At 42.1% G+C, this 57671-nt stretch carries 58 protein-coding genes, 1 pseudogene and 1 other annotated feature (1 of these 60 running past the window's edge); of the genes and pseudogenes, 47 read left to right on the plus strand and 12 right to left on the minus strand.

All coding sequences use genetic code 11. The annotated features are described in order from the left end of the window. Both ACF1X7_RS05875 and ACF1X7_RS05880 read left to right on the plus strand, forming a co-directional pair. Positions 1 to 129, plus strand: a pseudogene (locus ACF1X7_RS05875) (IS30 family transposase); the annotation flags it as partial. A gap of 47 nt (positions 130 to 176) precedes the next feature. After that, positions 177 to 1019, plus strand: coding sequence for a helix-turn-helix domain-containing protein (locus ACF1X7_RS05880; protein WP_411162538.1), 843 nt, complete (start codon positions 177 to 179; stop codon positions 1017 to 1019). Positions 1020 to 1076: 57 nt separating this feature from the next. On the opposite strand, the gene ACF1X7_RS05885 is transcribed toward ACF1X7_RS05880, so the two are convergent. The 3 genes from ACF1X7_RS05885 to ACF1X7_RS05895 form a co-directional block, all read right to left on the minus strand. Then, positions 1077 to 1574 carry a universal stress protein gene (locus ACF1X7_RS05885; protein WP_039098570.1) on the minus strand — a complete coding sequence of 166 codons (498 nt, stop codon included), beginning with the start codon at positions 1572 to 1574 and terminating at the stop codon, positions 1077 to 1079. A gap of 62 nt (positions 1575 to 1636) precedes the next feature. After that, the gene (locus tag ACF1X7_RS05890) at positions 1637 to 1912 is read right to left on the minus strand and encodes a hypothetical protein (protein WP_004271026.1); all 276 of its coding nucleotides are present in this window, start codon (positions 1910 to 1912) and stop codon (positions 1637 to 1639) included. A gap of 313 nt (positions 1913 to 2225) precedes the next feature. Further along, positions 2226 to 3506, minus strand: coding sequence for a replication-associated recombination protein A (locus ACF1X7_RS05895; RefSeq protein ID WP_069468153.1), 1281 nt, complete (start codon positions 3504 to 3506; stop codon positions 2226 to 2228). 133 nt (positions 3507 to 3639) lie between these two features. On the opposite strand from ACF1X7_RS05895, the gene gshAB reads away from it, so the two are divergent. Beyond that, the gene (gene gshAB / locus ACF1X7_RS05900) at positions 3640 to 5937 is read left to right on the plus strand and encodes a bifunctional glutamate--cysteine ligase GshA/glutathione synthetase GshB (RefSeq protein WP_146955361.1); all 2298 of its coding nucleotides are present in this window, start codon (positions 3640 to 3642) and stop codon (positions 5935 to 5937) included. A gap of 50 nt (positions 5938 to 5987) precedes the next feature. On the opposite strand, the gene ACF1X7_RS05905 is transcribed toward gshAB, so the two are convergent. After that, complete coding sequence (locus tag ACF1X7_RS05905; RefSeq protein ID WP_064777206.1) at positions 5988 to 6431, minus strand: YueI family protein; 444 nt, start codon at positions 6429 to 6431, stop codon at positions 5988 to 5990. A gap of 70 nt (positions 6432 to 6501) precedes the next feature. Between ACF1X7_RS05905 and ACF1X7_RS05910 the strand changes: the two genes are divergently transcribed. Then, entirely contained in the window at positions 6502 to 7107 is a 606-nt protein-coding gene (locus ACF1X7_RS05910) for a DUF1054 domain-containing protein (RefSeq protein ID WP_039098566.1), read from the plus strand. Between the two features lie 98 nt (positions 7108 to 7205). On the opposite strand, the gene rpsD is transcribed toward ACF1X7_RS05910, so the two are convergent. Further along, positions 7206 to 7811 (minus strand): 30S ribosomal protein S4, encoded by a 606-nt coding sequence (gene rpsD, locus ACF1X7_RS05915; RefSeq protein ID WP_004270691.1) that lies wholly within the window; start codon positions 7809 to 7811, stop codon positions 7206 to 7208. A gap of 88 nt (positions 7812 to 7899) precedes the next feature. Between rpsD and ACF1X7_RS05920 the strand changes: the two genes are divergently transcribed. The 17 genes from ACF1X7_RS05920 to cls all read left to right on the plus strand — a co-directional run bounded on the left by ACF1X7_RS05920 (position 7900) and on the right by cls (position 26823). Further along, the gene (locus tag ACF1X7_RS05920; RefSeq protein WP_004270687.1) at positions 7900 to 8040 is read left to right on the plus strand and encodes a hypothetical protein; all 141 of its coding nucleotides are present in this window, start codon (positions 7900 to 7902) and stop codon (positions 8038 to 8040) included. Between the two features lie 142 nt (positions 8041 to 8182). Continuing rightward, positions 8183 to 9895 (plus strand): septation ring formation regulator EzrA, encoded by a 1713-nt coding sequence (gene ezrA / locus ACF1X7_RS05925; RefSeq protein WP_039098565.1) that lies wholly within the window; start codon positions 8183 to 8185, stop codon positions 9893 to 9895. 139 nt (positions 9896 to 10034) lie between these two features. Next, on the plus strand, positions 10035 to 11183 hold the full coding sequence (locus ACF1X7_RS05930) for a cysteine desulfurase family protein (protein ID WP_064777204.1): 1149 nt from the start codon (positions 10035 to 10037) through the stop codon (positions 11181 to 11183). A gap of 24 nt (positions 11184 to 11207) precedes the next feature. Next, complete coding sequence (gene thiI / locus ACF1X7_RS05935) at positions 11208 to 12425, plus strand: tRNA uracil 4-sulfurtransferase ThiI (protein ID WP_004270694.1); 1218 nt, start codon at positions 11208 to 11210, stop codon at positions 12423 to 12425. A 126-nt stretch (positions 12426 to 12551) separates the two neighbouring features. Further along, positions 12552 to 12769, plus strand: a binding site (T-box leader). Positions 12770 to 12824: 55 nt separating this feature from the next. Then, positions 12825 to 15470 carry a valine--tRNA ligase gene (locus ACF1X7_RS05940; RefSeq protein WP_411162539.1) on the plus strand — a complete coding sequence of 882 codons (2646 nt, stop codon included), beginning with the start codon at positions 12825 to 12827 and terminating at the stop codon, positions 15468 to 15470. Positions 15471 to 15941: 471 nt separating this feature from the next. Beyond that, entirely contained in the window at positions 15942 to 17243 is a 1302-nt protein-coding gene (locus ACF1X7_RS05945) for a bifunctional folylpolyglutamate synthase/dihydrofolate synthase (protein ID WP_039098563.1), read from the plus strand. 3 nt (positions 17244 to 17246) lie between these two features. Next, positions 17247 to 17897 (plus strand): HAD family hydrolase, encoded by a 651-nt coding sequence (locus ACF1X7_RS05950; protein WP_411162540.1) that lies wholly within the window; start codon positions 17247 to 17249, stop codon positions 17895 to 17897. Positions 17898 to 17969: 72 nt separating this feature from the next. After that, positions 17970 to 18644: a RadC family protein gene (gene radC / locus ACF1X7_RS05955; RefSeq protein ID WP_411162541.1), complete on the plus strand. Its 675-nt coding sequence runs from the start codon at positions 17970 to 17972 to the stop codon at positions 18642 to 18644. Positions 18645 to 18809: 165 nt separating this feature from the next. Then, positions 18810 to 19814 (plus strand): rod shape-determining protein, encoded by a 1005-nt coding sequence (locus tag ACF1X7_RS05960; protein ID WP_004270676.1) that lies wholly within the window; start codon positions 18810 to 18812, stop codon positions 19812 to 19814. A 159-nt stretch (positions 19815 to 19973) separates the two neighbouring features. Then, positions 19974 to 20834, plus strand: a complete 861-nt coding sequence (mreC, locus tag ACF1X7_RS05965) for a rod shape-determining protein MreC (protein WP_035186589.1) — start codon at positions 19974 to 19976, stop codon at positions 20832 to 20834. Between the two features lies 1 nt (position 20835). Continuing rightward, entirely contained in the window at positions 20836 to 21366 is a 531-nt protein-coding gene (gene mreD, locus ACF1X7_RS05970) for a rod shape-determining protein MreD (RefSeq protein ID WP_064777200.1), read from the plus strand. 16 nt (positions 21367 to 21382) lie between these two features. Then, positions 21383 to 22054, plus strand: a complete 672-nt coding sequence (locus ACF1X7_RS05975; protein ID WP_411162542.1) for a septum site-determining protein MinC — start codon at positions 21383 to 21385, stop codon at positions 22052 to 22054. A 2-nt stretch (positions 22055 to 22056) separates the two neighbouring features. Further along, complete coding sequence (gene minD / locus ACF1X7_RS05980) at positions 22057 to 22851, plus strand: septum site-determining protein MinD (RefSeq protein WP_004270675.1); 795 nt, start codon at positions 22057 to 22059, stop codon at positions 22849 to 22851. A gap of 425 nt (positions 22852 to 23276) precedes the next feature. After that, positions 23277 to 23921 carry an amino acid ABC transporter permease gene (locus ACF1X7_RS05985; protein WP_039098561.1) on the plus strand — a complete coding sequence of 215 codons (645 nt, stop codon included), beginning with the start codon at positions 23277 to 23279 and terminating at the stop codon, positions 23919 to 23921. A gap of 12 nt (positions 23922 to 23933) precedes the next feature. Then, positions 23934 to 24572 (plus strand): amino acid ABC transporter ATP-binding protein, encoded by a 639-nt coding sequence (locus ACF1X7_RS05990; protein ID WP_411162543.1) that lies wholly within the window; start codon positions 23934 to 23936, stop codon positions 24570 to 24572. A 4-nt stretch (positions 24573 to 24576) separates the two neighbouring features. After that, positions 24577 to 25380 (plus strand): amino acid ABC transporter substrate-binding protein, encoded by an 804-nt coding sequence (locus ACF1X7_RS05995; protein WP_411162554.1) that lies wholly within the window; start codon positions 24577 to 24579, stop codon positions 25378 to 25380. Positions 25381 to 25392: 12 nt separating this feature from the next. Next, entirely contained in the window at positions 25393 to 26823 is a 1431-nt protein-coding gene (cls, locus tag ACF1X7_RS06000) for a cardiolipin synthase (RefSeq protein WP_411162544.1), read from the plus strand. Positions 26824 to 26863: 40 nt separating this feature from the next. Here cls and ACF1X7_RS06005 read toward each other — a convergent pair whose 3' ends face one another. Further along, positions 26864 to 28195 (minus strand): N-acetylmuramoyl-L-alanine amidase, encoded by a 1332-nt coding sequence (locus tag ACF1X7_RS06005; RefSeq protein ID WP_035186956.1) that lies wholly within the window; start codon positions 28193 to 28195, stop codon positions 26864 to 26866. 383 nt (positions 28196 to 28578) lie between these two features. Between ACF1X7_RS06005 and hisS the strand changes: the two genes are divergently transcribed. The 7 genes from hisS to ACF1X7_RS06040 all read left to right on the plus strand — a co-directional run bounded on the left by hisS (position 28579) and on the right by ACF1X7_RS06040 (position 35693). Continuing rightward, positions 28579 to 29871 (plus strand): histidine--tRNA ligase, encoded by a 1293-nt coding sequence (hisS, locus tag ACF1X7_RS06010; protein ID WP_411162545.1) that lies wholly within the window; start codon positions 28579 to 28581, stop codon positions 29869 to 29871. Between the two features lie 281 nt (positions 29872 to 30152). After that, on the plus strand, positions 30153 to 30584 hold the full coding sequence (gene msrB, locus ACF1X7_RS06015) for a peptide-methionine (R)-S-oxide reductase MsrB (RefSeq protein ID WP_004271139.1): 432 nt from the start codon (positions 30153 to 30155) through the stop codon (positions 30582 to 30584). Next, positions 30584 to 31102, plus strand: a complete 519-nt coding sequence (gene msrA / locus ACF1X7_RS06020; RefSeq protein ID WP_411162546.1) for a peptide-methionine (S)-S-oxide reductase MsrA — start codon at positions 30584 to 30586, stop codon at positions 31100 to 31102. The genes msrB and msrA overlap by 1 nt, the downstream gene beginning before the upstream one ends. A gap of 107 nt (positions 31103 to 31209) precedes the next feature. After that, positions 31210 to 32058 carry a YitT family protein gene (locus ACF1X7_RS06025; RefSeq protein WP_186738808.1) on the plus strand — a complete coding sequence of 283 codons (849 nt, stop codon included), beginning with the start codon at positions 31210 to 31212 and terminating at the stop codon, positions 32056 to 32058. 114 nt (positions 32059 to 32172) lie between these two features. After that, positions 32173 to 33075, plus strand: coding sequence for a deoxyribonuclease IV (locus tag ACF1X7_RS06030; protein ID WP_146955354.1), 903 nt, complete (start codon positions 32173 to 32175; stop codon positions 33073 to 33075). After that, entirely contained in the window at positions 33072 to 34937 is a 1866-nt protein-coding gene (locus tag ACF1X7_RS06035; RefSeq protein WP_411162547.1) for a DUF2207 domain-containing protein, read from the plus strand. The genes ACF1X7_RS06030 and ACF1X7_RS06035 overlap by 4 nt, the downstream gene beginning before the upstream one ends. A gap of 102 nt (positions 34938 to 35039) precedes the next feature. Further along, positions 35040 to 35693, plus strand: coding sequence for a nitroreductase (locus ACF1X7_RS06040; protein ID WP_411162548.1), 654 nt, complete (start codon positions 35040 to 35042; stop codon positions 35691 to 35693). Between the two features lie 46 nt (positions 35694 to 35739). Here the strand turns inward: ACF1X7_RS06040 and ACF1X7_RS06045 are convergent, their stop codons facing one another. Then, positions 35740 to 36582 (minus strand): pyruvate, water dikinase regulatory protein, encoded by an 843-nt coding sequence (locus ACF1X7_RS06045; protein ID WP_064777192.1) that lies wholly within the window; start codon positions 36580 to 36582, stop codon positions 35740 to 35742. Between the two features lie 209 nt (positions 36583 to 36791). Here ACF1X7_RS06045 and rpsU point away from each other — a divergent pair, with 209 nt between their 5' ends. Continuing rightward, positions 36792 to 36968 carry a 30S ribosomal protein S21 gene (gene rpsU, locus ACF1X7_RS06050; protein ID WP_004270806.1) on the plus strand — a complete coding sequence of 59 codons (177 nt, stop codon included), beginning with the start codon at positions 36792 to 36794 and terminating at the stop codon, positions 36966 to 36968. 25 nt (positions 36969 to 36993) lie between these two features. Continuing rightward, positions 36994 to 37437 (plus strand): GatB/YqeY domain-containing protein, encoded by a 444-nt coding sequence (locus tag ACF1X7_RS06055; RefSeq protein WP_039099633.1) that lies wholly within the window; start codon positions 36994 to 36996, stop codon positions 37435 to 37437. Positions 37438 to 37439: 2 nt separating this feature from the next. On the opposite strand, the gene ACF1X7_RS06060 is transcribed toward ACF1X7_RS06055, so the two are convergent. Beyond that, entirely contained in the window at positions 37440 to 37709 is a 270-nt protein-coding gene (locus ACF1X7_RS06060; RefSeq protein ID WP_367370077.1) for a hypothetical protein, read from the minus strand. Positions 37710 to 37728: 19 nt separating this feature from the next. On the opposite strand from ACF1X7_RS06060, the gene ACF1X7_RS06065 reads away from it, so the two are divergent. From ACF1X7_RS06065 to rpoD, 10 genes are all read left to right on the plus strand, one after another. Further along, a complete protein-coding gene (locus tag ACF1X7_RS06065) occupies positions 37729 to 38700 on the plus strand; it encodes a PhoH family protein (RefSeq protein WP_174795740.1) in 972 nt (323 codons plus the stop codon). 10 nt (positions 38701 to 38710) lie between these two features. Beyond that, complete coding sequence (gene ybeY, locus ACF1X7_RS06070; RefSeq protein WP_004270819.1) at positions 38711 to 39187, plus strand: rRNA maturation RNase YbeY; 477 nt, start codon at positions 38711 to 38713, stop codon at positions 39185 to 39187. Further along, positions 39165 to 39560: a diacylglycerol kinase family protein gene (locus ACF1X7_RS06075; protein ID WP_146955351.1), complete on the plus strand. Its 396-nt coding sequence runs from the start codon at positions 39165 to 39167 to the stop codon at positions 39558 to 39560. The genes ybeY and ACF1X7_RS06075 overlap by 23 nt, the downstream gene beginning before the upstream one ends. A gap of 12 nt (positions 39561 to 39572) precedes the next feature. After that, complete coding sequence (gene era / locus ACF1X7_RS06080) at positions 39573 to 40475, plus strand: GTPase Era (RefSeq protein WP_039099630.1); 903 nt, start codon at positions 39573 to 39575, stop codon at positions 40473 to 40475. A gap of 9 nt (positions 40476 to 40484) precedes the next feature. Further along, complete coding sequence (gene recO / locus ACF1X7_RS06085) at positions 40485 to 41303, plus strand: DNA repair protein RecO (RefSeq protein WP_146955350.1); 819 nt, start codon at positions 40485 to 40487, stop codon at positions 41301 to 41303. Between the two features lie 238 nt (positions 41304 to 41541). Further along, entirely contained in the window at positions 41542 to 42459 is a 918-nt protein-coding gene (gene glyQ / locus ACF1X7_RS06090) for a glycine--tRNA ligase subunit alpha (RefSeq protein WP_004270813.1), read from the plus strand. Further along, positions 42452 to 44533, plus strand: coding sequence for a glycine--tRNA ligase subunit beta (gene glyS / locus ACF1X7_RS06095; protein ID WP_054644536.1), 2082 nt, complete (start codon positions 42452 to 42454; stop codon positions 44531 to 44533). Before glyQ ends, glyS begins: the two co-directional genes overlap by 8 nt. 23 nt (positions 44534 to 44556) lie before the next feature. Continuing rightward, on the plus strand, positions 44557 to 44922 hold the full coding sequence (locus ACF1X7_RS06100) for a DUF488 domain-containing protein (protein WP_004270800.1): 366 nt from the start codon (positions 44557 to 44559) through the stop codon (positions 44920 to 44922). Between the two features lie 153 nt (positions 44923 to 45075). Next, positions 45076 to 46956: a DNA primase gene (gene dnaG / locus ACF1X7_RS06105; protein WP_260160863.1), complete on the plus strand. Its 1881-nt coding sequence runs from the start codon at positions 45076 to 45078 to the stop codon at positions 46954 to 46956. Positions 46957 to 46973: 17 nt separating this feature from the next. After that, the gene (gene rpoD, locus ACF1X7_RS06110) at positions 46974 to 48083 is read left to right on the plus strand and encodes an RNA polymerase sigma factor RpoD (protein WP_039099449.1); all 1110 of its coding nucleotides are present in this window, start codon (positions 46974 to 46976) and stop codon (positions 48081 to 48083) included. 299 nt (positions 48084 to 48382) lie between these two features. On the opposite strand, the gene ACF1X7_RS06115 is transcribed toward rpoD, so the two are convergent. Together ACF1X7_RS06115 and ACF1X7_RS06120 are read right to left on the minus strand one after the other, a co-directional pair. After that, positions 48383 to 48580 (minus strand): hypothetical protein, encoded by a 198-nt coding sequence (locus ACF1X7_RS06115; protein WP_004270811.1) that lies wholly within the window; start codon positions 48578 to 48580, stop codon positions 48383 to 48385. Positions 48581 to 48672: 92 nt separating this feature from the next. Further along, entirely contained in the window at positions 48673 to 48876 is a 204-nt protein-coding gene (locus tag ACF1X7_RS06120; RefSeq protein WP_004270816.1) for a hypothetical protein, read from the minus strand. Positions 48877 to 49051: 175 nt separating this feature from the next. Between ACF1X7_RS06120 and ACF1X7_RS06125 the strand changes: the two genes are divergently transcribed. The 3 genes from ACF1X7_RS06125 to pepT are packed head-to-tail and all read left to right on the plus strand — an operon-like array spanning position 49052 to position 52166. After that, a complete protein-coding gene (locus tag ACF1X7_RS06125; RefSeq protein ID WP_039099448.1) occupies positions 49052 to 49759 on the plus strand; it encodes a tRNA (adenine(22)-N(1))-methyltransferase in 708 nt (235 codons plus the stop codon). Continuing rightward, positions 49747 to 50880: a Nif3-like dinuclear metal center hexameric protein gene (locus ACF1X7_RS06130; RefSeq protein ID WP_004270812.1), complete on the plus strand. Its 1134-nt coding sequence runs from the start codon at positions 49747 to 49749 to the stop codon at positions 50878 to 50880. Before ACF1X7_RS06125 ends, ACF1X7_RS06130 begins: the two co-directional genes overlap by 13 nt. A 44-nt stretch (positions 50881 to 50924) precedes the next feature. After that, positions 50925 to 52166, plus strand: a complete 1242-nt coding sequence (pepT, locus tag ACF1X7_RS06135) for a peptidase T (RefSeq protein WP_411162549.1) — start codon at positions 50925 to 50927, stop codon at positions 52164 to 52166. Positions 52167 to 52223: 57 nt separating this feature from the next. On the opposite strand, the gene aroD is transcribed toward pepT, so the two are convergent. Both aroD and ACF1X7_RS06145 read right to left on the minus strand, forming a co-directional pair. Further along, a complete protein-coding gene (gene aroD / locus ACF1X7_RS06140) occupies positions 52224 to 52943 on the minus strand; it encodes a type I 3-dehydroquinate dehydratase (RefSeq protein ID WP_054644533.1) in 720 nt (239 codons plus the stop codon). 193 nt (positions 52944 to 53136) lie between these two features. Next, positions 53137 to 53817, minus strand: a complete 681-nt coding sequence (locus tag ACF1X7_RS06145; protein ID WP_411162550.1) for a hypothetical protein — start codon at positions 53815 to 53817, stop codon at positions 53137 to 53139. A gap of 217 nt (positions 53818 to 54034) precedes the next feature. Between ACF1X7_RS06145 and ACF1X7_RS06150 the strand changes: the two genes are divergently transcribed. From ACF1X7_RS06150 to ACF1X7_RS06165, 4 genes are all read left to right on the plus strand, one after another. Then, positions 54035 to 56218: a sigma 54-interacting transcriptional regulator gene (locus ACF1X7_RS06150; protein ID WP_271260166.1), complete on the plus strand. Its 2184-nt coding sequence runs from the start codon at positions 54035 to 54037 to the stop codon at positions 56216 to 56218. Next, complete coding sequence (locus ACF1X7_RS06155; protein ID WP_146955342.1) at positions 56163 to 56762, plus strand: PRD domain-containing protein; 600 nt, start codon at positions 56163 to 56165, stop codon at positions 56760 to 56762. Before ACF1X7_RS06150 ends, ACF1X7_RS06155 begins: the two co-directional genes overlap by 56 nt. A 94-nt stretch (positions 56763 to 56856) precedes the next feature. Next, the gene (locus tag ACF1X7_RS06160; RefSeq protein ID WP_076789749.1) at positions 56857 to 57270 is read left to right on the plus strand and encodes a PTS sugar transporter subunit IIA; all 414 of its coding nucleotides are present in this window, start codon (positions 56857 to 56859) and stop codon (positions 57268 to 57270) included. Then, positions 57271 to 57671: the 5' portion of a PTS sugar transporter subunit IIB gene (locus ACF1X7_RS06165; protein ID WP_039099441.1), read on the plus strand. It continues 70 nt past the right edge of the window; the window shows 401 of its 471 coding nt (coding positions 1-401); it begins with the start codon at positions 57271 to 57273; the stop codon falls past the right edge of the window.

Consider the following 57671-nt stretch of genomic DNA (forward strand, 5'->3'; position numbering starts at 1 on the left):
AAAAAGACCAATTTTAGCCAAGTAACGACTGATGAGATCCTAGCAGCACTTGAACTAATTAATCAACGACCATTAAAAATACATCATCAACAGACTGCCATTGAAAGATTCCGGGCTTGTTCGGATTAAACTTGTAATTTGCCAAATTAAATAATGATGTAATTGGAGTATTTAAAATGAGAATATTAGGGGATAAACTAAAACAAATCCGTAAAGCACGGGGGATGTCTCAAGCGGAGTTAGCTAAGGGGATTTGTACGCAAGCAACAATTAGCTTAATTGAGAAAAAAAAACAGGTGCCAAGCACAAAGATTCTCTTGGAAATTTGTAAGCGGCTTGAAATTACGTTGGACTCAGTGATTGTGCAAGAAGATGATCAATTACACGTCTTGTTGAGTCGTGTGCAAGCATTGTTATTTACCAATGAATTCAAAAAAGCACGTGATTTGATTCAGCAGATCTACACAGATCAACTGGTCAAAACAGATGATTACAAACGGTATTATTATTTCCAAGGTCAAATTAAGTTATTGCTGGAGAATAAACCGGACGATGCACTTTTCTTTTTCAATCGTGCCTTCAATCAATACGTTGTTTCTCAGACGGATGTTTACGGTATTCTATGTATTATCGGCATTAGCAAGTCCTATTTGATGAAGGGCGCTTTAGAGCGTGTACGGATTTATGCAGAACAAGCCGTTGAAATGTTGGAGAATTCTGATCCACTTGCTATGGCCGATTTCCAAGTTGAGTTGCAGATTTATAATCACTTAGCGGGAATTCTTTTTGAATTGAAGGATTATGAAGGTGCGATTAAGTACGCTCAGCTTGCGATTGACGAAGCAATCGATAAGCAAAGTCTTTACTTACTTGATGCATTGTATTTCATTCTTGGTCGTGCAGAACATGCGCTTCATCGAGAGAACGCCTTACAGGATTTAACGGTTGCTAAAACATTGGCGTTAATCCGGCATCATCCAGAGATTATTGTGCAAGTTGATCAACAATTGGCTGAATAAGTGGTTAACCACTAAAAAAAGCCGGGACATAAGCGTCCCGGCTTTTTGATTGCTAATTTATGCTTCTTCGTGACCAATGCTACTGCGTTTCTTGTTGAGTGCGTGTTTATTATCTAAATCTGTCCGCACAACGAGCACGTCGCAAACGGCGGTCCGAGTAACGTATTCCGTTACAGAACCAATCAAGAGACGTTCAACAGCGTTTAAACCAGTTGCGCCAATCATGATGAGATCGATATTTTTCTTTTCGGGTACTTCGCGGGCAATTAAACTCTTTGGTGCGCCATATTCAATGCTATAGTCAACATCTTTTAAGCCAAGTTCATTGGCAGTCACGATGTATTCGTCCATTGTTTTCTTAGCTGTTTCTGTGACTTGTTCAACCATTGCGGAATCAAAACTAGAGATATTTTGGAAGGCGCGGGTATCGATAACGTGAATCAAGTGGAGTTGTCCGTTATTCCGAAGGGCAACTTCAACTGCTTTACGGAAAGCGAGTTCAGCTTCATAAGAACCATCGATTGCGACCAAAATGTGCTTGTATTGTTGTAACATTGTCATCACCTCATTTAATTTTACATCTTTATTGTACGCTAATTCAGTGCCAAAAGTAAATCTTAAAGGTTAGTTGCAAAGCTAAGGCCGACTAAGCCGGCGATTAAACTGGCAGCAACGAGCGTCACCAATGTCCAGACTAGTGGCAATAGCCAGTAAATCAAAGCCCCGCAGATCGCTACACCGATGAGTGCAATCCCTGAAAAGTACATCAATCGACCTAAATGCCGGTTTTCAGTTAAATCAAAGAGTAGGAACTTCTTGTCTTGGTAGTAACATAAAATCGCACCAAGTAGGGCGATAATGATTAAAAAAACGATTATGGCGATTTGAATCAATGTGCAACCTCCTAAAATAATCAACAAAAAAGGGCCAACGTAAACGTTAGCCCGGTCAAAGTCGTTGGACTTTGGGAAATCTAGTGGTGCCGTAGATGCTTCCCGATAGTTGAGCCCGCTAGAAAATGCAGGTGGGTCAGATTATTATTAGACTTGGTTCCTTCGCGAAAAAGTCTACACTCGCTAATAACTCATCCGTCCCATTAACGAATTACTTGATCGGTCAACATAAGGTGGGAAGACGCGCACACCTTAGAAATCCTACTATTATAGTAGCACGCTCGTGATGTTAACACAACACTTTTGTAACCGTTCACTTATGCGGACTGGCTTGGCGCAAGCGTTCTAGCTGTTGTTTGAGGACTTGCTCGTATTTACCAGTTGCTTTTGCTTCGTAATAATGACTACCTAAGAGCTTATCTGGTAGGTAATCTTGCGCGACCCAGTCGTTGGGATAATTATGAGGATATTTGTAGTCGACACCGTGGCCAAGTTTTTCAGCCCCTGCATAATGGGCATCACGGAGATGATCGGGGACTTCACCGGCTTTGCCAGCGCGAATATCAGCTAACGCGTTATCAATTGCGGTGATGGCCGAATTTGATTTTGGAGATAAGCAGAGATCAATCACTGCTACGGCCAGTGGAATCCGGGCTTCGGGAAAACCAAGTTGTTTAGCCGCAGCAATTGCCTCGACTGTACGGGCACAGGCTTGAGGGTTGGCGAGGCCGATATCTTCGTAGGCCATTGTCATCAAGCGCCGACTAATCGACATTAAATCACCGGCTTCAATCAAACGGCCCATATAATGGAGCGCAGCATCAACGTCACTGCCACGGACTGATTTTTGAAAGGCGGAGATGACATCGTAATGGGCATCGCCATCTTTATCATGAGTAATGGCTTTTTTCTGCACGCATTCTTCAATAACGTCAATATCGATGTCGATGACGTTGGTGTCTGGATTCGCTGGTGTTGAACGAGCAGCGAGTTCGAGGGCGTTTAAAGCACTCCGTAAATCACCGTTTGTGACGCGGGCAAGGTATTGTTCAGCCGTTTCATCGAGATTGATGGCTAGTGCACCTAAGCCTTTTTCTTTATCTGTCAGTGCCCGTTGAATGGCGACATGAATGTCGGCTTCAGTGAGGGGCTTGACTTCAAAAATTTGGGCCCGACTCCGAATGGCAGGGTTGATACTGATATATGGATTTTCGGTAGTTGCACCAATTAAGATAATGCGGCCACTTTCTAGATGTGGTAAGAGAAAATCCTGTTTGGTTTTATCCAAGCGGTGAATTTCATCGAGGAGTAAAATCACGGTGCCACTCATTTTGGCTTCTTCAGCGATAATCTGTAAATCTTTTTTACTATCAGTGGCAGCATTCAGCATGCGAAAAGCGTACTGGGTACTACCGGCGATGGCACTAGCGATACTCGTTTTACCAGTACCAGGTGGTCCGTAGAGAATCATTGATGAGAGGAGTTTGGCATCAACCATTCGGCGAATGATTTTTTGCGGCCCCACTAAGTGCGTCTGACCGACAACTTCATCGATGTTAGTCGGACGCATGCGAAATGCGAGAGGTTGTTGCATAGCGTTCATCCTTTAATGTTTAGGTTGTTCCTAGTATAACATGTCGCGCAAATTCGTAGTGATTATCGTTTTAAAAGGTTTTAGGGATGTGTATAATGAGTTGTATAAGACTGAATTAAGAAGGGGTTTCAAAATGCCTAATCAATTATTTGAGAACATTAAACAATTACGCTTAACACCTTTATTGAACCAAGGTGCTTTTGGGGTCGAAAAAGAGGGGCAGCGAGTGACCGGATTGGGCGCATTGAGTCAACAACCGCACCCCAGTGAGTTAGGATCGCGAACGTTTCATCCATACATTGCGACTGATTTTGCAGAGATGCAAACGGAACTGGTTACGGATACCTTCGAACAGACCGTAGATGTCCAACAACAATTATTAGCGCTCGAACAAGTATTGCAATCAAGTATGGCCGATTCGGAATATATTTGGCCCCTCAGCATGCCACCGTTGTTACCAGACGATGAATTAACCATTCCAATTTCAGAATACACACCGGCGGTAAAAGCCTATCGTGACTATTTGACGAAGCGCTACGGTCGACGTTTACAGATGGTCTCTGGCATCCATTATAATTTTAGCCTGTCATCGACGTTAATTGTGCGTTTATTTGATGAATACTATCATGATCACTATGTGAGTCTAAAAGATTTTAGCGATGCGTTGTACATCCAGATTGCGCAAAATTACGTGCGTTATCACTATGTTTTAACGTATTTATTTGGTGCGAGTCCGATAGCGGAACCAGGCTTTTTAGAAGATATGACGAAATTACCAGAACACCCTGTACGGAGTTTACGCTCGAGTGAATTATTCGGCTACAGCAATAAGCAATTATTAATTCATTTTGATTCAGTTGCCGCATATGTTGATTCAATGCGCCAAGCGATTGCTAATGGCGACTTAATTTCGGAACGCGAATTTTACGGAACTGTGCGGTTACGGAGTCACTCATTGGATCAGATGTTAGAGACTGGTGTGGATTATTTAGAATTTCGGGGGTTTGATATTAACCCGTATACTGCGACGGGGATTGATCAACAACAGCTAGACTTCTTACACTTATTCTTTATGTACTTATTATCCTTGCCGAAATTATCCGGTGATTTAGCCACTCAGATTCAGACGGGTCGTCAGTTAAATGACACAGTAGCATTAGAGAATCCGCTGCAGCCATCGCAGCTCCAAACACAATTGAAAACTGTGATGGCCGATTTGGCCCAATTCATTACGGATTATCATCTGGATGAGCGTTTTAAACAAGCTTGGACAGTGATGAATGAGCGTGTTCAGGACCATCGACAAACCTTGAGTTATCGCTTAACACAAGCGATTGAAGAGGACTCGCTAAAGGCATTTGCCCTCAAACAGGCAAAACGTTTTAAATGTGAGCTGACAGAGACTCTCTATCAGTTACAGGGGTACACGGATATGGAATTATCAACACAAATGCTGATGTTTGACGCTTTCCAAAAAGGGCTGCATGTGGCTGTTTTGGATCGCGATGAACAATTTATTGAGCTGACCTATCAACATCATCATGAATTAGTCAAAAATGGGAATATAACGAGTTTAGATCGGCTAATTAGTGGGCCGTTAGTGGATAATAAGGTAGTGACTAAAATTTTATTGGCAAGTCATGGTATGCGGGTGCCAGCGGGTGCCGAATATACCGCTTTAGAGACGGCAGTAGCAGATTATCAAGCGGCGTTTGGTCAGCGCGCGATTGTCATTAAACCAAAACACAGTAACATGGGGGCGGGCATTACCACATTTTTAACGCGTCCAAGTGAAGCGGACTTCATTGCTGCTTTTAAACTGGCACAAACGTACGATCAGCAAATTTTAGTTGAAGAATTCATTGCGGGTTCGGAATACCGTTTCTTAGTGATGAATCATAAGGTCCAGGCTGTTTTAGAACGGATTCCAGCCAATGTCGTGGGGGATGGTCGTTCAACAATCGCCCAACTTGTTGCTAAGAAAAACGACAACCCATTACGCGGCGAAGCGCACCTGACACCGTTGCAAAACATTCACCTCGGTGAACGGGAATTGCTCATGTTGAAACAACAAGGTTACCGCCCTGAAGATGTGCCATTGCGTGGTTCACAGGTCTTCTTACTACAAAATTCCAACGTCTCAAATGGTGGTGATTCGGTTGACGTGACCGATGAGATGGATCAAAGTTACTTTGCGATTGCTGAACAGGCTGCTGAAATTTTGAACCTCAATATCACGGGAATCGATATCATTGTGCCAAACTTATACCAACCATATGATCCGGAACACCCTGAGATGGCGGTTGTGCTAGAAGCAAACTACAATCCAGCGATGTTGATGCACTTGTTCCCAATGATGGGTCAAGCGCGGCGCGTTTCAATGACTGTCTTACAATTACTTTTCCCAGAATTAGCGATTGAAACCGACTAAAGTAATGCAAAAAGGCCCGCACAAGTTAAACTGTGCGGGCCTTTTTAGTGTTAATCGAAAAGATGTTTTAAGAAACCACCTTTTTTGGTGGGTGCATCTTGCGTTGTGGTTTTTGGATCAGGGTATAGTGTATCGAGCGTAATTGCCTCATGGTTAATCGCGTCTTTGGCAACCACTAACAAACCGAAGGCCGTTGGTTCGGTTTTGGCTGTTTCGTTGTTAACGAGCGTGAACGGAATCCCGTGTGCTGAAAGGGCCGCTAAATAATCGGTAGCAGCGGGGTTCTTGCCGTTTAATAAGACGGAATAGGGCTTATAATCCGTAAGATGCGCTTCGAATTTAGCTTGCGCAGTGGCGAGTTCCTGGTTAGTAACGCCTAAGAAGACGCGTTCACGTAATGAGCCGAGGTAGCGGCGGCGTTCATCGGGATTGGTTTGTGGTGCGCCGTGCATGGCACTATCCAAGTGTTGTTGTAATTGATCATTATCTGACAAAATAGTCGCCTCATTTCTGAATTGTGCTATATTAGAATTAAACCTAAGTATACCATGTTGGAGGAAAAAGATGTTTACACGTGCTGATTTTGATATTTTTGATGACCAAACCTTAAAGGGCCGGTTAGACAAGATTTATACGCAACTTGATCCAAAGTTTGAAGTATTTGGTGCGCAATTGCAAGCAGAACTCGTAGTAGAAACAAAACGCGAATTCTCGTTGCATATTGCCAAGCATTTACGCCGTTTCAAAAATCCACCAATGAATACTTGGATGGCACTTAGTGAGAGCTCACGCGGGTATAAGATGATGCCGCACTTTGAAGTCGGTTTTTGGGATGATCGGATCTTCGTTTGGTTTGCTTTAATGGCTGAGATGCCAGATAAGACGGATTACGCACCGTTATTGGCAAGCCAAACAGAAAGCCTCTTAAGGGACTTTGCCGACTATGATTTAAGCTACGATCACATGACCAAGCAAAAATTCCCAATGTCATCGGAGAACTTGAAACTGATTCAAGATAAGTTTGCTAAGACCAAAAAAGGGGAGTGGCTCCTCGGAAAAGTTTATCTGAAAGACAACCCATTATTCGACCAACCCGAAGCTCTCATGGCCGATATTCAAACGACCTTGATGAAGATGGTGCCTTTATATGAGTTGGTACAGACTAAATAGATTAAATCAGACGCGTGTGCTAAGTAGGCACGCGTCTTTAAATGCGCAAAAAAAGAGCCAGACCTAAGTCTGACTCTTTTAATTGAACAGATAACTGCTTATCTGTTGTAGAATTCAACGATTAAGGCTTCGTCGATTTCTGGTTCTAATTCTGAACGTTCTGGTAAACGAACAAGTGAACCTTTCATTGTGTCAGCATCAAAGCTAACGAATGAAGGGCGACCAACTGTACCTTCGATTGCATCCTTAACGATTACAAGGTTCTTAGATTTTTCACGGATTGAAATTTCTTGACCAGGTTTTACTTCGTATGAAGGAATATCAACACGTTTGCCATCGACAGTTACGTGACCATGGTTTACTAATTGACGAGCTTGTGCACGAGTGCTTGCTAAACCTAAACGATAAACAATGTTGTCTAAACGTTGTTCTAGCAAGATCATCAAGTTAACACCATGCTTGCCTTCGCGGATTTTACCAGCGCGAGCAAATAAGTTCCGGAATTGGCGTTCTGTTAAACCATACATTAAACGAAGTTTTTGTTTTTCGCTCAATTGCATACCATATTCTGAAATCTTACCGCGACGGTCGTTACCGTGTTGGCCTGGAGCGTAAGGGCGACGAGCAAGTTCTTTACCTGTGCCTGATAGTGAAATTCCTAAACGACGTGAAAGTTTCCACTTTGGACCTGTATAACGTGACATAAAAAAATCCTCCAATAAATGTTTTGGAGTAAAATAATCCGATGTAAACTTAGTAATCGTTCAGTTCACTTATTAACAATCTTCACCTTTGCAGCCGCAAGGTTACACAATTGAACCAAAACTCTGGGCAAATGAACTGTTGACGGCTTTACCGTTTACTGCTGCATTATTTTACACAATGGCTAGTATAGCGTACGGTGTGCGGCAACGTCAAGCAAATTCAGATTAAAATTGCAGCTTTTCTAAAGTTTATCGCTAATTATTGCTGAACCGTTATCTTATTCATGCTATAATCAAACATAGTTTAATGAATTGAAGTGGATGAACGGACTAACAAATCTGATTTAAATTGTAAAAGGGTGTGTCTTTGAATGTTTTACATTCTCATTGGAATCGTAGTCGTCGCACTGATTGGCTACCTAAGTGTTGTTTTTTATCAACGTTATTTTATCAAACAAATTAAACAACTAGAAGCACATAAAGGCGACTTAATGGCGTTGCCGATTCCGGAACGCTTAACGAAGTTACGGTCGTTACATTTGACGGGCGAAAGTTTGCAAAACTTTGATCGTTGGGAAAAACAATATGAGCAGATTACCAACCATAACTTCAGCACGATTGAAGGCTATCTTTTTGATGCGGAAACGGCCAATGCCAAATACCAATTCATTCAGGTTGCACGGATTCTCAAACAATTGCGGGCGTACTTGACTGAAACAGATCAAGATTTACTGGATGTTCAAGATGCTTTAGAAAATCTACTTGCCAATGAAGCCGATACACGTCAAAAAATTCAGCGTCTACGAGAACAATATCAACAACTACGTAAACGTTTGTTGACTAAGAGTTTTTCGTTTGGACCTGCATTAGATGCGCTTGAAGCAACGCTAGGTCGCTTAGAGGTGGATTTTGACGAAGCCAACGAACTAACAACAGCCGGCGACCATCTAGGGGCTAAGGCCATTTTGCAGAAATTAATTACTGAAACAACGCAATTAGAAGACCAGATGGAACGGATTCCAAAGCGCTATAACGAATTAGCTAACGAGTTTCCCGAACAACTGGTTGAAATTAATGATACCTACCATCAAATGCTAAAAGAACATTATCAATTTGATGATCGGCAGATTGAAGTCAAACAACAACAACTAATGGATCAACTTGATAAGAGCACTACCTTGTTAAGTGATTTGGCCATTGAGTCGGTTGAAGCCAATAACGATGAAATTGCACGTGGCATTGATCAATTATATGATCAATTAGAAGCTGAGATGACTGCCAAGAAGGCAGTCGCGACGCAATTGCCAACCACCGCGACATTCGTGCAACATGCTGAACGTCAGAACCATGAGCTATTATTGGAACTCGATCATCTCAATCAGAGTTATGCACTCACACATGATGAGTTGGCAAGCGCCAAACAATTACAAAAGCAAATTGGTGAAGAACAGGCGTTAGTTGAAGGGCACCAAGCGAAGATTGCCAACCACGAAGCGGTTTACACGGCGATTGCTGAAGATTTGACCGAGATTGACGAACGGCTAACTGTCATCGAAGAAAAACAACAAGCAATTCATGATCAGGTTGCTAGTTTGCATCAAGGCGAAGTCGTCGCTAATGAAAACTTACGCCAGTTTGAACTTGAACTACGTAACTTGAAGCGCGCTGTTGAAAAGGTTAATTTACCTGGTTTACAACAGAAATATTTGGATTTCTTCTTCGTTGTTTCTGATGAGATTCAAAAACTTGATCATGATTTGAATCAAATTAAGATTAATTTAGACGATATCGCGAAGCAATTAATTCTCGTTCAAGAGGATTTAGATGAATTGAAGGCCAAGACGGATACCTTAATTGACAGTGCATTGATTACGGAGCAATTGTTACAATATGCCAACCGATATCGTGCAGATTTTCCCGCCATCCAGGAAGCCTGTGTGACGGTCCAAACCATTTTTAATGAAGAATACGACTATGCTAAAGCTGTCGACTTATTGGCAACGGCCCTTGAAAAGGTTGATCCAGGTGCTTACACACAAGTTGAAAAGGCCTATTACGACCAAAAGTCAGACGCAACTAATTAGTCACTTAGATGCTCATCAGTCCGAGACAAGACGCATTTTGTCTCGGATTTGTTTTGTTAAAGATTAATTGGTTGTCTTTAATAACCAATTTGCTATAATGTACAACGTTAAACACTAATTTTTAGTAAGAAGGATCGATATGATTTATTTTGACAATAGTGCCACCACTAAAATCGCGCCAGGCGCACTTCAGACCTATCAAGCGGTTAGTGAACAGTTCTTCGGCAACCCCTCTAGTTTACATGTGATTGGGGAAAAAGCCTTTCATATTTTAGAACAATCACGCCAACAAATCGCTGATTTATTAGGCGTAGACCACGATGAAATCTTCTTTACCAGCGGTGGAACAGAAGGCGATAACTGGGTCTTAAAAGGCACGGCAATTGAAAAACGGGCGTTTGGGAAACATTTAATTACGACATCGGTTGAACATCCAGCCATCATTAAATCCATGCAGCAACTGGAAAAATTAGGCTTTGATGTGACTTATCTACCCGTTGATCAGTTTGGTCGAATTGATCCAGCTGACTTAAAAGCAGCATTGCGGCCTGATACCATTTTAGTTTCGATCATGGCCATTAATAACGAAATCGGAACGTGTCAGCCACTTGAAGCCATTGCTGATATTTTGAAGGATTATCCTAATATTCATTTCCACGTTGATGCCGTTCAAGGGATTGGCAAAGGCATTCAAGAGGCGATTTTCAACGAACGCGTTGATTTTGTGACCTTATCAGGGCATAAATTCCACGGCCCACGGGGGACTGGGATTTTGTATAAGAAACGCGGGCGTCATTTAGCGCCGCTTTTAACCGGTGGGGGCCAAGAGCATGATTTACGTTCTGGAACCGAAAATGTGCCAGCCATCGCGGCAATGGCCAAAGCCTTACGTTTGTTATTGACCGATGAGACTGAAAAAGTACACCGCCAAGCAGCTATTCGAGAACGACTCTTTAACCATATCAGTCAATCGGATAAAACGGTTATGTTTTCACAACTGACGCCTGATTTTGCGCCGCATATTTTGTGCTTCGCAATTAAAGGTGTTCGCGGTGAAACAACGGTTCATGCGTTTGAAGAACACGAAATCTATATTTCAACGACGAGTGCTTGCTCTTCGAAGAAAGGGACTGAATCTAGTACCTTAAAGGCAATGCACGTCAATGAAAAAATTGCGACAAGCGCCATTCGGGTATCCCTCGATGAATACAATACGCTAGAAGAAGCGGATGCATTCATCAAAGCGTTCGATCAAATTAACGAACGCTTCAAAAAAATTAATTCGTAAACTACCATCTAAAAGGAGATAGGCATGCAATACACTGAAATTATGGTTCGCTACGGCGAACTTTCGACAAAGGGTAAAAACCGGAACGATTTTATCGGTCGGTTAAACGGGAACGTCACAAAGGCGCTTCACGAGTATAAACAACTCCGGATTCACCCTAAACGTGACCGGATGCATATCGTTTTAAACGGCGACGATGCAGAAGGCGTTATCGAACGTCTCCGTCACGTCTTCGGCATCCAAAACTTCTCACCAAGTATCCAAGTTGATCGTGATTTAGATTCTGTTAAAGAAATGGCGCTTGCCATGATGAAAGAAATCGGCAAACCTGGGATGTCTTTCAAAGTTAACACACGTCGTTCTGATCACAATTTCTTCTTGGATACGAATGATATGAACCGCGAATTAGGTGGTTACTTATCAGATGAATTACCTGAATTAGAAGTGCAAATGAAAAAACCTGACATTACTTTGCGGGTTGAAATTCGCCAAGATGCGATTTACTTAACCAACCAAGTGATTCAAGGGGCTGGTGGCTTACCAGTCGGTTCTGCCGGTAAAGGAATGTTGATGTTATCTGGTGGGATTGATTCACCAGTAGCAGGTTACTTAACGCTCAAACGGGGTGTCGACATTGAAATGGTGCATTTCTTTAGCCCACCATACACAAGCGACAATGCCTTGAATAAGGCCAAAGAATTAACGGCGAAATTGGTGCCATACGTTGGTGGGATTAAGTTTATCGAAGTCCCATTCACGGAAATTCAAGAAGAAGTGAAGCATTCTGTGCCAGAAGGTTACTTAATGACCATTCAACGGCGGATGATGTTGCGTTTAACGGATCAAATCCGTGCTAAGCGCCAAGGTTTAGCCATTTTTAATGGGGAATCTGTCGGTCAAGTGGCCTCACAAACACTTGAAAGTATGATGGCTATCAATGATGTCACAACAACGCCAATCGTGCGGCCAGTTGCGACAATGGATAAGAATGAAATCATTGAAATTGCGAAGGATATTGATACGTACGAATTATCAATCATGCCATTCGAAGATTGCTGTACCATTTTTGCACCACCAGCACCGAAGACCCGGCCTAACTTAGATAAGACCCGGTTCTACGAACAACGCATCGATGTGGATGCCTTGATTGAACGCTCACTTGCTGGAATTAAAGTGACAGAAATCAAAGCTGGCGATCAATTCTTAAATCAAGACGAAGAAATCATTGCTGAACTATTGTAAACTATAAAAATCCTGAGAATAACAGTATGTTGTTCTCAGGATTTTTTTGGGGAGAAGATTCGGGATTTATTTTCAGAATGAACGCCGGTGACGCTTGACCTTTGGCGTTCACTCAGCTAAACTATTAACAACGCGTTGAACAAGAGCGATTAAGATTGGGCTAGTTTAGAGAGAAGATGCATGGCTGAGACGTCTTCCAATGACCAATTAATCGGTAGCTTGTGAGCTGTTAACCTGAAATTAAGTAGGGCTAACCGGACAATTTCGTTCGTTAACAAATCATGAGTTGGGGACTAGTCTAGTCCTAATTTAGGTGGTACCGCGAAAAAGCATTCGTCCTATTGTGAGGAATGCTTTTTTGTTTGCCATTAAACGCAATATTTTAAAGGAGTGAACAAGATGACTGATCACAAAGAAATGTCAACCAAATATGATCCAAATCAAGTTGAAGCCGGTCGTTATCAAGATTGGTTAGACGCTGATTTATTCAAGCCAAATGCCAATCCAGATGCCAAACCTTATTCAATCGTTATTCCACCGCCAAATGTTACGGGTAAACTCCATTTAGGCCATGCCTGGGATACGACCTTACAAGATATGTTAATCCGGCAAAAACGGATGCAAGGGTATGATGTACTCTGGTTGCCAGGGATGGATCATGCCGGGATTGCAACTCAAGCTAAAGTGGAAGCAAAATTAGCTGAACAAGGGATTTCACGTTATGACTTAGGTCGTGAAAAATTCATCGAACAAGTCTGGGACTGGAAAGATGAATATGCCGCAACCATCCACGCACAATGGGCTAAGATGGGCTTATCACTTGATTATTCACGTGAACGGTTCACATTAGACGATGGCTTATCAGACGCTGTTCGTAAAGTCTTTGTTACCTTATACAACAAGGGCTTAATCTATCGTGGCGAATACATCATCAATTGGGATCCAAAAGCACGGACGGCTTTATCAGATATCGAAGTGTTGCATCAAGATGATGAAGGGGCCTTCTATCATGTTAACTATCCATTGACGGATGGTTCTGGGAGCATCGAAATTGCCACAACACGTCCTGAAACATTACCTGGTGATACTGCTATCGCTGTACATCCAGATGATGAACGGTATGCGGACCTTGTTGGCAAGACGGTCACATTACCATTAATGAATCGTGAAATTCCGATTATCGCTGATCACTATGTCGATAAGGATTTCGGTACTGGTGCTTTGAAGATTACACCAGCACACGACCCTAACGATTTTGAAGTCGGTAATCGGCATGACTTACCACGGATCAATGTCATGAACGAAGATGCCAGCATGAATGAAAGTGCCGGCAAGTATAACGGCATGGATCGTTTTGAAGCACGTAAAGCGATTGTTGCTGACTTGAAGGAACAAGGTTATTTGATTAAAGTCGACCCAATGACACATAGTGTTGGTCATTCTGAACGGACCGGTGTACAAGTTGAAGCCCGGCTTTCAACGCAATGGTTTGTTAAGATGAAGCCACTTGCTGAAATGGCTTTGAAGAACCAAGCAACCGATCAAAAGGTTAGCTTTGTGCCAGAACGATTCGAAAATACCTTCACACAATGGATGGAAAACGTTCATGATTGGGTTATTTCGCGTCAATTATGGTGGGGGCACCAAATCCCAGCTTGGTACCATAAACAAACTGGTGAAATGTATGTCGGCGAAGAAGCACCAAAAGATATCGAAAACTGGACTCAAGATTCTGATGTCCTAGACACATGGTTCAGTAGTGCCTTATGGCCATTTTCAACAATGGGTTGGCCAAACACTGAAGCGTCTGACTTCAAACGCTACTTCCCAACCAATACGTTGGTAACTGGCTACGATATCATCTTCTTCTGGGTCTCACGGATGATTTTCCAAAGTCTCGAATTTACAGAACAACGCCCATTCGAACACGTCCTCATTCACGGTTTAATCCGCGATGAACAAGGCCGTAAGATGAGTAAATCACTTGGTAATGGGATTGACCCAATGGAAGTCATTGAAAAATACGGTGCCGATGCATTGCGTTGGTTCTTAACGAGTGGTTCAACACCAGGCCAAGATATTCGTTTCAGTTACACGAAGATGGATGCTGCCTGGAACTTCATCAATAAGATTTGGAACGCAAGTCGTTTCGTCATCATGAACCTTGAAGACACACCAGCGCCAACGAAGATGCCAGATGCCGCTAACCTTGATTTAACGGACAAATGGATCTTAAGCCAATTGAACCAAACGGTGGCAGATGTTACACGGCTTTATGAAAGCTTCGAATTTGGTGAAGCGGGCCGGACATTGTATAACTTTATCTGGAACGATTTCTGTGACTGGTATATTGAAATGGCGAAGGAAGTCCTTTACGGAGACGACCAAGCAGCCATTGCCAATAAACGTTATAACTTGGCTTATGTTTTAGACCAAACATTGCGTCTATTACACCCAGTGATGCCATTTGTCACGGAAGAAATCTGGCAAAGTATGCCACATACTGGCGATTCAATCGTCAATGCGGCTTATCCAGAAGTGCACGCTGAATTAGACGATCCAGAAGCAACAACGCAAATGAATGCGTTAATCGATCTAATTAGAAGTGTCCGGAATATCCGTTCCGAAGCCAATGCACCACTAAGCAAGCCAATTGATGTTTTGGTCAACATTCAAGATGCGCCATTAATGACGATCTTCAAACAAAACCAAGACTTCATTGAACGCTTCGTACATCCTAAGTCACTTGAAATTGCTGAAGGTTTAACAGCACCAGCATTGGCGAAGACAGCCATTATCAGTGGTGCAGAAGTTTATGTGCCATTGGCTGAATTGCTCGACTTAGACGAAGAAATCGCCCGTTTAGAAGGCGAATTGAAACGTTTAGACGGTGAAATCAAACGTGCTAAAGGCAAGTTGTCAAACAAGGGCTTCACAGACCGCGCACCAGAAAAAGTGGTCCAAGAAGAACGCGACAAACAAGCAGACTACGAACAACAATACCAATCAGTCGAAAAACGAGTAGCAGAATTAAAAAATGCATAAGTGCATCATCAACGGTTAGCTTCTGAGCATTTGCCTAACTTAGCGAATTGGCGCTGTAAGCGCCGATTTGATAAGTGTAGCAAAGCACAGGAAGCTGTTGATGAAAACACGTTAAAAAAGAAGTGCGACTCGAGCTGGTTAGGCTTTGAGGATTAACAGTAAAATGGGCATTGTGGCGTTTTTTGCCATGGGGCCCATTTTGCAGTTAACCGGAAAAGGTTGCTCGAGGAGCACGGTAGTGAAAGAAGTGTGATTGGTTGCGGGTAGCAACTGAGCATCAATACAAAAATTCCGTTAATTCAGGTTTTAGGATTAACGGAATTTTTAGATTAAGCGGAAGTTGTTGCAACCAAAAGCACGTTAAGGCCACCTTAAAAACTGAGGTGGTCTTTTTGTGTGCGCCAGTTTTTAAGCATCGATTCGCGTGCAATCTATGCTAAAATAGAGATAGTTTGTTAAAGGAGATTGGCGATGTTAGTGACAGATTACGAAACAGCTTTGGCGTATATTCATTCGCGCCCCAGATTACATAAAGAAGCGAACCTGAACCGAATGACGCAATTGTTGGCAGGTCTCGGTAATCCGCAAGAAAACCAACAATTCATTCATGTGACTGGCACTAATGGCAAGGGATCCGTTGTCAAAATGGTCAGTTGTTTGATTGAAGAGTTAGGTTTAAAAGTCGGTCGTTACACATCGCCGTTTATTATGCGGTTCAACGAGCGAATTGCTATCAATCAGGAACCAATCAGTGATGCCGATTTAGTAACTGTTACGCAACAAATTCAGACAACGGTTGCCCAGATTCAAACAACTGACCCCGAATTTGAAGTGACCGAGTTTGAATGGATTACAGCAATGATGTTTCTATATTTCAAACAACAGCAGGTTGATGTCGCCGTTGTGGAAGTCGGAATTGGCGGTTTGTATGACTCGACTAATGTGTTGACGCCGCTGATATCAGTTATTACGTCGATTGGTCTTGATCATCAGGCTCTATTAGGCAAGACATTTGCAGAAATTGCAACTCAAAAAGCCGGGATCATTAAGGCTGGTCATCCAGTCGTGATTGGTCAATTACCAAAAGAAGCACTGACGGTGGTTGAGGAAACGGCAACTCGTTTGAATAGTTCGTTAGCCATTAGTGGCTGTGATTTTTCGAGTGCTGCGGTCAAAACGTTACCTACTTGGGGGCAACAGTTAACTTTCCAAAATGACGCGGTAACGTATCGACAATTACAGATTCCGCTGATGGGGGATTATCAAATTGAAAACGCCGCGGTTGCATTACAAGTATTTTGGTGTTACTTACAGTTGACGCAACAAAAACTAGAGGTTCGAGACATCAAACGTGCTTTAAAACGGGTTAACTGGCCTGGGCGCTTCGAAAAAATCAACGATGAGCCGTTAATTATCTTGGATGGTGCACATAATCCGGAAGGGGTGGCGCAATTGGTTCAGACAACGCGGCATCAATTTAAAAATCGTGACATTTACCTGTTATTCGGAGCGCTTGGTGATAAAAATCTGGATGAGATGTTACCACAGCTCAAAAAAATAGCGACGCGGATGGTGCTGACTACGGTTCCTGATAATCCACGCGCAGCAACAGCGGCCCAATATGCAGCAGTTGATGAGACGATTACATTTGAACCGGACTGGCCGGTTGCATTAACCGAATTATTAGCGGATGTGTCGGCTGATGATGTATTACTCGTAACGGGTTCGCTATATTTAATTAGTACGATTCGCCAATATTTTAAAGGAGAATAGTCAATGACAACTAGAGGAATTATTTTTGATATGGACGGTCTATTGGTTGATTCGGAGAAGATTTATTACCAAGCCAATATTCGGGCCGCTAAAGAAATGGGCTTTGATTTTACACCTGAAGATCACCATGCCATCTTAGGGACCACTGATACGTATTTACGTAATTATTTTAAAGCAAAGCTGGGTTCGGCAACGACCGCAACAGAATTTATTGATCGTTCATACCGTAACGTAGCAACGGTTGTTGAAGCAGATGGTGTTGCAATTAAGCCAGGGTTAGTCGATTTACTAGATTACTGTGATAATCAGGGGATTAGTCGGGTGATTGCATCGAGCAATTTCCGCAGCATGGTCGATGACTTTATGCAAAGTACTGGCCTACAATCACGGTTTAGTCAAATTGTTGCGGGAGACGAAGTGACTCACGGCAAACCGAACCCCGAAATCTTTTTAAAAGCGTTGGATAGATTAGCCTTACCAGCGCCTAGTGCCCTAGTATTAGAAGACTCACCTAATGGTGTGATGGCCGCTAGTAAAGCTGCCATTCCGGTGATTATGGTCCCTGATTTAATTGCACCAACTGCAATAACCAATCAGCAAACACTTGCGACCGTTGGGGATTTGGCTCAAGTGATTCCGTATTTAGAAAAATAGGCCCGTTAATTAACGTATTGTTAGTTAAACCAAGAAGACGCGTCATGCGTCTTTTTTTGTGGGAGGCAAACAATGGCGGGGAATACAGGACAATTACAACCAAGAGAACAATTAATGCAGTACGGCGCAGCAAGTTTATCGAACGAGCAATTGGCAATCGTCATTTTGCGTTCTGGTAATAGTCACCTATCTGTTGGTGAGGTGGCGCGCAAATTGCTAGCGCATTATCCTGACTTTCGGGATTTAGAACAAGCAAGTTTAACGCAGTTGGAAACACTGGCAGGAATTGGACCAGTCAAAGCGATTGAAATTCAAGCCATCTGTGAATTGAGTCACCGATTGCAAACGCAACGAACTCTCCGATTTGGTGTGGTCACATCGAGCCAAATGGTTGGCCGTCGCATGATTGAAACACTAGCGGGCGAAACGCAAGAACAACTGCTAGCTGTTTTTTTAGACGTTAAAAATCAAATTATTCAGATGAAACAGATTTATATTGGCACACTCAATAGTTCAGTTGCGCATCCGCGGGAAGTCTTTAAATTAGCGGTCCGTTATTCTGCAGCAAAATTTATTTTGGTGCATAATCATCCAAGCGGCCAGTTGACGCCGTCAACGCAAGATATTGCCTTCACTAAACGAATTGTCGCCTGTGGTGAACTGATGGGCATTGTATGCCTAGACCACTTGATTATTGGAAGCCAGCAGTATCTCAGTTTGCGAGAAGAGGGTTACTTAGTGGAGTAAAAGAGAACGCTTTTTTCTTTAAGAATCTGTTAATTTTAGGCGAGACCTGTCAAATTTTCTGAAAATCCGTTAACATAGTAGTTACATTGCGTTTTTTATTACGTAAAATTATGATATAATGCCAATGACTATAAAAACGTTTGGTAACTGAAGGAGAGAAAAATAGTGTTCGGATTAGGGACTAGAAATATCGGTATTGACTTAGGTACCGCAAACACACTCGTATACATGGACGGTAAAGACATTGTCTTGAGAGAACCCTCTGTTGTCGCTAAAAATACACAAACTGGTGACGTGATTGCTGTTGGCTCAGAAGCCCGCGACATGATTGGCCGGACGCCTGGTAGTATTGTGGCAATTCGCCCAATGAAAGATGGCGTGATCGCAGATTACGATACAACTGCTGCCATGCTTAAATATTTTATCGAAAAATCATTAGGTCGCTCATCTAGCAAGCCATTTGTAATGGTCTGCGTACCAAGTGGTGTGACTGAAGTTGAAAAACGTGCTGTAATCGATGCAACTAAGGTGGCAGGCGCTCGTGATGCATACGTCATTGAAGAACCATTTGCAGCTGCAATTGGTGCCGGTCTTCCTGTGATGGATCCAACTGGTAGCATGGTCGTTGATATCGGTGGCGGGACAACAGACGTTGCCACAATCTCATTAGGTGGGATTGTTTCAAGCCGTTCAATTCGAATGGCTGGCGACAAGTTAGATGACGCGATCATTTCTTACATCCGTCAAAACAATAACTTGTTGATTGGTGAAAGAACAGCCGAACAAATCAAATTCCAAATCGCTTCAGCATCACCAGAACGCGCTAAGGAAATTGAAGCGATGAGCATTCGTGGTCGCGATTTAGTAACTGGGCTACCTAAGACAGTGGACATTCAAGCTGTTGATATTGCTGAAGCCATCAAAGAAGTTGTCACAGCCATTATCGAAGCCATCAAAGAAACACTTGAAGAAACATCACCAGAAATTGCAGCCGACGTGATTGATCACGGGATTGTCTTAACTGGTGGCGGCGCATTGTTGAAACACTTACCAGAAGTGATTTCAGATGCTACTAAAGTGCCAGTCTTTATCGCTCAAGATCCTTTAGACTGTGTTGCAGTCGGAACTGGCGAATCATTAAAGAATATCGATGTTATGAAGAAAAATTAATCGTTCAGTAGAAGTGGGACAAGAAGCGGTCAGCGTTGACGTAGCGCCTAAATTAGTGACAGATTCGGGTTGTGAATCGATTGCTATTAGGAAGGACTACTGATCACCGGTTTTTGTCCCACCTTTACGATATTAAGGATGGATGGTGGCGAAGAAACCATGCAAAAGTTTTTTTCAAATAAGAAGTTAATTGTGTTATTAATCATGCTAATCGTCTGCATGGGCTTCATCGCAATGTCAGTTGGTTTACGCAATAACAAAAAGAGTCCGAGTTTCGTACGCCAATTTGGCAACGACGTAACGGGCATCACTAACCAAGTCATTAGCGTGCCGGCCAATGGGATTGGTCGAGGGGTAGATGCCTTAACAGACTTGATTAATACGTACCAGGAAAACAAAGAACTTAAAGCACAACTTGATGATTTAGCTCAAACCAAGGTTCAAACCCAAACCCTCAAAGAAGAAAATGCAAGTTTGAAAAAGGAACTCGGCTTAAAAGGTACCTTGACGGATTATACAACCGTTAATGCGTCTGTTTTATCCCGGAATCCTGATAATTGGCAAAATGCATTGGTTATCAATAAAGGGGCCTTAGCTGGACTTAAAAAAGATATGCCCGTCATGTCTGAGTCTGGGATTATTGGACGGATTGTTGAAGTCAACAAGACTAATTCGAAGGTTGAACTCGTTTCAAGTACGGATCAAAGTAGTAACGGATTTGCTGCTGTGGTGAATACCAAAGATGGTAAGCAAGTTAATGGGATCATGTCCGGTTACAATGCTGACCGGAAACAATTGAAGCTCGGGCAGATTAAGACCGATGCGGCAATCGAAAAAGGTGACAAAGTAATCACGTCTGGTTTAGGTGGATTAACCCCTAAAGGCTTGTACCTTGGTAAGGTAGCAGCAGTTAAGAAAGACGATTTTGGGTTAGCATTAACTGTTTATGTGACCCCAGCTGCTGATTTAAACAACTTAACCGTTGTGACTGTCATCAAACGAACGATTGAAGGTGAGTAGCATGGGTGTGACGCGATTACAACGGCGCTATTTATTACCAATCTACTTACTCGTTGCGTTTTATTTGGATGGCGCCATCAGTCATTTATGTGAACAATGGTTATATACACCAGATCATACGTTGATTAGCCGGCTATTTATGCTCGTGTTAGTGGTAACGGCCTTTGTTTTACCAGAGGAACGCCAACTTACGTGGTATGCAGTAGGGATTGGTCTTTTATACGATTTGTATTATACGGGGATGATCGGGATGTACACTTTTGCAGTGCCGCTCATTATCTATACAGTGCGTTATTTAAAACAATATTTACCTGACTCAGCCTTTTTCATTGGGCTAATCGATGTCTTGTGTTTAACATTACTCGAGAGTACGATTTACATCATGAATCGCTTGATTGGTTATGCAACAGTAACACCGGTCGAATTTATTAGTAATGTTTTAGCACCGACAATTGCATTAAATTTGGTTTATTTTGTCTTTTTGTATTTGCCTTTAAAATATTTATTGCTAAAATTAAAATCAGAACGGTAAGGGGTTTGATTTTTCTATGGATGCAGTCACGTTACGAGGACGCAAAGAAGGTTTTGAATTAAACATTGATGCGGGTGCGGATTTCGATCAAGCATTAGTTGCACTAGCGGAATTATTGAATAAGATTCGCTTAGAGCAACCGCAGTTGGGGAGCAATCAGATTGAACTGGAGCTGACCACTGGTAGACGCTTGTTGAATGATGCGCAAAAGCAAGCACTGGCGATCGTCTTTGAGCAGTTTCCAGAATTTAATGTGACAAGCATTCAATCGGAAGTCATGACGATTGAACAGGCTGAGATTGATCGGCGGGAAAATAGTATTCACGTTGAACCCAATGTTTTACGAAGCGGCCAAGAGGTCAATTATGTTGGCGATGTCTTATTCGTCGGTAATTTACACCAAGGCGCAATGTTAAAAGCAACGGGCAGTATCTTCGTACTTGGTGAAGTTGCCGGGATTGTGCACGCTGGTTTTCCAGATAATGCAGAAGCAGTTGTTGCAGGTGATTTATCACACGCGTTACAATTGCGGATAGCAGACGCAGTTGAGATTCTCGATCACCAGAAGACGCCATTTACGGCACAGAGTGTAAGTTTCATCAATGATTTACATGTTATCGACTACGGTGAGTTAACGGATTTGAAACAGATTAATCCAAAATTATATCGTAAAATGAAGGAGCAATAAAAATGGGAACAGCTTTGGTTATTACATCCGGTAAAGGCGGCGTTGGTAAAACAACATCAAGCGCCAATATTGGGACGGCGCTTGCGCTTTTAGATAAGAAGGTTTGCTTGTTAGATTTAGACATTGGTCTGCGTAATTTAGATGTTGTCTTAGGATTGAGCAACCGCATTATTTATGATATCGTGGATGTCGCCCAAGGCCGTGCTAAGTTGCACCAAGCACTGATTAAAGATAAACGTTTTGATGAAAAAATTTACTTATTGCCAGCCGCTCAAAATGCGGATAAAGAAGCGTTAACGCCTGATGAAGTCACCGCCATCGTGAATGAATTAAAAGAAGAATTCGATTTTGTGATTCTTGATTGTCCTGCTGGGATTGAATCTGGCTTTAAAAATGCGATTGCCGGTGCAGACGGTGCAATTGTGGTTGCAACTCCCGAAATTTCTTCTGTTAGTGATGCTGACCGCGTTGTCGGCTTGCTAGAAGAAGAAGAAATGCGGATTGCGCCACGCTTAGTAATTAACCGGATTCGGCGTCATATGATGAATGAAGGCGAAACGATGGATGTTGATGAAATTACCAAACATCTTTCAATTTCATTGTTAGGCATTATTTTTGATGATGATGCGGTTATCAAGACGTCCAATGCCGGCGAACCAATTGTGATGGATCCGAAAAACCCAGCAAGCCAAGGCTATCGGAATATTGCCCGTCGTTTACTAGGCGAAACAGTTCCATTGATGACTTTGAAACAACACAAGGTTGGTTTCTGGGCCCGTCTTTTCGGTAAGCAATAAACATTAACCATTGACTTTTGATGCGATATTGAATAGAATGAATAACAATACATTAAACGTTGAACGGTCCAAATTAATTCTTGAGGTTCAGAGAGCTGATGCGTGGTGGAAGTCGGCCCTTGAGATTAATGGCACAACCGTGAGTTTGATCATCGAATAAAGATGATCCGTTAGCCCGTTATCGCTGTAGTTTTAGAAACTACATAAGTTTAAGCTGCGTGAGCAGTTTATTAAACTGAGGTGGCACCGCGATAAATTCGTCCTCTTGGAGAAATCCAGGGGACTTTTTTTTATTGGTCTAAAACTAACTGAGTTGTTTGTTGTGAGGCAAACAAAAATTTGAGGTGGCACCGCGAAATTTAGCCCTCTTTGTGTTTTAAACGCAAAGAGGGCTTTTTATTTTGGACAAATGAGAGGAGTCTGTCATGATTGACTATAGTTTATCGATTTTACCAGCATTATTAAGTGGGGCGCAGATGACGTTGGCTGTTTTTGGCCTAACGATTATTGGTGCGATTCCACTTGGTTTATTATTAAGTTTAGGGTTATTAGCTAAGTTTAAACCACTGCATTATCTTTTAGATTTATATGTGTGGCTGATGCGTGGAACACCGTTATTATTACAACTAATTTTTGTATTTTATGGTTTACCCGTGGTCGGAATTGTTTTTAACCGGTTCGATGCTGCTTTAATCGCTTTTATTTTGAATTATGCTGCGTATTTTGCCGAAATTTTCCGGGGCGGCTTTCAAGCCGTTGATAATGGTCAGATCGAAGCAGCTGAGGTCTTAGGCTTAACTTACCCACAAACAATCGCTAAAATTATCGTGCCCCAAACGGTTAAAATTGTCTTACCGTCTGTCGGTAACGAAGTGATCAACTTGATTAAAGATTCATCGTTAGTGTATGTTATCGGTATTGGGGATTTACTGCGGGCTGGCAATGTCGCAAGTGCGCGTGATGTCAATCTCTTACCACTTTTGCTAGTCGGGATTATTTATTTATTGTTAACAGCCATTTGTACATGGGCATTACGGCGTTTGGAACGCTATTATCGTTATTATCGCTAAGGAGGCGGCAACATGTTTCAATTAGAAAATATCAATCAATCCTTCAAAGGTCGGCAAATTTTGAACGACTTAAATTTATCAGTTGAATCAGGGAGTATTTTAGCGATTGTCGGTCCAAGTGGTGCTGGCAAATCAACTTTATTACGGTTAATGAGTGGGCTTGATCAACCCGATAGCGGACGGTTTATTATTGATGGTAAACCTTACGAACCTAGTAATCGGGAACAAGGGGCGCACATTGGCGTTGTCTTCCAAGATTTTCGGTTATTCCCACATCTTTCTGTCCTTGAGAATGTGACGCTGGCACCCATCATGGTCAAAAAACAACCTGCTAAAAAGGCTAAAGCAGATGGCGCAAAATTATTACAGCAACTAGGGTTAAGTGCTCAGGCGACGGCTTATCCGTTCCAACTATCAGGCGGTCAACGTCAACGAGTCGCAATTGCCCGCGCATTGGCGATGCAACCGGAGATTCTCTGTTATGACGAACCAACCAGCGCACTTGATCCATCGTTAGTGGCAAGTGTCGCACAACTCATTTTAGATTTGAAACAGCAGGGAATGACACAAATTGTTGTCACCCATGATATTCAATTTGCCAACCAGATTGCTGATCAAATCTTTGAATTACAACCAAACGGGGTTCAATAAAATGATGAAGCTTAAAAAAATAGCATTAATAGCGGCTTTATTGATGAGCATGATTGGTTTAGCAGGGTGCGCACAACGCAATCAGCAGGTTGATCAATGGGCAACGATTCAAAAACGTCAAGAAATAGTCGTCGGGATTGATGATAGTTTTGTGCCAATGACTTACCGTGAGAAGAATGGTCAATTAACCGGTTTTGATGTTGATTTGGCACGGGCGATTTTTAAGGGGAGTGGCATTCGGGTTGACTTTCAGTCGATTGATTGGGATATGAAAGAAACGGAATTGAATAATCAAACGATTGATTTAATTTGGAGTGGTTATTCTAAAACGGCGCAACGGGCAAAACGGGTTGCGTTTAGTGACCCGTATCTGACTAATCGGCAAATGATTGTGTCGCTCAAGAAACACCCTGTTAATCAAATGGCTGATTTAACCAACCAACCATTAGGCGTTCAAACGGGCTCATCTGGGATGGAACAACTAGAGCGTTATCCTAAACGATTACAGCAAAGAATTGCCAACCATGCACCAATCCTATATGATACTTATAACAATGCGTTTATCGACTTACAGGCCGATCGGATTAAGGGGCTCTTAATTGATGAAGTCTACGCGCAATTTGAAATTAAGTCACGCCACAATGGCAGCGATTTTCAAGCCATCGACAGTCCTTTTGCAGCAGAACAGTTTGCTGTTGGGATGCGTCCGCAAGATCAACAATTACGTCAATTTATCAACCGACGTTATCGGGTCTTACAAGCAAATGGTACGCTAGCCAAATTAAAAGCAAAGTGGTTTAAAGAATAGGATGAATGAAGAATGACAGCAATCATTATCTGGGGGATAGCACTGATTTGGATTGCAAATACAATCGGGGCTGTTATCACCGTATTTCGCCAACAACGTGATATTGCAGCAACCTGGGCCTGGCTCTTGGTATTGATTTTCTTACCAATTATCGGCTTTGTTTTGTATCTATTTTTCGGAAAAAAATTACCGGAAGATCATATGGTCGATTTGAAAACACAAGAACGGCTCGGCATTGATGCCTTGGTGACCTCCCAAAAAGCAGCGTTACGCCAAGCGCAGAAGCAACACACGTTACCGCCAGAAACGCAGAGCTTAATCAACCTCTTCTTAGTATCAAATACCGCGGTTGTGACCCAGGAAAACAATGTAACAATTTTAACGGATTTGAAGGCGGCGTATCAACAGTTGTTAACGGATGTCAATCGGGCGCAAGATCATATCCATCTTGAATACTATGCTTTTTATGACAACGAACACGGGCGTCAACTGGTCAATCTATTGGCTTACAAGGCACTGTGGGGGGTAAAAGTGCGTGTGATGTATGATGCATTTGGGTCGCAACATTTATCCCGGCAGTTCTTTAAGCCATTGGAAGCAGCCGGCGGCCAAGTTGTCCCGTTTTTTAGTTCTCGGTTCCAGTTCGTTAATCTACGCTTTAACTTTCGTAACCACCGGCAATTGGCAGTAATTGATGGCAATACCGCCTACCTTGGCGATTTTAACCAGAATAATCATCACGTTAATATTCCTGCACGAGATACGCGGATTCGGATTACCGGCGATGGTGTGTTATCGTTTCAAGCTCGCTTTTTCATGGACTGGAATGCGGCTACGCGTCAGGAAAAGGTGTATTACAGTCCGCAATATTTTCCTAACTCAGATGAACACGGGCAGACTAGCATGCAACTGGTATCAAGTGGACCTGATCGAGAACTCGATGAGATTAAGTTAGGCTTTTTGAAGATGATTGCTGCCGCTAAAAAACGGCTGTGGATTCAGACCCCATATTTTATTCCGGATGATTCTGTATTGGCGGCGTTAGTGTTAGCCATTAATTCTGGGGTGACTGTGAAGATCATGATGGCCAAACGTGCAAAACATAAAATGATTCATCATGCGAGTTTGTATTACGCTAGACAAATCGTGAAGGCGGGCGGTCAGATTTACTTCTCTGAATCAACCGGATTTAAATCACGCGTAATGTTAGTTGATGGGCAACTAGCAGCGGTTGGGACGGCTAATTTAGATATTCGCAGTTTTAGATTGAATTTTGAAACGACCGCTTTTTTATATGATGCACAACTCGCAACTGAACTTGAACAATCTTTTACGGCTGATTTAAAAGAATGCTTACCATTTACGAAACAACGGATACAAGAGCAAAGCAATCAAGAACGTTGGTCACAGGACTTAGCGCGTTTGTTTGCCCCAATTATGTAAAAAAAGAACCGTCAGATTTAATCTGACGGTTCTTTTTTAGTTATTTGAAATAGTCGGTTAAGCCGGTATAAACGGCATCAGCGACTTTAGCTTGGTAATTAGCACTGCTAATATAACTAAAGTCTTTATCAGAATTGATGTAGCCGAGTTCTAAGAGAACAGCAGGCCGTTGATTATCGCGAAGGACTTGATAATTGCCGTATTCAATGCCGCGATTGTTAAGCGGTAATGTCTTAGTCTGATTGTTGATGGCCTTCGCGAGGCTCATATCCTTACTGCTTGAATAGTAGTAGGTTGTTGTCCCGGATGCTTCATTGGCTTCATTGCTTGAATCAAAATGAACGCTGATAAAGGCATCAGCCTTTAATTTATTGGCAAGAGCAGGTCGCGGTTCGAGATCGACAAAACTATCATTTGAACGCGTTAGCACGACGTTAGCACCAGCCGCTTTTAATTTTTTAGCAATCGCATCGACGGTCGCTAATGTGTAGTCTTTTTCATACTTAGACTTAGTTGAAAGTGCACCGACGTCGGTGCCACCATGACCAGCATCTAAAACAATGGTGGCTTCAGAAAGGGAAGTAGCGCTAGTCTTAACAACTTCATTCTTCTCAGAAGGAGTGACAACCCAACTTGCGACGTAACCGGTATTACCATCGGCATCTTTAACTTGATACCAAGTACCACTCTTATTGATATAAGTTAGCTTGGTATTGGCCGGGTAGCTTTGGGTATATTGATACGAAACATCAGGACCAGTGCGTAGCTTGGTATTATCCAGTTGGGTGGTCACTGATTTAATCGCGGAGCTACTTGTATCAGTATCCGTAGACTCAGATTCAGCGGTTGTCGTTTTTTGAACAGTCGCCGGAGCTTGGTCGGAAACTTCGATTAAATCACTTTGTACCCAGCCAACTGCTGAGTTGTATTTAATCTGGCTCCAACCGTTTTGTTGGTATAAGACTGTAATTTCGTCACCTTGATTTAACTTACCGAGTAGTTGACTATCGGCACTACTGCTTTGGCGGACATTGGCAAAACTGTTGGTGACCTTAGCGACTCGGTTTGAAGTGGCACTGACTTCGGTGTTATCGACTAACCAGCTAGCAACCCAGCCAATCTTATCACCACTTAAGCGCACTTGGTACCAATTATTCTTTTGTGAGATAACATTCATTGTTTCGCCTTTATTGGCTTGACTCATGACATCATAAGATAATCCAGGGCCTTGGCGAACGTTTACGACGTTCGCTTTAATCGTAATTTGTTGGTAAGCAGCCAGCGCGTGGGTCACAAAGAGACCGACAAAAACGAGTAATGCTAATATAATAACGGCCGGATAGTGTTTAAACCAGCTCAAAGGTTTCTGCATTTTTTTCAACACCTTTGTTATGTTTTATTAATTTATAAGGTTAATTATAGCAAAAAACTCAACTTTCTAAAGGGTTTCAGCGAAAAAGTTACAAAAAATTCAAGATTGATTGACTTTTTTTTGAAATAACGTTAATCTTATAACAATAAGAATAAGTGATGACCAGTGATAAAGTAAAGGCTAAGCCCCCCTACGACAGAGATGATTTCACAGCTGCAAGAAATCAATGGCACGCCGAGACTGCTTTTGAGGTCTGTGTGGTCGCACACCGTTGGCAACAACGTTATATAATTAAGCTAAAATTAAGGTGGTACCGTGCATTTAAGCACCCTTGTTCAACGACAGGGGTGTTTTTTATTTGGTATCCATTTGGAGGAATGATCATGGGCTATCAAAAGCCAAAAGGAACTGCGGATATTTTACCTGGAGATTCAAACCAGTGGCAATTAGTGGAGAAAACGGCACGCGACGTTTTTGCCCGCTATCAATTCAACGAAATTAGAACACCATTATTTGAAAGCTATGATGTCTTTTCACGGAGTTCAGGCGATACATCTGATATTGTCAGCAAAGAAATGTATGATTTCATGGATAAAGGGGATCGGCATATCGCGCTGCGTCCAGAGGGCACAGCTGGAGTTGTACGGGCGTTCGTAGAAAATAAACTTTATGGGCCAGAACATCAAAAACCTTATAAGGTGTATTACATGGGACCAATGTTCCGTTATGAACGGCCACAATCAGGCCGGCAACGCCAGTTCCATCAAATTGGGGTCGAAGCATTTGGTTCTGAGAGTCCAGCGGTTGATGTTGAAGTCATTAGCATGGCGATGCGTTTATTACGTGAATGCCATATTACGGATTTAAAACTGGCCATCAATACCTTAGGGGATGCAGAAAGTCGCGCGGCTTATCATGAAGCCCTTGTCAGCTATCTTGAACCACATTTTGATGAATTAAGTGACGATTCTAAAGTTCGTCTACACAAGAACCCATTGCGCGTCTTAGATAGTAAAGATGCTAAGGACCAAGAAATTGTGAAGGATGCACCTGTTATTTTGGATTACTTAACACCAGAAGCAACGGCGCACTTTGAAACGGTTAAGCACTTACTTGAAACATTGCACATTCCATATGAAGTGGATACTGAAATGGTGCGCGGACTCGATTATTACAATCACACAATTTTTGAAATTATGACAAATAATAAGGTGCTTGGTCGCGGCTACACAACCGTCTTAGCCGGTGGCCGTTATAATGGGTTAGTTGAACAACTTGGTGGCCCGGACATGCCAGGGGTTGGTTTTGGTTTAGGCGTTGAACGATTATTATTATTGATGAATGCGCAAAACGAAGCGTTGGTTCCAGAATCTAAACTCGATGTGTATGTCGTTGGAATTGGCGCTGAAACAAGTGCGACAACTCTCCAAATCGTTGAAAAGATTCGTGATACAGGTTTAACCGCTGATCGAGACTATCTTGATCGTAAACCAAAAGCGCAATTTAAAACAGCTAATAAGTTAAACGCCCAAATGGTGATTACAATCGGTGAATCAGAATTAGCTGATCAAACAGCACATGTTAAAGACATGATTAGTGGTGTTGAAATTACGGTACCACTTGCTGAAGTCTATGCTGACTTTAAAGCAGTGCAACAACAGTTAAATCAAAATTAACGCATATAAGATGCCTCAAAAGTAAATTTGAGGCATCTTTTTTATTTGATGGCAGTCAATTCACTTTAATCCTCAGGAAATCCTAGACTGCTAGAACACTCTAAATGTGTTCTGACAGCCATTTCCCTCCGGTTAATTCGAAGTTCCAAACAAGCGCTGTGCGCTTATTCGTCCCTTCGCTTTAATCCTCAGGAAATCCCAGACTGTCAGAACACTCTGAGCATATTTGTCGCTATCTGTTTGTATCTGCTTATAATAATAAACACGAAGGAGTGATGGATATGACAGATGATTTAGAACAACGGTTAACGACGGAACAATATGCGGTAACCCAACAAAATGCGACGGAGGCCCCATTTACCGGCGAGTATGATGATTTTGATGAACAAGGCATCTACGTGGATGTTGTCAGTCATGAACCATTATTTAGTTCGTTAGATAAATATGATGCAGGCTGTGGTTGGCCCTCATTTACAAAGCCAATTGCGCCTTTGACGGAACGCCGGGACCAATCTTATGGGATGGAACGCGTTGAAGTCCGTAGTGAAGAAGCTAATTCGCATTTAGGGCACGTTTTTAATGATGGACCGCAAGAAGCTGGTGGATTACGCTATTGCATCAACTCAGCAGCTTTAAAATTTATTCCAGTCGAACAACTCGAAAATGAAGGTTACGGTCAATATCTAAGCTTATTTGAAGAGGGGGCACAATAATGGCAACTGATACAGCAATTTTTGCCGGTGGGTGTTTTTGGTGCATGGTTCTTCCGTTTGATCAGCAACCGGGGATTATCAAGGTTGTTTCTGGTTATACCGGTGGGCATGTTCCTAATCCAACTTATGAGGAAGTTTGCTCGCATACGACGGGGCACACTGAAGCAGTTGAAATTACATTTGATCCCGCGATTATTTCTTATGCGGAATTAGTTGAAATTTATTGGCGCCAAACAGATCCAACCGATGCCATGGGGCAGTTCCAAGATCGTGGCGATAGTTACCGGCCGGTAATTTTCGTTAACTCGCCTGAGCAACGTGCAATCGCGGAAGCTTCCAAACAAGCATTAATCGATAGTGGTCGCTTCAACGAACCGATTGTCACGCAAATTGAGGCTGCCAAACCGTTCTATCCAGCCGAAGAATATCACCAAGATTTCTATAAAAAAGAACCATTTAGAGCAGATTTGGTCGAGGGGACACGCCGTGCTTTCATTCGTGAAAATTGGGCGCATTAATTCCAAGAAATCCTTTAGTATACACAAATGGTATGCTAGAATGAAAGACATCAAAAGTGAATAGGTGTGATATTCAAGTGGACGATTTAGCTCGGAAACATCAAAATATGGCGAAGATTTCGGCAGCCATTTTATACGGAATTTGTGTGTCGATTGCATTGAACTTTTTCTGGGAAGAAGGTGGCATTTACGCCTCCGGGATTACCGGGTTCGCGCAATTCATTCATACAGTGACGTCGAAATTTATGCCGTTTCTACCATTTCCATTATCAACGTCATTGATGTTATTCGTGTTAAATGTGCCATTATTTATTCTTGCGTGGTTCAAAATTGGCCACCATTTCACCATTTATACGTTTATTGCAGTTGTTTTTTCAAGTGTTATGGTACAGATTATGCCCTTTACACAGCTAACCACTAATCCGATTATCTGTGCGATTTTTGGGGCGGTAATTAACGGTTTTGGGACCGGGATGGCCTTGAAAAACGATATTTCCACTGGTGGCTTAGATATCATTGGGATTGTACTGCGCAAAAAAACCGGCCGTTCAGTCGGTTCAATCAATATCATGTTTAATGTGGCGCTCGTTTTTGCTGCTGGGTTCCTCTTTGGTTGGGAACATGCGCTCTATAGTATCTTGAGTATTTTTGTCAACGGCAAAGTCATCGATATGGTTTATACGCGCCAACAAAAACTGCAGGTGATGATTATTACCGATAAGCCCAAAGTTGTGATTCAAATGATTCAAGAAGAAATGCGGCGTGGGATTACAATTGTTCACGACGTAGAAGGGGCATATAACCGTGAAGAAAAGACGATGTTATTTACCGTTATTTCTCGCTTTGAAATGCATGATTTAGAAATGGTCATGAAACAAGCGGATGATCACGCGTTCGTCAGCATGACGGAAGCTGTCAAAATTCTCGGGCATTTCTATGAACCTAAGATTAAATAAGATAACCCGCCATTCAGTTGAATGGCGGGCTTTTTTTATGGGTTAGGTTTCGTCTTGCTTTTTGTTGCGCTTTCTGTGACAATCTAGTTAATCAAAATGCATGGAGGTAGTGGAATGTTATTAGGGAGTCACGTTAGTATGAAAGGCAAGCAGATGTTACTAGGGTCAGCGGAGAGTGCAGTTGATTTTGGTGCAAATGCCTTCATGATATATACCGGCGCGCCACAAAATACGCGCCGCAAACCAATCGAAGAATTAAATATTGAAGCAGCAAAACCCTATATTGAAGCTCACAACTTAGGTCCAATTGTTGTTCATGCACCATACATCGTTAATTTAGGGAATACAGTGAAGCCTGAGAACTTCAAGTTTGCGGTCTCTTTTTTACAAGAAGAAGTGTTACGCGCTGAAGCATTAGGGGCCACTCAAATCGTCTTGCATCCAGGTGCACACGTTGGGGCGGGTGCAGATGCTGGTATTCAACAAATTATCAAAGGATTAAACGAAATTTTACGACCTGATCAAACCGCCCAAATTGCCTTAGAAACTATGGCGGGTAAAGGAACCGAAGTCGGGCGGTCATTTGAAGAAATTGCACAGATGATTGATGGCGTGACTTACAATGAAAAGTTATCAGTGACATTTGATACTTGTCATACAAATGATGCCGGATATAATGTGCGTGAAGATTTTGACGGCGTTTTGAATGAATTCGATCACATTATCGGTTTGGACCGCTTAAAAGTTGTTCATTTAAACGATTCTAAGAACCCACAAGGCGCACACAAAGATCGTCATGCCAATATTGGGTTTGGTGAAATCGGGTTTGACGCTTTAAACCATGTCTTGCGTCATGAACAACTTGTTAATGTGCCAAAAATTCTAGAAACCCCATACGTCGGCGAAGATAAAAAACATAACTTCGCGCCATACGCGTATGAAATTGCAATGCTCAAAGCAGGTCAATTCGATCCCGATTTATTAACGAAGGTTGAGCAGAACGAAGGCAAACTATGAATTTAAAACGAACTAAGTTTGGTATTTTTATCTTAATAGCGGCGTTTTGGACCTTCATTTTTAGCCAGCCAGTCCAGGCTGCCGATACCTATGACATCAGTCTTTATCAGGTAAACGTTGATGTACAACCTGATGGGGGTGCTCAGGTCGAACAAAAAACGGTGTTTGATATCCAAGATAATATCCATGGGGTCTATATCAACCAGAATCTCCAAACAAACGTTGGTCAACCAAAGAAGTTGGTTAACCCGCAAGTCGCAGTTAATGGTCATCCGTTTAGTCAAAGTGAATCAGGTACTGAAGGCACCTATAGCTTAACTGATGCACAACAAAATTATCGGTTCAAACTATACCAAACTGCACAAGATGGCAATCAATTAGCGGTTACTTTGAAATATCAGTTACAAAATCTGATTATTAATTATCGTGATACGGCGGAATTGAATTGGAAAGTGATTGGCGATGCGTGGGATAGTGACTTACAAAACGTTCAAGTGGTAATACAATTACCTACCACATTCAAAAAAGCAGACCTCAAATCATGGACGCACGGCAATTTAGATGGGCAACAAGTCGTTGAACCCGATAAAGGCCGGGTAACAATTAAACTCGCTAATAATCCAGCAAATCAATTTGTCGAAAGCCATATTATTTTTCCAACGGCGGTGACTGCGGCGAATCCGAATCAGATTGATCAATCACGTCGGGCAGCCATTATCAAACAAGAAGCGCGTTTGGCGCAACAAGCTAATCAAGAACGCAAAGCACAAAAACGCCGTTATTGGCTTTTATCTATAGGAGCAGTGGTCTTAGCGCCCGGCATGTTCTTGTTAATTTTACGTAAAATTCGAAAAACGCTTCCTGTGATGACTTATACTGGACAGGCACCAGAACACGTCTATGATTTGCCAGATGAAAATGGGCCTGCGGTTGTGCGTCAGTTGTTGGCATTACCAATTACGGAGACAGCAGGGGCGGAGAGCTTATCCGCAACGATTCTAGACTTAGTTGCTCGAAAGAATCTAATAATTGATGTTCAGGAACCAAAGAAGGAACTATTCCATAAAAAAACGCCGCAATTTTCATTAACGCTCGTCAATCGCAATCAGTTATCACATTCAGAAAAGAAGTTAGTTAGCTGGCTATTTGATGTGATTGGTGATGGGCAGCATGTCAGTCTATTTGAGATTGAGAAATATCCAAAACGGCATAGTGCAAAACTGTTCAATCAACATTACCATGGGTGGCAAACAGCAGTGGCGACTGAAGCAAGTCGTAGCGGGTGGTTACGAGAACACATCGCTGAGTTAATGACCAGTTTGAATTATTGGTTAATCGGCCTTGGCGCCCTATTTTTAATTTTGATTTTTGGTGCTCTGATTGGCTTAGTTGCTTGGTGGACGCTCATTCCGATGGGGCTTGTCTTCATTTTAACCGTCTGGCGTAGATTTAATTTGCAACTATGGACGCAATTGGGTTACGAAAAACGGGGCGAATGGCAAGGCTTTAAACAAATGCTAAAGGATATTTCGACACTCGATATGGCGAATGTCCCAGATGTACTATTGTGGGATAGGTATTTAAGTTATGCAACGGCCTTCGGGATTGCTGATAAGGTCGTTAAAGCTTTGAAGATTCGATTGACGCCGGAACAACTTCAAACAATGCCTCTGGGTTATTATTATTACTACGGGTATACTGGGGGGTTGAACATCGGTCAATCCTTTACAACAGCTCTCAATAGTAGTGTTGGCAGTGCGGTCAGTGCTGCTAATCCAACAAGTGTTAGTGGTGGTTCTGGCGGCTTTTCAGGCGGCTCATCAGGCGGTTTCGGTGGCGGTTCCGGTGGTGGGACTTTCTAGTCCAATCAAATGATTAGGTGAAACGCCAACACACTGGTATTATGAGCGTTATTAAAATGTAATTAACGCGCTAAATAAGTGTTAGTTGGAGGAGGAAAGCACATGGAGTTTAACGATGTGGTTAATCACCGCAAGGCAATTCGGTCATTTGACCCAAACAAACCGATCTCGGATGAATTAATCGAAAAAATAATGGTGTCCGCCCAACGAACACCGTCGTGGACGAATTCACAACCTTGGAAAGTCTATGTAGCGACGGGTGCAACCTTGGCAGAGATTAAAACAGACCATCTAGAACGAACTGAAAAGCGGATGAAATGCTATTCTGATCTGAACGTGATTCACCGGATAGACTGGGGACCGTTAATGGCTGAGAACAGTCGCGTGTGGAATGCTGAAATCAGCGCCTATCTTGGCGAAGCGGGGCTGGCTAATTTCAGTGATTTACAGCGCCATCTGTTCAATGCGCCCGTCATTATTTACTTGACGGTTGAACGCGACGTTTCACCATGGATGATTTATGATATGGGGGCGTTTAGTCAGTCGATTCTTTTAGCAGCGGCCAATGAACAGGTCGATACGATTCCAGCCTATGAAACGGCGAAATATCCGGATGCGGTACGAAAAATAGTGGGAATCCCGGAAAATGAACTGTTGATTGGTGGGATTGCCAGGGGGTACCGTAGTGAAGGGATGATTAATGCATTTCATTCGCAGCGTAGTTCGGTTGCGAGTTTTTTAACGATTAAACATTAACAAATTAAAAAAGCGTTCAAATCGATTTCAGATTTGAACGCTTTTTTTAATTGACGTGATCGTTCGCACTGCCCGCAAAATCGAGGCCCATGCGTTCAAGAATAATTGTGGCAGTTTCTTCGATCGAACGGTTGGCAACATTAATCACTTGGCAACCAATCTTATCATACAGGTCTTGGGCGAAAGCCAATTCAGCTTTAATTTCGTCCATGTCTGAATAAGTGGTATCAGGATTTAACCCATAAGCAATCATCCGTTCCCGGCGAATGTTATTGAGGACTTCTGGTGTATTCATCAGGCCGATAATTTTCTTAGGATCAACCCGCCAGATTTCGTCTGGAATGTGCGCTTGTGGCACGATTGGTAAGTTGGCAACCTTGATATTCCGATTGGCTAAAAAGAGCGACAGCGGCGTCTTAGACGTTCTAGAAACACCGAGCAACACGATATCTGCTTCTAAGAAACCGTGGGGGTCTTTACCATCATCGTACATAACAGCAAATTCCATCGCTGAAATGCGGTCAAAATAACGATCGTTCAAATGATGTAGTGCCCCAGCTTCACCAGTTGGCGTTCTGTTGGTTTTAGCAGTAATCATTTGTGTCATTGGTGACATCATGTCGAAACTGGCGATTTTTTTTGCTTGGCAATAGGTTTCGGCGATTTCAGAAAGACCGTTAGTGGCTAATGTATGGACCACAATTGTTTCTTCAGGAACCGCTTTGCTTAAGACGTCCATGAGTTTCTCTTGCGTGTGAACGAAGGGGAAGCGGACGAGATCAGGTTTAACGTCCGGAAATTGGGCGAGCGCTGCTTGTGCTAATTGGAGGGCGGTTTGGCCGACTGAGTCCGAAAGCACAAAAACGGTTAATGGTTTAGATTCTGGCATAAGGCATGCTCCTTTATTCACTTTTATAGCGCTATCATACCATAATTATCGAAAAAATCGCTAGATTTGAAAAAATATTCAATTAATTCCCTGTGGGTTATTGACCGTATTTTCAACATTCGCTATAATAGCAAAGAACGGTTCACGTGAAGTTAAATTTTTAACGAACGTAAACGGTTATACTTAGCACGCGAGGGGAGGGATATCATATGGGCAAGACAGTCGTTCGCAGTAACGAATCTCTAGATGATGCTCTTCGTCGCTTCAAGCGTTCCGTATCAAAAGCTGGTACAATACAAGAATATCGTAAACGTGAATTTTACGAGAAACCAAGTGTAAAACGTAAGTTGAAATCAGAAGCTGCAAGAAAACGTAAGAAGTTCTAATTTCTTAGATAAAGGAAATGATTGAATGAGTTTACTTGAACAACTAAGTTCTGATTTGAAAACGGCGATGAAGGCCAAAGATAAGTTGCGATTAGCTGTTATTCGGAGTTTAAAGACCGCTTTAACTAACGCCAAAATTAGTGCGGGGCAAGACTTATCTTCTGACGAAGAATTAAGTGTATTATCATCACAACTTAAGCAACGTAAGGATTCATTAGCTGAGTTTGAAAAGGGCGATCGTGCAGATCTCGCTGAACAAACAAAAGCAGAAATTGAAATCGTACAAGCTTATTTACCAGAGCAGCTAGATGAAGCAGCAGTGATCTCCATTGTTGACGAAGCAATGCAAGCTACTGGTGCGACAAGTAAGGCTGACTTTGGCAAGGTGATGCAATATGTCATGCCTAAGGTCAAAGGACGAGCTGATGGCGCTATGGTCAATCAAGTCGTTAAATCAAAATTAAGTTAATTTTAGGCGGGACTTCCTCTGGGGAGTCCCGCTTTTTTTATGGTCGTTAATTCAGATTTTGATAATTGACCATAAATTCGTGAATTAGCGCGGCTGGCTACTTTTAAAACGGTTGTTGTTTGTGATAGAATGATGGTAGTTTTCATTCTAAAACAAATGAAGTTGAAACGTGCGGTTGCAACTTGATTCTTCACTTTACGACGTGTAGTTAATAATCGACTAAAGTCGTTTATTTGCTGGGCTAGATAATACTCAGAATCAGTTGCAGTCACACTCTGGAAGGAGTTATCTTTGTTGGCTGAAACAGATGAGCGTTTATTTCAATTGGCAACGCCAAATTTAGCGGCTGCTTTAATGGGCACACACGATACCTTTTTAAAAATCATCGAGGAAAGCTTATCTGTCGAACTGATTGCGTTTGACGAGCATATTACCATTCGCGGCGAACAACCAGCAGTTGACCAAGCCGCTTCTGTTTTAGAAAACTTAGTGGCACTGTTACAACATGGCATTAAGCTCAATAGTAGTGATGTGGTGAGTGCGACGAAGATGGCCCAAAAAGGCACGATTGCTGGTTTCCAAGAACTTTACACGGAGCCATTAATCAAGGATCGTAAAGGGCAGCATATTCGCGTGAAGACATTCGGTCAACGTCAATACGTGAATGCGATTCGTCAAAACGATGTCACGTTTGGGATTGGCCCCGCCGGAACGGGGAAAACATTCTTAGCCGTTGTCATGGCCGTTGCGGCGTTGAAACAAGGATTAGTCGAACGGATCATTTTAACGCGTCCGGCGGTTGAAGCTGGTGAGAGTTTAGGCTTTTTACCAGGTGATCTAAAGGAAAAGGTGGACCCTTATTTACGACCGATTTATGATGCATTATATGCTGTTTTGGGTAAAGAACATACTGAACGTTTGTTAGAGCGTGGTGTCATTGAGATTGCACCGCTTGCGTATATGCGTGGCAGAACACTAGAAGAAGCTTTCGTTATTTTGGACGAAGCCCAGAATACAACGCCTGCTCAGATGAAGATGTTCTTAACGCGACTTGGGTTTAACTCGAAGATGATTGTCAACGGCGATATTAGCCAGATTGACTTACCTAAGAAAACAATGAGCGGCTTGGTGCAAGCTGAACATATTTTGCACGATATTCCTAAGATTGCTTTCGTACAGTTCAGTTCAGAAGATGTGGTACGGCACCCAGTTGTTGCTAAGATTATTAACGCCTATGCGGCGATTGAAAAGATGAGAAAGTAGGAACACTTGAATGGATATCCAAATTATCGATGAAACAAAAGTAGTTGCAGAAGCAAACGTGAAACTGGTCACGGATATTTTAGAATATGCCGGGCAACAATTAGATTTACCTGAAGACACAGAAATGTCTGTCACGTTTGTGACGAACGAACGCATTCGCCAAATTAACAAGGAATACCGCGATACTGACCGTGCGACTGATGTCATCAGTTTTGCAATCGAAGAAGATCCTGAAGAAGAAGGATTACCAGCCAACTTTGAAGAACTATTCGACATTCCCAAGAATATCGGTGATTTGTTTGTTTCATTAGAAAAAGCAGCTGAACAAGCTGAAACTTATGGACATTCATTTGAACGTGAATTAGGGTACACAATGGTTCACGGCTTCTTACACTTAAATGGTTATGATCACATTCATAGTGAAGATGAAGCACAAATGATTCCATTACAGGAGAAGATCCTCGATGAATTTGGATTACAACGGTAAAAAACCACAAACGGGCAAGAATAAACATTTTTGGCAGTCACTACGCCACGCACTCGGTGGATTATGGACCGCTTTTAAAACTGAGGCTAATTTGCGCCGCGATATTTGGTTTGCACTCATTGCGATTGCTTTCGGTATTTATTGTCAGTTACATTATTTAGATTGGTTAGCGATTATTTTCGCGATTTTTATCGTTTTTATGGCTGAATTTTGGAATACAGTTATGGAACATCTCGTGGACTTATTAGTCGACCATCAGTACCATCCATTGGCTAAACAGATTAAAGATATCAGTGCAGCCAGTGTCTTAATCAGCGCAATTTTAGCGCTATTGATTGGCGCCATTGTCTTTGGACACGCCATATTTAACTAAAAGGGGACTATTATGTCAGAAACATATCGCTCAGGCTTTGTGGCCATTGTTGGCCGACCAAATGTTGGTAAATCAACTTTTATGAATCGAATGATCGGTGAAAAAATTGCCATCATGTCATCAAAAGCACAAACGACTCGCAATAAAATTCAAGGGATCTATACGGATGACAACGCGCAAATCGTGTTCGTTGATACACCAGGGATTCATAAACCACATAATGAATTAGATGAATACATGGATCAAGCAGCGCTTTCGACGTTTAACGAAGTTGACGCCATTTTATTCATGATTAGTGGGATTGATAAAAAAGGGCCTGGGGATCAATACATCATGGACCAATTGAAGAACGTCAAAAAACCCGTTTATTTGGTTGTTAACAAAATTGACGCGATTCATCCAGACGATTTATTACCAATGATTGAACAATATCGGCATGAATTGGACTTCAAAGGGGTTTACCCAATCTCTGCATTAGAAGGTAACAATGTCCCTGAAATGTTAAAAGAATTGGAACAAACACTCCCAGAAGGCCCGCAATACTACCCAGAAGATCAATTAACGGATCACCCAGAATATTTCGTTGTTGGTGAATTGATTCGGGAAAAAATTCTTGAATTAACGCATGAAGAAGTGCCCCATTCTGTTGCCGTGGTTGTGGAACGGATGAAAGACCGCGTCAATGATAAGCTCCAAATCGAAGCGAATATCATTGTTGAACGGGATGGTCAAAAACGGATTATCATCGGACAAAAGGGCTCCATTATCAAAGAAATCGGGATTCGGTCACGTCGCGAAATTGAAGCTTTACTTGGCGAAAAAGTCAACTTGAAGCTCTGGGTTAAGATTCAAAAGAATTGGCGTGACAATAACCAATACCTCCGTGAATTTGGTTACAATAAAAAGAGATTGTAGGCTTAAGCAATGGCGGAACATCGATTCGAAGACTTTAATGGTCTAGTGATGTATCGGAAGAACTATAAAGAAAAAGATATGCTGGTCAAGATTTTGACCGATCGCTTTGGCAAAAAGATGTTTTACTTACGCGGTGCGAATAAACCGAAGTTTCGCTTGAGTGCGGCTATTTTGCCATTTACCCAAGCTGAGTACGGTGGCGACATTCGCGATGATGGCTTATCCTTTTTAAATAATGTCAAGTCGGTGAGTCAGTTTCAATCGATTAGCAATGACTTGTTTTTAAATGCCTATGCGACCTATATCTTAGGCTTAGTCGATGTTGGTTTTCCGGATAGCGAACCGCTCGGCAGTTGGTATCCGAAGATTGAACAGGCACTCTCATTAATTGATGAAGGTTTTGACGCGGCGACGATTACGCACATCATCGAGATTCAGATGTTACAAGTCTTCGGGGTGCAGCCACAACTGCAAGTCTGTGCGGTTTGTGGGCGTTCTGATTTACCGTTTGACTATTCTGAGAGTTATGGCGGGCTGCTTTGTCAACGCCACTGGCACTTGGATGTTAATCGGTTCCACGGTAGTCAACGGGCTATTTATTATCTGCGGTTGTTTTCAGTGATTGATTTATTCAAGATCCAATCGGTCAACGTCAAACAGACAACCCAGATGGAGCTTAAGACGATGATCGACCGGATTTATCAAGACACGGTTGGCCTATCGCTCAAGAGTAAGCAATTCATCGATAAGATGTACAGTTTCGATAGTCAATTACCACAATTAAAAAAAGTGTCGTCAGAAATTGACAGCACGCCAAAAGACGACTAAAATAGTAATCAACTTAATAGACGTTGAAGAAAAGGGTCCCTTAAGACGGTCAGACAGTGATTCTAGGTGAGTGAGAACTAGAACAAGACTTGAGTGGATTGGCGTTTCGGAGTCATACCAATGAAGCAGCAGCTCGCTTTGAGCTGAAGTAGGGTGGAACCGCGAGTAATCGTCCCTATGTGACTTAACAGTCGCATAGGCTTTTTTTATGCGCAAAATACGGAAAAGAGGAATTGAAATGGTTAAAAAGTTAAATGTGCAAGAAATGATTTTAACCTTACAGCGTTTTTGGTCTGAAAAAGGCTGTATGCTAATGCAATCTTACGATACAGAAAAAGGGGCCGGCACAATGAGCCCATACACGTTCTTACGGGCAATTGGACCAGAACCTTGGAACGCAGCTTACGTAGAACCTTCACGGCGCCCAGCAGATGGTCGGTATGGCGAAAACCCCAACCGTTTATTCCAACATCACCAATTCCAAGTGGTCATGAAACCAGCCCCATTAAACATCCAAGAATTTTACTTGGATAGTTTACGGGCTCTAGGCATCGATCCTTTGGAACATGACATTCGCTTCGTCGAAGATAACTGGGAAAACCCATCAATGGGTTGTGCCGGTGTTGGTTGGGAAGTTTGGTTAGACGGGATGGAAGTGACTCAATTTACCTACTTCCAACAAGTTGGTGGTTTGCAATGCGATCCTGTGACAAGTGAAATCACATATGGCGTTGAACGGCTTGCTTCATACATTCAAGATGTCGACAACGTGTTCGAACTTGAATGGGGCAATGGCGTGTTATATGGCGATATTTTTAAAGAACCTGAATATGAACATTCAAAATATGCTTTTGAAGACAGTAACCAAGACATGCTTTTGAAATTCTTCGATGAATACGAAACAGAAGCAAAACGTTTAATTGACTTAGGCCTTGTTCATCCAGCATATGACTATGTCTTGAAATGTAGCCACACATTCAACCTATTGGATGCCCATGGTGCCGTTTCCGTTACAGAACGGGCCGGTTACTTGTCACGGATTCGCCGGATGGCGCACTCAATCGCGCAAGCATTCGTTGCTGAACGTGAGAAACGTGGCTTCCCGCTCTTAAAACATGCTCAAGAATCAAACACGGAGGTCGTTAACAATGACTAAACCATTCTTATTAGAAATTGGCTTGGAAGAAATGCCAGCCCACGTTGTGATGCCTAGCATCCAACAACTAGAAAAGCGCGTACGCGACTTTTTAGAAGAACAACACTTAACATTCGGGACCATCAAAACTTACGCAACACCACGCCGGTTAGCCGTCTTGATCGAAGACCTAGCGGACAAGCAAGCTGACATTCACGAAGAAGCGAAAGGCCCCGCTAAGAAAATTGCGCTTGATGCTGAAGGTAACTGGAGTAAAGCAGCGCAAGGTTTTGTTCGCGGCCAAGGTTTAACGACCGACGACATTACTTTTAAAGCACTAAAAGGCGTTGAATACGTCTATGTTGAAAAATCAATCATCGGCAAACCTGTTGAAACAATTTTGCCAGAACTAAAAGCCGTGATTATGGCGATGACCTTCCCAACGCGGATGCACTGGGCCGATTACGACTTCGAATATATCCGTCCAATTCACTGGATTGTTGCTTTATTAGACGATGAAATTATCGATTTCAGTATTTTAAACGTTACGACTGGTTGCACAACACAAGGGCACCGTTTCTTAGGTCAAGCCGTGATATTGGCAAAAGCAACTGATTACGAAGCAACGCTGGAAGCACAATTCGTAATTGCGGATGAAGCTAAACGCCAAAACTTAATTCAAACTCAGATTGAAACAATGGCCCAAGAAAACGATTGGCAAGTCGATTTAGACGCAAACTTGTTAGAAGAAGTGACGAACTTAGTTGAATGGCCAACTGCTTTTTATGGGCAATTCGATCCTAAGTATCTTGAAATTCCAGAAGAAGTGTTGATTACCTCAATGAAGGATAACCAACGTTACTTCTACGCACGCAGCCAAGCGGGTGATTTATTACCTGTTTTCATCGGTGTTCGCAACGGGAACACCGACTTCATGGAAAATGTCATTGCTGGGAACGAAAAAGTCCTCACAGCGCGTTTGGAAGATGCCGATTTCTTCTACCATGAAGATCAAAAGGTAACGATTGAACAAAACGTTGCGAAGTTACAAAACGTGTCATTCCACGACAAGATTGGTAGTCTGGCTGAAAAGATGACCCGTGTTGGTTTAATCGCGCAATTCTTAGGCCAAAAATTTGGTTTATCAGAAGCAGAATTAGTTGATTTGCAACGGGCAAGTGATATTTATAAATTTGACTTAGTGACTGGCATGGTCGGTGAATTTGCCGAATTGCAAGGGGTCATGGGTGAAAAATATGCCTTATTACAAGGTGAAACACCAGCCGTTGCCACAGCGATTCGCGAACACTACATGCCAATTAGTGCTGAAGGTGCACTCCCTGCAACAAAGGTCGGCGCGGTTTTAGCAATCGCTGATAAGTTCGATAGTATGGCTGATTTCTTTGCAGTGGGCATGATTCCAAGTGGTTCAAACGATCCTTATGCATTGCGTCGTCAAGCTTATGGGATTATCCGCATCTTAGAAAACCAAAACTGGCACTTCCCAATGGCCGATTATCAAGCTGCGATGAGTGACATTGTTAAGCAACAAGCTGATTTCAACCTTGATTGGTCAACCAATGCTGACGCGATCAGCGATTTCTTAACGGATCGTGTTCGCCAACGCTTTAACGGCATGCGGCCTAAAGTCCGGCGTGATATCGTAGATGCCGTCTTGAAGAATCAAAGTCAAGATCCAGTCGTGATGTTCGAAGCTGCCAAAGTGCTTTCAGACCATCAAGATGATGCAGATTTCAAGGCAACGGTTGAAGCCGTGACACGTGTGTTACGACTCGCTGAAAAAGTTGACTTTGCAACAACTGATTTAACGGTTGATCCTGCATTATTCGAAAATGAAGCTGAAAAAGCACTTTACACAGCGGTCGAAGACTTACGTGGTACAATTGCTACGAACCCATTAGCTGATAATTACGGCATCTTACAAACACTACGACCATTAATCGAAGCTTACTTTGATGCCACAATGGTCATGGCTGAAGATGAAGCTGTTCGTCGAAATCGCTTAACACAGTTGATGATTATCGCTCAAATCGCCCTTACCTTAGGTGATTTAAACGAATTAATTGTTAAATAAACAATTCAAAAGGGGATAATAGCATGTTACAAATGAAACGGGTTTATGAAGCAGCGACAGACTCAGATGGGTACCGAATTCTAGTCGATCGGATTTGGCCCCGCGGCATTTCAAAAGAACGTGCCGCTATTGAGACCTGGGCGAAAGAAATTACCCCAACGACTGACTTACGCAAGTGGTTTGGTCATGAGCCAGCTAAGTTTCCCGTTTTTAAAGAAAAGTACCTTGCTGAAATTGCAGCTAATCCAGCTTGGCCGGCGTTTGAAAAGGTAGTGCACGAGCACCTTGAGCTGGGCAACGTCACATTAGTCTATGCGGCAAAGGACCTGCAATATAATCACGTTGTCATCTTAATGGGACTTTTGAAAAAGGACCTTGACAACGAATGAGATAGTTTGCTATATTTATTTGCAACTGTACCTAAATGGTGCTATGATATATAGTGTATTTTTGTGCTGATAATCCTTAAAAGTCGCATTTCATTGTGAGGTGCGGCTTTTACAGTCTTAGTACAATTTGAATTGAATAGTGAGGTGAGACCAATGGCGGGAAAGATTCCGAATGACGTGATTGATGATGTTCGGAGCCAAACTAACATAGTGGATGTTGTTGGTCAGTATGTCCAGCTCAAGAAGAGCGGCAATAACCTATTTGGGATTTGTCCGTTTCACGATGAGAAGACCCCATCATTCTCCGTTAGTGAAGAGAAACAGATTTTTCATTGTTTCTCTTGCGGACGGGGTGGGAATGTCTTCAAGTTCTTGATGGAACTGGAACAGATTAGTTTTCCAGAAGCTGTTACAAAAATCGCTGACTTTGTCGGCTTCAGTTTAGCGGAGACTTATCGACCCACTCAAAATGTTCAAGAATCAAGTGAAGTGACGCAGTTTAAGCAACTCTATCGTCAGGCCAATGAACTCTTTACGCATATTTTAATGAGTACTGAAGCGGGCCAACCAGCGTTAGATTACTTACACGAACGGGGCTTGACGGATCAATTAATTGAGACGTTTAGTATTGGCTATTTACCGGATCAAGCCGATTTAATGCTTTCATTCTTCCAGAATAAAGAAGTTCCGTACCAGACACTACGTCAATCCGGCTTATTTATTGAAACTCAGACCGGCAAGCTGCATGATCGTTTTTCCGGCCGAGTGATGTTTCCGATTCGGAATGCACAAGGTGAAGTGATTGCTTTTTCTGGCCGGGTTTTGGTGAAACAACCAGATCAACCCAAATATTTGAACAGTCCTGAAACCGTGATTTTTAACAAGCGGAAGGTTTTGTTCAACTATGATTTAGCAAAGACTGCTATTCACCAAGAACGCAAAGTTTACCTGTTTGAAGGGTTTATGGATGTGATTGCAGCGTATTCAGCCGGTGTTTCAAACGGTGTCGCTTCAATGGGGACGAGTTTAACGACTGAGCAGTTGGGAATTTTAGGGCAACAGGCTCGGGAATTAATTGTCTGTTATGATGGTGATCGTCCCGGAATCGAAGCGATGAAACGCGCAATTACCATGTTGCAGCAAAATACCAAGCTTGAATTGAGTGTGGTGGTTTTGCCCAGTGGCGCTGATCCGGATGAATATGTTCGCCAATATGGTGCTGAACAATTTAAGACAACCTTGCAAAATGGTGCTGAAACACCGATTGCATTTGAACTGCGGTATTTGAAGCAAGGGTTAAATCTGGATAACGAGAAGGATCAACTTGATTACGTGCAACAGGCATTGTCCGTCGTTGCGCCAATTGATTCGCCGCTTGAAATCGAGATTTACCTCAAGCAAATTGAAGCCGATAGCGGCATTACCCTTGATACGTTGAAGCGGCAGTTACAAACATTGCGCGTTAAACGGGCAACGCAGCAACCACTTGCACCGGCATCTAGTCAGTATGATTATGACATGCCACCTGAACCGGATGACGCATTTGTGGGTGGACCACCGCCAATCATTGGTGATCCGCGGGCAACAGCGACGCGTCAGCCACAACGGCTAACCCGGGTTGAACACGCGGAGCAAGAAGTGTTGCATATGTTGATGGCTAATGACGATATGCGCCTGCAATTGGAGAACAATGCCGATTTTAGTTTTGTGCATACCCCGTACCAACTGATTTACGAGTTATGGCGCGCCTTTTTAGCTGAAGGTAAGTCGACCTTGGCCGACTTCATGGGTTATATCCCAGATGACTTACAAGCCTTAGTCGTTCAGATTGATGCGCTTGACTTACCAGAAGAGGCAAGTCAAGAGGCGTTAAACGACTGTCTGTTCGTCATTGCGCAAAATAACGTTGAGGAACAATTAAGAGAAGCGAAAATTGCCTTAAAAGAGGCGACCAAATTGGGGAATGCGAGCGAAGAAACGCGCTTAACCCTGGAGGTCATTAGACTTGTTTCGCAAAAGAAATTAGGAAATTGATATTAGGAGGTTTCTGAATGGCTGATAATAAAAAAGCTGACACGAAGAAATTTGATACTGCGGTTAAGGCTTTAATTAAGGAATACAAACCAAAGAAAGAAATCACCAACGATGAACTCGTTGCAAAAATCGTGAAACCATTTGCGCTACAAGCTGATGAAATCAATGAATTAATGCAAAAAGTGGAAGACCAAGGGATTGGGATTGTCGATGAAGATGGGAATCCAAGTGCCGCTACCCTTAAAAAGGAAAAGGTTTCTGCTAAAGAATTAAAAGATATGACTGCACCAACCGGGATTAAGATTAACGATCCTGTGCGGATGTACTTAAAAGAAATTGGGCGGGTATCTCTTTTAAACGCCCAACAAGAAGTTGACTTAGCCTTGAGAATCGAACAAGGTGATCAAGAAGCCAAGCAACGCCTTGCCGAAGCTAACTTGCGTTTGGTGGTTTCAATCGCTAAACGGTATGTTGGCCGTGGCATGCAATTCTTGGATTTAATTCAAGAAGGGAACATGGGCTTAATGAAGGCCGTTGAAAAATTCGATCACCGTAAAGGGTTCAAATTCTCAACATATGCCACATGGTGGATTCGTCAAGCGATTACGCGTGCGATTGCCGATCAAGCCCGGACCATTCGGATTCCTGTCCACATGGTTGAAACGATTAACAAGTTAATCCGGATTCAACGACAATTACTTCAAGATTTGGGCCGCGAACCAACGCCTGAAGAAATTGGTGCTGAAATGGATATGAATACGGATAAGGTGCGCGAAATCTTGAAGATCGCTCAAGAACCTGTTTCCCTTGAAACCCCAATTGGTGAAGAGGACGATTCACACTTAGGCGATTTTATCGAAGATCAAGATGCAACCAGTCCTGAAGAACATGCTTCTTATGAATTGTTGAAAGAACAATTAGAAAGTGTCCTAGATACCTTAACAGACCGTGAAGAAAACGTCTTACGTTTACGTTTCGGCCTTGATGATGGTCGGACACGGACATTAGAAGAAGTGGGTAAGGTGTTCGGCGTTACGCGAGAACGGATTCGTCAAATCGAAGCCAAAGCATTACGGAAACTCCGCCACCCATCACGTTCAAAACAATTAAAAGACTTTTTAGAATAAAAGAGTGCGTAAGCAGGCGGCTATATTTTGAGGGTTAGCATAGTCAGGCGAATAACCAACGATGTTGGTTGTTTGACTGACGTAGCTGGCCGCAGAAATATGCCTGCTAGAGCACGTTTTCGATAAAGTGCGTTTAGTTACGGGAGCAACTGAGCATTAATACAATATTGTCATTAATTCAGATTTTAGAATTAATGGCAATGTTAGATTAAGCGGAAGTTGTTGAACTAAAAAGCACGTTTAGGCAATCAATAAAAAGGCCGCAAGCTAACCTAGCTTGCGGCCTTTTTTGCGTGTATCTAAACAAGCAGAGCACCAATCCCCACTGCTAAAAATACAATCCCCATCAATGCACCTGACCATAACGCCATGGGCATGAAGACTGAAGTACTGTGGTTTGCTTCAACCTTCAAAGTCTTGAATGTTTTAATGGTCATTGAAAGTTGGAAAACACCGATGATTAGCATTAAAATCCCAATAATTGGTAACCAGTTCATGTTACCATCCCCTTCACTGTAAATAATTTATCTTATGTTAACTAGGATTTCCGAAAACTAATAAAGCTCAAAAAGAAGGGGCTAATTGACGTTTATAACCAATTCAATAAACTAGCAAGACTAATCCCAATAAAGACAAGCCCCATGAAAGCACTCGAACAGAGCGCTGCTGGCGCAAAGACAGAAGTATTTTGATCTGCGTGTAATTTTAAGTCTTGATAATACTGATACGACTTATAAATTTGAAAAATGCCTAAACCAATCATGAAAACACAGAATAGTTGCAACCAACTCATGAGACCACTCCTTAATGTATAGAAAGCGTTTTCGATTTAATTTCAGTATAAAACTAAATTTTGCCTAAAGCAACTTCTGCTATCCAGAATCAAGTGTTCACTTTGACTGCGTATGCCGTCTAAAATTTGGTATACTAACTATAACAATCAAAGTTTCTAGAATGGAGTTTTATTTTTGTCACCAATTCATTTATCAAAGCGTTTAGCTGCAGTTGCGCAGTTTGTCCCACAAGATAGCATTGTTGCTGATATCGGTTCAGATCATGCATATTTACCAATTTGGCTTACGGAACAAAACCGGTTGAAGGGCGCCATTGCCGGTGAAGTAGTTGCCGGTCCGTTTGAATCAACACAGACTCACGTTAATCAATGGCACTTACAACAACAGATTCAAGTCCGCTTAGGCGATGGCGTCGAGGTATTGAATCCTGAAGAAGACCATGTGAGTTGCATCGTGATTGCCGGCATGGGTGGTTTATTGATCACGGAAATTTTAACCCGTGGATTGGATCATCTGAACGGCCATGAACGACTCGTGTTACAACCCAATATCATGGAAAGTACTGTCCGTGAATGGTTGAATGCACATGACTATGCAATCATTGATGAAGCGATTGTCGCTGAAGACGGGCATATCTACGAAGTGATTGTCGGCGAACCCCAACCATCAGTTGCACCATTAAGCGAAAGTGATCGAGTGTTTGGCCCTGTTCTCCGCCAAACACAACCTGCTGATTTCCAATTGAAGTGGGGGACAATGTTGAAAAAACGGCGTCATTTATTGCAACAATTACAAAACGCACAAGTCGTACCTACTGATAAAGTCAAAGCAGTTGAACATGAAATTGCATTAATCGAGGAGATGAAGACATGGGAAAATTAGTCGCGAGTGACTTAATTGCTGCGATTGAAGACTATGCACCATTGGCATTAAAAGAAGGCAATGACCCCACCGGTTTTCAAATCGGGCGACGCGATAAAAGCATTGAACGGGTGTTAGTAACCCTTGATGTCCGCCCAGAAACCGTTCAAGAAGCGATTGAACAGAATGTTGATTTTATTTTTGCCCACCATCCAGTAATGTTTCGCCCAGCGCGGAATCTCGATCTAAGTGATCCGCAAAACAAGATGTATGCGGATCTGTTAACGCATGACATCACGGTATATGCCGCCCATACGAATTTGGATAAGACTAACGGCGGCATGAATGATTGGCTAGCTGAAGCTTTACAACTAAACGATGTGCAACCGTTTAACATCACGGACTACCAATCATTAGTAAAATTGGTGGTCTTTGTCCCTGAGTCACATGCTGAACAGATGCGGATGGCATTGAATCAAGCTGATGCGGGACATATTGGCGATTATCAAGCCTGCAGTTTTAGTACGACCGGAATAGGGCGTTTTCAACCAACGGACGCAGCAAATCCTTATATCGGCCAATCAGGTGATCTAGAAGCGGTTACCGAAGTTAAAATCGAAGTTGTTCTGCCAGTGGCCATGCAAACCAAAGTTGTTCAGGCGATGCTTGCGGCGCATCCTTATGAAGAACCCGTTTATGATGTGATTCCATTAGCTAATCAACAACAACCGATTGGTATTGGGCGCATTGGTCAAGTCGCTCAATCAATGACGGTCCGGGATTATGCGCAATTTGTCTGCGAAACATTTGATTTAACAGGTCTGCGCTTAATTTCAAATGAACCGGACAAAATAGTTCAGACAGTCGCCGTTGTCGGTGGCGATGGGGGTAAATTCTTCCCAGCCGCTTTACAAGCTGGTGCGGATGTCTACATTACCGGTGATGTGTATTATCATACTGGTCACGATATGTTGGCAGCTGGTTTGTCAGTAATTGATCCTGGTCATCATGTCGAAAGTATTGTGAAGGATAAGATGACAGAAATTTTTGAAAAGTGGGCCAAACAGCGTGGTTGGTCGGTTACATTCATTAAATCACAGCAAAAAACTGATCCGTTTACATTTATTTTTAATGCGGAGTAGGTTAGAATAGAATTAGTATTAAATAATATCTAGGAGGCTACACCATGGCTAAATATGAAAAATTGATTCCTCGTTTTCTAGAATATGTCACAACTGAAACACGTTCAGATGAAAACGCAACAACGAGCCCATCAACCCAAACACAAGTGGTATTTTTACACAAATTGATGGACGACTTGAAGGAAATCGGATTAAGTGATGTGAAATACAACGAAAGTAATGGCTATGTAACAGCGCTATTACCAAGTAATATTGATAAAAAAGTGCCAACAATGGGCTTTTTATCACACGTTGATACTGCCGACTTCAATGCCAAAGGTGTCAATCCAAAAATCGTCGAAAACTATGATGGCGAATTAATTATTAAATTAGATGATGCGGGTAAATTCGTATTAGATCCTAAAGAATTCCCAAATATGAAAAATTATAAAGGCCAAACTTTAATCACAACTGACGGCTCAACATTATTAGGTTCAGATGATAAGTCTGGGGTTGCTGAAATCATGACAGCCATGGACTTCTTAGTCCAACATCCTGAAATCAAACATGGCGACATCAAGATTGGTTTTGGCCCCGATGAAGAAATCGGAACTGGCGCTGATCACTTTGATGCCAAAGATTTCGCAACCGACTTTGCTTACACAATGGATGGCGGTCCAATCGGTCAACTTGAATACGAAACATTCAACGCTGCTGCCATGAAAGTCGATATTCAAGGTAAAAACGTGCATCCTAGTGAAGCTAAAGACATCATGATCAATGCCCTTCAAGTGGCTGTTGATTTCCAAAATGCTTTACCAAGCGATGAAGTCCCTGAAAAAACAGACGGTCGTCAAGGTTTCTATCACTTATTAAGCCTTGAAGGCACAGTTGATGAAGCACACATGGCTTACATCATTCGTGATTTCGAACGTGATGGTTTGGAAGAACGCAAAGCATTTGCTGCTAAAGTTGCTGATCAAATGAATGCTAAATACGGTGAAGGCCGCGTTGTTGCAACAATCAAAGATCAATACTACAACATGGCAGAAGTCTTAAAAGATCACATGGACGTTGTTGATCTTGCTAAAGATGCAATGGAAGCCGTTGATATCAAACCATTAATCGAACCTGTTCGTGGTGGGACAGATGGTTCTAAGATTTCATTCATGGGTATTCCAACCCCTAACATCTTTGCTGGTGCTGAAAACATGCACGGTCGCTACGAATTTGTTTCAATCGAAACAATGGAAAAGGCCGTTGATACAATGCTTAAGATGAATGATTTAAACGTTGAACGGAACTAATCAACAATCTAAAAAGCCCCGCACAAATTGAATTTGTGCGGGGCTTTTTTTGTGCGGTTAATTTTGATGCATTGTCAACAAGCCTTTGAGTTGTTCAATGGGTAATTGGCCTGGTGCACTGGGGTGTTCAAGGTAACCGAAACTCACAGCTGAACCGAATTGACCACCAAAAATGCGAGAGGCTAAGCCAAATTCAGACATCGCCATCGTGATCAGTGGGGTTGTGTGATCATGTGTAAAAGACTGGGTAATCGCCATTAACCGAGTAGTATCCTCATTACTTTGAGCGGTAGTTGCTAGTTTTAACATATCTGGGTGCGTCGCATGCATTGCTGCGAGTTGTTTTTGAAGTGTTAGATTATCAGGGGTTGTCTTTAAATCGTGATGGCTTAGTAACACTTGATAGCCATTCGCACGTGCAAGCGCGCTGACGGCTTTTCTAACTGCCTCAGGTAAAGACCACTCAATATCAACCACATCGCCGATTTGAGCCGATAATAGAGCTGTATAGCGGTCTAAATAGTCGGTTGGATCAGACAGGCCGCCATCATGGGTTGTTCTGAGCGTTAAAATAACGGGGTGCTTGCAGGCGGCAATTTGGTGACCAGCCGTTAATAAGGTCGCTGGTGTTTGCCAATAGTCTAAGCGCCATTCTAGAATATCAATCGCAGCTTGCTTTTGCTCAACGAGTGCCATTTCACGCACACAATCGTCTAGGTTACGCGGCATTAAGGAAACGGCCGTTTGTGTCTGGCCAGTGCCAACATGGAGGGTCATCAAATGACCTCACTTTCTAATCAAAATGGATAAACAATTTTTAAATCGATAAGGTCTATTTTAAGAGAAAAAGTTGTTTAACGCAATAAACTTAACCAATTAAATAACAAAAAAGAACCACCAACTGGTAGCTCTTTTATAGGGATTGATTAATATGAGCGACACGATATTGACCATCAATTAATTTAAACGTTCAAATTTCACTGAAACGTTCAATATAAGCCGCTTCACGACGTTGGTCATTAACCGTGGCTGTCTGCCGCTCATCAGTGAAGTAATCGCGCATTTGCGCTGTCACTAGAATATCTTGGCGGTTCGGTTTTTCAGGTAATAATAACTCAGTTGAAACAATGGCGATACTCTCAAGTTGGTTATGTTTATGGTACCGTTGATAACGGTTTAAGATGCGTTGTTGTTGGTGCTGAAAATGGGGCGTCATTGAGTCCGCCACGTTGCTTAAGTCATTTGAGGGCCAAGTTGTTTCAATTTGATAGAATGCATTTTCAAAGCGCGCCGCGGTTTCAGCATCTAACGGCATGGTATCAGCCAGTGCCCGTTTTCTACGTCCGGTTAACCAGTCACGCACTTTACGCCAAATCATGATCCCAAGGGAGACGAATACGAAAAGCAGGGTGACTATACTATCGAATAAACGACGCATCGGGGACTTGTAGTAATGCCGATATCCCGCATCATCGTAATAATAATCACGACTACGGCCGCCAACATAACCGGATGTCGGTGAAGACCCACCACCGCTACCACCGGATCCACCAGAGCCACCCGAAGACCCGCCGGCACGCGCAGCAACCGGACTTGGTAATAAAACAATTAAACAAAGGATAAATAAGATGAAAATAAGAGCTTTCTTCATAAGCGACCTCACAATAAAATAACAATAGATAATCAGTTTAGCGGAAATAATACCCTAGTGCAATATACCAAGAACAATTTTAATCAATTACGTAGCTAATTAAAATAAGATTGCATTTTTATTTATTAAACATTAATGTAATAAATAAGAGTGAGCTGGATATTAAATTACATAAAAATGTATCCGCTTTCTAAAAGCGCTAATGGGGTGGTTATTAATGAGTATTAAACTAGAGTTACTGTCAGCAATAAGGGGGCTCACAGCTGAACATAGAATCGTTACTCAGCTGACAACGGCTGAAAGCCTGGCCCAGCAATTTAGTGTACAGCGCAACACGGTTAGTCATTATTTGAATCAATTAGTGAAAGAAAATCGTATTATTAAAATCAATACTAGACCCGTTATTTTCTTTGATAAAGAAACATTAGAAAAGCAATATCAATGTCTACTCGCAAATGAATATGCTTCTATTGCTGAACTTGAGAGTGCCATGACGGTTAAACAAGATGCTTTTAGTCGTGTCATTGGAGCAGAGGACTCACTATATCGTCAAATTCGGCAGTTAAAATCTGCTGCTTTTTATCCAGGTGGGGGATTACCAGTCTTACTAACTGGTCCGACCGGTTCTGGTAAGAGCTTTTTGGCACGGAATTATTATCAATACTGTGTCGACAAAGGAATTTTAAAAAAAGAGAGTCATTTTATTCACTTTAATTGTGCTGAATATGCCGATAATCCAGAATTGCTGGCTAGTAGTTTGTTTGGTTATAAACGGGGGGCTTTTACAGGAGCGACACAAGACAAAACTGGGCTATTCGATGAAGCAGATCAAGGCATGTTATTTCTGGATGAAGTGCACCGGTTAGATTCTAAAGGCCAAGAAAAACTATTTGGCTATTTAGATAATGGTTTAATTTCGCCCATTGGTGAAACAAAAAAGGGCCATCCAGTTGCCGTTCGACTGGTTTTTGCTACCACTGAAGATATTCAAAGTAATTTCTTAAAAACGTTTATCAGACGAATTCCTGTGCAAATTGAAATCCCAAGCCTTGATAATCGGACTAACTTGGAGAAAAAGCAACTGGTTCTACATTTTTATCTCCAACAGGTAAAGAAAGTAAAACAGACGATTAACGTCAGCCGCCAAGTGATCTCTTTATTAAGTGCACAAAAATTTGAAAGTAACGTCGGCCAATTACAAAATAGTGTTATTTTATCAGTCGCCAATGCTTTGGCAAGAAGCGTCCGTACGAAGCAAGTAATTACTGTGCGGCTAAGTGATTTACCACAAACTTTATTACAGCTAAATGTCAACCAACAGCCGATTACTGGTCCAGACAAATCAATCATCTGCTTAAAGATAACTGATAGTTTATACGGTATTACGCACCATGCTGAGTCAGAACGAAACCAAATTAAAACAACGTTTAGCAGAATTATTCAACTCGCACGGACAAAAATTACGAACGAGGAACGGCTCAAAACTTGTCAGGATGAAATTGCGACACTATGTGATTATTTAGTATTTGGGAAAGTTGATAAAAATGGAGATTTGCCCCTCAACTTTTTGAAAAATCTATTAGCTGGTGAAATCCAGATGATTGAGCAAAAATTGGGGATGCAATTTAACGGTAACACGGTTGTCCTTTTAGCCCATTATTTTTATAACAAACAGTCGCTGCATTGGGGATTAACTAACCATGAACGTGATATATTAAAAGAATTAACCCAAGCAGTTCAAACTGAAGATACTCAATTACAGTCATTAGTTACAACACTGTTGATGATTGCTGAGCAAAATATTAATTTACCAGTAGATGCCATTGATGCGTTGTTTTTGACACTTTATTTTAAACAAATCACTAATATTTCAAAAGTCGAACGTATACGTTGCTTAGTATTAGCGCATGGCTATTCAACCGCCAGTAGTATGGCGAACGTTGTTAATAAGATGGTTGGCAGTCAGGTAGTGGATGCATTTGATATGCCAATCGATATTAGTCCGCAACAAATTGGTGAACAGATTAATCAGTATTTAAGTGATAAGAATGTCAGTGGCGGACTCATTATGTTAGTCGATATGGGATCTCTTGAGGACGTACACCGCTACATTAAAGGCTACATTGATTTTCCAATCGGGATTATCAATAATGTTTCGACGCAATCTGTTTTGACAGTTGCTAGTGAAATCCAACAGAAAAATGATTTCGAATTAATTATGCAAGATCCACAATTACAGATTACCCAGCAAGTTAAAGTTCTCTATCCCAGTGAAGTGCATAAGAATGTCATTATTACATGCTGTTTAACAGGAATTGGAACGGCAAAACAGATTAAAGCACTGCATGCCACTAGAATTAGATTTAGTGATCAATGCATACGAGTACGCACGTTTATGTGAAGTGGAACAACAGACAGCATTATTAAAAACATACAACGTATTAGCCGTCATCGGAACAATTGATCCGGAGATAACGGGTATTCCCTATATTTCTTTAGAAAATCTCATCAATGGTACTCAAACAGATGTCTTTAACCAGGTTCTCCAGCAAGTCGCTAAACCAGCACAAATCCAACGGATCGGGGAAAATATTTTACGGAATTTTTCGATTGAGCGCGTGATTAATTCATTAACAATTTTAGATGCGCGAACGGTCATGGCTAATGTTGATCAAGCACTGTCAAATTATTGTCAAATCAGTCAAAGTACACTTAACAACCAAACAAGAATGGCGTTGTATGTGCATGTTAGCTGCCTGATTGAGCGTTTAATTCGTAATGAACCGATCACAAGTTATGCTGTTACAACGGCATTTGATTCTGAGGCAACTGTCATCTATCACAATATTCAAAAAGCCTTTAGTGTCGTAGAACAAATCTATAGTGTCAAAATACCGGATACTGAATTAGGCTATATTTTCGATATTGTTGTTGCAAACCACTGATATATCAACCTTTATACATTATACAAAGAGCGTGCCAGAAAACTGGCACGCTCTTTGCTTGTATAAAGATGTAGGACATTAAGAGGTGAAAAAGATGAAGATAATATTAGTAAGTCATGGAAAATTAGCGCTAGGGTTGAAGGATACTTTGGAAATGATTGTTGGGCAAGTTGATGGATTGTATGCTTTTGCAGCATATAGTGATGGGAGTGAAGATCAGTATCTAAAAGCGATTGATGCCATTTTAGAGACTGACACAACTGAACCAATATTGATTATCACAGATGTCTTAGGCGGTTCAGTCAATAACGAGGTGTGGCAATTACTTGCAACCCATCCACAATTAATTGTTTTGACAGGGATGAATTTACCATTGCTGATGACCTTAGTGACTTATCCAAATCAAGTAACGCTAGAAACAATTGGTGAAATTGTTACGGCGGGACAACATGGGGTGATGTGTATTAATCAACTTGTTACAGAAAAAATAGATAAGGAGGAATTTTAAATGATTAAAATGTTAAGAATTGATCATCGTTTGATGCACGGACAGGTTGTTTTTGCTTGGACCAAATCACAGGGGATTGAACGCATCATTGTGATTGATACCAAAACAGCGAATGATGAATTTAAAAAAATGTCACTAAAACTGTCAAAACCAGCTGATGTTAAGTTGAGTGTTTTCTCTGTCGAACAAGCAATTGAACGGATTCCTAAAATTAAAGCGTTATCAGACACAACGATGATTATTACAGCAAGTGTCGCAGAAACGTACCAATTTGTCACAGCGTTTAAGGATATCACTGAGATTAACTACGGGGGCATTCCTGAACGACCTGGCACAACTAAATATAGTAATGCGATTTATTTAACGGATGAGGAGGTTGAATTAAGTCGGCAATTGAAAGA

Origin of the sequence: Latilactobacillus sp. VITA-14, assembly GCF_046580785.1 — a bacterium.
Classification (GTDB): Bacteria; Bacillota; Bacilli; order Lactobacillales; family Lactobacillaceae; genus Latilactobacillus; species Latilactobacillus curvatus.

What these genes read in the sequence shown, in the direction of transcription:
- ACF1X7_RS05880 (WP_411162538.1), top strand. Translation starts at nt 177, where the DNA reads ATGAGAATATTAGGGGATAAACTAAAACAAATCCGTAAAGCACGGGGG.
- ACF1X7_RS05885 (WP_039098570.1), bottom strand. Translation starts at nt 1,574, where the DNA reads ATGTTACAACAATACAAGCACATTTTGGTCGCAATCGATGGTTCTTAT.
- ACF1X7_RS05895 (WP_069468153.1), bottom strand. Translation starts at nt 3,506, where the DNA reads ATGCAACAACCTCTCGCATTTCGCATGCGTCCGACTAACATCGATGAA.
- gshAB (WP_146955361.1), top strand. Translation starts at nt 3,640, where the DNA reads ATGCCTAATCAATTATTTGAGAACATTAAACAATTACGCTTAACACCT.
- ACF1X7_RS05910 (WP_039098566.1), top strand. Translation starts at nt 6,502, where the DNA reads ATGTTTACACGTGCTGATTTTGATATTTTTGATGACCAAACCTTAAAG.
- rpsD (WP_004270691.1), bottom strand. Translation starts at nt 7,811, where the DNA reads ATGTCACGTTATACAGGTCCAAAGTGGAAACTTTCACGTCGTTTAGGA.
- ezrA (WP_039098565.1), top strand. Translation starts at nt 8,183, where the DNA reads ATGTTTTACATTCTCATTGGAATCGTAGTCGTCGCACTGATTGGCTAC.
- ACF1X7_RS05930 (WP_064777204.1), top strand. Translation starts at nt 10,035, where the DNA reads ATGATTTATTTTGACAATAGTGCCACCACTAAAATCGCGCCAGGCGCA.
- thiI (WP_004270694.1), top strand. Translation starts at nt 11,208, where the DNA reads ATGCAATACACTGAAATTATGGTTCGCTACGGCGAACTTTCGACAAAG.
- ACF1X7_RS05940 (WP_411162539.1), top strand. Translation starts at nt 12,825, where the DNA reads ATGACTGATCACAAAGAAATGTCAACCAAATATGATCCAAATCAAGTT.
- ACF1X7_RS05945 (WP_039098563.1), top strand. Translation starts at nt 15,942, where the DNA reads ATGTTAGTGACAGATTACGAAACAGCTTTGGCGTATATTCATTCGCGC.
- ACF1X7_RS05950 (WP_411162540.1), top strand. Translation starts at nt 17,247, where the DNA reads ATGACAACTAGAGGAATTATTTTTGATATGGACGGTCTATTGGTTGAT.
- radC (WP_411162541.1), top strand. Translation starts at nt 17,970, where the DNA reads ATGGCGGGGAATACAGGACAATTACAACCAAGAGAACAATTAATGCAG.
- mreC (WP_035186589.1), top strand. Translation starts at nt 19,974, where the DNA reads ATGCAAAAGTTTTTTTCAAATAAGAAGTTAATTGTGTTATTAATCATG.
- mreD (WP_064777200.1), top strand. Translation starts at nt 20,836, where the DNA reads ATGGGTGTGACGCGATTACAACGGCGCTATTTATTACCAATCTACTTA.
- ACF1X7_RS05975 (WP_411162542.1), top strand. Translation starts at nt 21,383, where the DNA reads ATGGATGCAGTCACGTTACGAGGACGCAAAGAAGGTTTTGAATTAAAC.
- minD (WP_004270675.1), top strand. Translation starts at nt 22,057, where the DNA reads ATGGGAACAGCTTTGGTTATTACATCCGGTAAAGGCGGCGTTGGTAAA.
- ACF1X7_RS05985 (WP_039098561.1), top strand. Translation starts at nt 23,277, where the DNA reads ATGATTGACTATAGTTTATCGATTTTACCAGCATTATTAAGTGGGGCG.
- ACF1X7_RS05990 (WP_411162543.1), top strand. Translation starts at nt 23,934, where the DNA reads ATGTTTCAATTAGAAAATATCAATCAATCCTTCAAAGGTCGGCAAATT.
- ACF1X7_RS05995 (WP_411162554.1), top strand. Translation starts at nt 24,577, where the DNA reads ATGAAGCTTAAAAAAATAGCATTAATAGCGGCTTTATTGATGAGCATG.
- cls (WP_411162544.1), top strand. Translation starts at nt 25,393, where the DNA reads ATGACAGCAATCATTATCTGGGGGATAGCACTGATTTGGATTGCAAAT.
- ACF1X7_RS06005 (WP_035186956.1), bottom strand. Translation starts at nt 28,195, where the DNA reads ATGCAGAAACCTTTGAGCTGGTTTAAACACTATCCGGCCGTTATTATA.
- hisS (WP_411162545.1), top strand. Translation starts at nt 28,579, where the DNA reads ATGGGCTATCAAAAGCCAAAAGGAACTGCGGATATTTTACCTGGAGAT.
- msrB (WP_004271139.1), top strand. Translation starts at nt 30,153, where the DNA reads ATGACAGATGATTTAGAACAACGGTTAACGACGGAACAATATGCGGTA.
- msrA (WP_411162546.1), top strand. Translation starts at nt 30,584, where the DNA reads ATGGCAACTGATACAGCAATTTTTGCCGGTGGGTGTTTTTGGTGCATG.
- ACF1X7_RS06025 (WP_186738808.1), top strand. Translation starts at nt 31,210, where the DNA reads ATGGCGAAGATTTCGGCAGCCATTTTATACGGAATTTGTGTGTCGATT.
- ACF1X7_RS06030 (WP_146955354.1), top strand. Translation starts at nt 32,173, where the DNA reads ATGTTATTAGGGAGTCACGTTAGTATGAAAGGCAAGCAGATGTTACTA.
- ACF1X7_RS06035 (WP_411162547.1), top strand. Translation starts at nt 33,072, where the DNA reads ATGAATTTAAAACGAACTAAGTTTGGTATTTTTATCTTAATAGCGGCG.
- ACF1X7_RS06040 (WP_411162548.1), top strand. Translation starts at nt 35,040, where the DNA reads ATGGAGTTTAACGATGTGGTTAATCACCGCAAGGCAATTCGGTCATTT.
- ACF1X7_RS06045 (WP_064777192.1), bottom strand. Translation starts at nt 36,582, where the DNA reads ATGCCAGAATCTAAACCATTAACCGTTTTTGTGCTTTCGGACTCAGTC.
- rpsU (WP_004270806.1), top strand. Translation starts at nt 36,792, where the DNA reads ATGGGCAAGACAGTCGTTCGCAGTAACGAATCTCTAGATGATGCTCTT.
- ACF1X7_RS06055 (WP_039099633.1), top strand. Translation starts at nt 36,994, where the DNA reads ATGAGTTTACTTGAACAACTAAGTTCTGATTTGAAAACGGCGATGAAG.
- ybeY (WP_004270819.1), top strand. Translation starts at nt 38,711, where the DNA reads ATGGATATCCAAATTATCGATGAAACAAAAGTAGTTGCAGAAGCAAAC.
- ACF1X7_RS06075 (WP_146955351.1), top strand. Translation starts at nt 39,165, where the DNA reads ATGAATTTGGATTACAACGGTAAAAAACCACAAACGGGCAAGAATAAA.
- era (WP_039099630.1), top strand. Translation starts at nt 39,573, where the DNA reads ATGTCAGAAACATATCGCTCAGGCTTTGTGGCCATTGTTGGCCGACCA.
- recO (WP_146955350.1), top strand. Translation starts at nt 40,485, where the DNA reads ATGGCGGAACATCGATTCGAAGACTTTAATGGTCTAGTGATGTATCGG.
- glyQ (WP_004270813.1), top strand. Translation starts at nt 41,542, where the DNA reads ATGGTTAAAAAGTTAAATGTGCAAGAAATGATTTTAACCTTACAGCGT.
- glyS (WP_054644536.1), top strand. Translation starts at nt 42,452, where the DNA reads ATGACTAAACCATTCTTATTAGAAATTGGCTTGGAAGAAATGCCAGCC.
- ACF1X7_RS06100 (WP_004270800.1), top strand. Translation starts at nt 44,557, where the DNA reads ATGTTACAAATGAAACGGGTTTATGAAGCAGCGACAGACTCAGATGGG.
- dnaG (WP_260160863.1), top strand. Translation starts at nt 45,076, where the DNA reads ATGGCGGGAAAGATTCCGAATGACGTGATTGATGATGTTCGGAGCCAA.
- rpoD (WP_039099449.1), top strand. Translation starts at nt 46,974, where the DNA reads ATGGCTGATAATAAAAAAGCTGACACGAAGAAATTTGATACTGCGGTT.
- ACF1X7_RS06115 (WP_004270811.1), bottom strand. Translation starts at nt 48,580, where the DNA reads ATGAACTGGTTACCAATTATTGGGATTTTAATGCTAATCATCGGTGTT.
- ACF1X7_RS06120 (WP_004270816.1), bottom strand. Translation starts at nt 48,876, where the DNA reads ATGAGTTGGTTGCAACTATTCTGTGTTTTCATGATTGGTTTAGGCATT.
- ACF1X7_RS06130 (WP_004270812.1), top strand. Translation starts at nt 49,747, where the DNA reads ATGGGAAAATTAGTCGCGAGTGACTTAATTGCTGCGATTGAAGACTAT.
- pepT (WP_411162549.1), top strand. Translation starts at nt 50,925, where the DNA reads ATGGCTAAATATGAAAAATTGATTCCTCGTTTTCTAGAATATGTCACA.
- aroD (WP_054644533.1), bottom strand. Translation starts at nt 52,943, where the DNA reads ATGACCCTCCATGTTGGCACTGGCCAGACACAAACGGCCGTTTCCTTA.
- ACF1X7_RS06145 (WP_411162550.1), bottom strand. Translation starts at nt 53,817, where the DNA reads ATGAAGAAAGCTCTTATTTTCATCTTATTTATCCTTTGTTTAATTGTT.
- ACF1X7_RS06150 (WP_271260166.1), top strand. Translation starts at nt 54,035, where the DNA reads ATGAGTATTAAACTAGAGTTACTGTCAGCAATAAGGGGGCTCACAGCT.
- ACF1X7_RS06155 (WP_146955342.1), top strand. Translation starts at nt 56,163, where the DNA reads ATGCCACTAGAATTAGATTTAGTGATCAATGCATACGAGTACGCACGT.
- ACF1X7_RS06160 (WP_076789749.1), top strand. Translation starts at nt 56,857, where the DNA reads ATGAAGATAATATTAGTAAGTCATGGAAAATTAGCGCTAGGGTTGAAG.